This window comes from Sinomonas sp., from assembly GCF_036848755.1.
Taxonomy (GTDB): Bacteria; Actinomycetota; Actinomycetes; order Actinomycetales; family Micrococcaceae; genus Sinomonas.
This window is the reverse complement of record NZ_DAIUJO010000007.1, coordinates 1-53,363: the sequence shown is the minus strand read 5'-3', so window position 1 is coordinate 53,363 and position 53,363 is coordinate 1. Positions and strand designations below refer to the sequence as shown.

52 protein-coding genes, 1 tRNA gene and 1 riboswitch are annotated in these 53,363 nt (G+C 69.7%); of the genes, 19 read left to right on the top strand and 34 right to left on the bottom strand.

Translation table 11 applies throughout. The features are described from left to right. Window positions 1–66: 66 nt before the first annotated feature. The 8 genes from V7053_RS02125 to V7053_RS02090 all read right to left on the bottom strand — a co-directional run bounded on the left by V7053_RS02125 (window position 67) and on the right by V7053_RS02090 (window position 9,164). The gene (locus V7053_RS02125; protein ID WP_334170613.1) at window positions 67–948 is read right to left on the bottom strand and encodes a sugar phosphate isomerase/epimerase family protein; all 882 of its coding nucleotides are present in this window, start codon (window positions 946–948) and stop codon (window positions 67–69) included. Beyond that, window positions 945–1,970, bottom strand: coding sequence for a Gfo/Idh/MocA family protein (locus V7053_RS02120; protein ID WP_334170612.1), 1,026 nt, complete (start codon window positions 1,968–1,970; stop codon window positions 945–947). The genes V7053_RS02125 and V7053_RS02120 overlap by 4 nt, the downstream gene beginning before the upstream one ends. A 64-nt stretch (window positions 1,971–2,034) precedes the next feature. Further along, complete coding sequence (locus tag V7053_RS02115; RefSeq protein ID WP_334170611.1) at window positions 2,035–2,952, bottom strand: sugar phosphate isomerase/epimerase family protein; 918 nt, start codon at window positions 2,950–2,952, stop codon at window positions 2,035–2,037. A 140-nt stretch (window positions 2,953–3,092) separates the two neighbouring features. Further along, complete coding sequence (gene iolD, locus V7053_RS02110; RefSeq protein WP_334170615.1) at window positions 3,093–5,030, bottom strand: 3D-(3,5/4)-trihydroxycyclohexane-1,2-dione acylhydrolase (decyclizing); 1,938 nt, start codon at window positions 5,028–5,030, stop codon at window positions 3,093–3,095. Window positions 5,031–5,044: 14 nt separating this feature from the next. After that, window positions 5,045–5,998 carry a Cgl0159 family (beta/alpha)8-fold protein gene (locus V7053_RS02105; RefSeq protein ID WP_334170610.1) on the bottom strand — a complete coding sequence of 318 codons (954 nt, stop codon included), beginning with the start codon at window positions 5,996–5,998 and terminating at the stop codon, window positions 5,045–5,047. Further along, window positions 5,995–6,984, bottom strand: a complete 990-nt coding sequence (gene iolC, locus V7053_RS02100; protein WP_334170609.1) for a 5-dehydro-2-deoxygluconokinase — start codon at window positions 6,982–6,984, stop codon at window positions 5,995–5,997. Before iolC ends, V7053_RS02105 begins: the two co-directional genes overlap by 4 nt. Before the next feature lie 143 nt (window positions 6,985–7,127). After that, window positions 7,128–7,532 carry a tautomerase family protein gene (locus V7053_RS02095; RefSeq protein WP_334170608.1) on the bottom strand — a complete coding sequence of 135 codons (405 nt, stop codon included), beginning with the start codon at window positions 7,530–7,532 and terminating at the stop codon, window positions 7,128–7,130. A 186-nt stretch (window positions 7,533–7,718) separates the two neighbouring features. Continuing rightward, window positions 7,719–9,164 (bottom strand): sugar porter family MFS transporter, encoded by a 1,446-nt coding sequence (locus tag V7053_RS02090; protein WP_334170607.1) that lies wholly within the window; start codon window positions 9,162–9,164, stop codon window positions 7,719–7,721. Between the two features lie 128 nt (window positions 9,165–9,292). Here V7053_RS02090 and V7053_RS02085 point away from each other — a divergent pair, with 128 nt between their 5' ends. Then, entirely contained in the window at window positions 9,293–10,357 is a 1,065-nt protein-coding gene (locus tag V7053_RS02085; protein ID WP_334170606.1) for a LacI family DNA-binding transcriptional regulator, read from the top strand. Further along, window positions 10,354–11,184, top strand: coding sequence for an HAD hydrolase family protein (locus V7053_RS02080; protein WP_334170605.1), 831 nt, complete (start codon window positions 10,354–10,356; stop codon window positions 11,182–11,184). Before V7053_RS02085 ends, V7053_RS02080 begins: the two co-directional genes overlap by 4 nt. A 13-nt stretch (window positions 11,185–11,197) precedes the next feature. Here the strand turns inward: V7053_RS02080 and V7053_RS02075 are convergent, their stop codons facing one another. Continuing rightward, a complete protein-coding gene (locus V7053_RS02075; protein ID WP_334170604.1) occupies window positions 11,198–12,571 on the bottom strand; it encodes an MFS transporter in 1,374 nt (457 codons plus the stop codon). Further along, window positions 12,568–13,326, bottom strand: coding sequence for an alpha/beta fold hydrolase (locus V7053_RS02070; RefSeq protein ID WP_334170603.1), 759 nt, complete (start codon window positions 13,324–13,326; stop codon window positions 12,568–12,570). Before V7053_RS02070 ends, V7053_RS02075 begins: the two co-directional genes overlap by 4 nt. Window positions 13,327–13,452: 126 nt before the next feature. Here V7053_RS02070 and V7053_RS02065 point away from each other — a divergent pair, with 126 nt between their 5' ends. The 4 genes from V7053_RS02065 to crcB are packed head-to-tail and all read left to right on the top strand — an operon-like array spanning window position 13,453 to window position 15,707. Continuing rightward, window positions 13,453–14,208, top strand: coding sequence for a flavodoxin family protein (locus V7053_RS02065; RefSeq protein WP_334170602.1), 756 nt, complete (start codon window positions 13,453–13,455; stop codon window positions 14,206–14,208). Between the two features lie 46 nt (window positions 14,209–14,254). Continuing rightward, window positions 14,255–14,836: a universal stress protein gene (locus V7053_RS02060; RefSeq protein ID WP_334170601.1), complete on the top strand. Its 582-nt coding sequence runs from the start codon at window positions 14,255–14,257 to the stop codon at window positions 14,834–14,836. After that, window positions 14,836–15,336: a fluoride efflux transporter FluC gene (locus V7053_RS02055; RefSeq protein WP_334170600.1), complete on the top strand. Its 501-nt coding sequence runs from the start codon at window positions 14,836–14,838 to the stop codon at window positions 15,334–15,336. The genes V7053_RS02060 and V7053_RS02055 overlap by 1 nt, the downstream gene beginning before the upstream one ends. Continuing rightward, window positions 15,333–15,707 (top strand): fluoride efflux transporter CrcB, encoded by a 375-nt coding sequence (gene crcB, locus V7053_RS02050; protein ID WP_334170599.1) that lies wholly within the window; start codon window positions 15,333–15,335, stop codon window positions 15,705–15,707. Before V7053_RS02055 ends, crcB begins: the two co-directional genes overlap by 4 nt. A 10-nt stretch (window positions 15,708–15,717) precedes the next feature. On the opposite strand, the gene V7053_RS02045 is transcribed toward crcB, so the two are convergent. The 9 genes from V7053_RS02045 to V7053_RS02005 form a co-directional block, all read right to left on the bottom strand. Next, entirely contained in the window at window positions 15,718–16,158 is a 441-nt protein-coding gene (locus V7053_RS02045; RefSeq protein WP_334170598.1) for a nucleoside deaminase, read from the bottom strand. Beyond that, entirely contained in the window at window positions 16,158–17,225 is a 1,068-nt protein-coding gene (locus V7053_RS02040) for a zinc-dependent alcohol dehydrogenase family protein (RefSeq protein ID WP_334170597.1), read from the bottom strand. Before V7053_RS02040 ends, V7053_RS02045 begins: the two co-directional genes overlap by 1 nt. Before the next feature lie 81 nt (window positions 17,226–17,306). Further along, window positions 17,307–18,242 carry a succinate--CoA ligase subunit alpha gene (gene sucD / locus V7053_RS02035; protein ID WP_334170596.1) on the bottom strand — a complete coding sequence of 312 codons (936 nt, stop codon included), beginning with the start codon at window positions 18,240–18,242 and terminating at the stop codon, window positions 17,307–17,309. Window positions 18,243–18,253: 11 nt separating this feature from the next. Further along, on the bottom strand, window positions 18,254–19,423 hold the full coding sequence (sucC, locus tag V7053_RS02030) for an ADP-forming succinate--CoA ligase subunit beta (protein WP_334170595.1): 1,170 nt from the start codon (window positions 19,421–19,423) through the stop codon (window positions 18,254–18,256). Window positions 19,424–19,608: 185 nt separating this feature from the next. Beyond that, entirely contained in the window at window positions 19,609–22,044 is a 2,436-nt protein-coding gene (pcrA, locus tag V7053_RS02025) for a DNA helicase PcrA (protein ID WP_334170594.1), read from the bottom strand. Between the two features lie 83 nt (window positions 22,045–22,127). Then, window positions 22,128–22,508, bottom strand: coding sequence for a hypothetical protein (locus V7053_RS02020; RefSeq protein WP_334170593.1), 381 nt, complete (start codon window positions 22,506–22,508; stop codon window positions 22,128–22,130). Between the two features lie 39 nt (window positions 22,509–22,547). Then, entirely contained in the window at window positions 22,548–23,057 is a 510-nt protein-coding gene (locus V7053_RS02015; protein ID WP_334170592.1) for a DUF892 family protein, read from the bottom strand. A 125-nt stretch (window positions 23,058–23,182) separates the two neighbouring features. Further along, entirely contained in the window at window positions 23,183–23,371 is a 189-nt protein-coding gene (locus V7053_RS02010) for a hypothetical protein (RefSeq protein ID WP_334170591.1), read from the bottom strand. Between the two features lie 77 nt (window positions 23,372–23,448). Then, window positions 23,449–24,267: an inositol monophosphatase family protein gene (locus tag V7053_RS02005; protein ID WP_334170614.1), complete on the bottom strand. Its 819-nt coding sequence runs from the start codon at window positions 24,265–24,267 to the stop codon at window positions 23,449–23,451. 35 nt (window positions 24,268–24,302) lie between these two features. Here V7053_RS02005 and V7053_RS02000 point away from each other — a divergent pair, with 35 nt between their 5' ends. Continuing rightward, entirely contained in the window at window positions 24,303–24,962 is a 660-nt protein-coding gene (locus tag V7053_RS02000) for a hypothetical protein (protein WP_334170590.1), read from the top strand. On the opposite strand, the gene V7053_RS01995 is transcribed toward V7053_RS02000, so the two are convergent. Beyond that, window positions 24,919–25,662 (bottom strand): DUF998 domain-containing protein, encoded by a 744-nt coding sequence (locus tag V7053_RS01995; RefSeq protein ID WP_334170589.1) that lies wholly within the window; start codon window positions 25,660–25,662, stop codon window positions 24,919–24,921. The genes V7053_RS02000 and V7053_RS01995 overlap by 44 nt on opposite strands. A gap of 118 nt (window positions 25,663–25,780) precedes the next feature. Here V7053_RS01995 and V7053_RS01990 point away from each other — a divergent pair. Both V7053_RS01990 and V7053_RS01985 read left to right on the top strand, forming a co-directional pair. Then, a tRNA-Arg gene (locus V7053_RS01990) sits at window positions 25,781–25,854 on the top strand. Window position 25,855: 1 nt separating this feature from the next. Continuing rightward, window positions 25,856–26,338, top strand: a complete 483-nt coding sequence (locus V7053_RS01985) for a DUF6314 family protein (RefSeq protein WP_334170588.1) — start codon at window positions 25,856–25,858, stop codon at window positions 26,336–26,338. An 11-nt stretch (window positions 26,339–26,349) separates the two neighbouring features. Here V7053_RS01985 and V7053_RS01980 read toward each other — a convergent pair whose 3' ends face one another. From V7053_RS01980 to V7053_RS01965, 4 genes are all read right to left on the bottom strand, one after another. Beyond that, on the bottom strand, window positions 26,350–27,501 hold the full coding sequence (locus V7053_RS01980; protein ID WP_334170587.1) for an alkaline phosphatase family protein: 1,152 nt from the start codon (window positions 27,499–27,501) through the stop codon (window positions 26,350–26,352). Beyond that, the gene (locus V7053_RS01975) at window positions 27,498–28,775 is read right to left on the bottom strand and encodes an alkaline phosphatase family protein (RefSeq protein ID WP_334170586.1); all 1,278 of its coding nucleotides are present in this window, start codon (window positions 28,773–28,775) and stop codon (window positions 27,498–27,500) included. Before V7053_RS01975 ends, V7053_RS01980 begins: the two co-directional genes overlap by 4 nt. Before the next feature lie 99 nt (window positions 28,776–28,874). After that, window positions 28,875–29,288, bottom strand: a complete 414-nt coding sequence (locus tag V7053_RS01970; protein WP_334170585.1) for an NUDIX hydrolase — start codon at window positions 29,286–29,288, stop codon at window positions 28,875–28,877. A 33-nt stretch (window positions 29,289–29,321) separates the two neighbouring features. Next, a complete protein-coding gene (locus tag V7053_RS01965; RefSeq protein WP_334170584.1) occupies window positions 29,322–31,223 on the bottom strand; it encodes an ABC transporter ATP-binding protein in 1,902 nt (633 codons plus the stop codon). 226 nt (window positions 31,224–31,449) lie between these two features. Between V7053_RS01965 and V7053_RS01960 the strand changes: the two genes are divergently transcribed. Both V7053_RS01960 and V7053_RS01955 read left to right on the top strand, forming a co-directional pair. Further along, window positions 31,450–32,199, top strand: coding sequence for a hypothetical protein (locus V7053_RS01960; RefSeq protein ID WP_334170583.1), 750 nt, complete (start codon window positions 31,450–31,452; stop codon window positions 32,197–32,199). After that, the gene (locus V7053_RS01955) at window positions 32,196–32,906 is read left to right on the top strand and encodes a hypothetical protein (protein ID WP_334170582.1); all 711 of its coding nucleotides are present in this window, start codon (window positions 32,196–32,198) and stop codon (window positions 32,904–32,906) included. Before V7053_RS01960 ends, V7053_RS01955 begins: the two co-directional genes overlap by 4 nt. 161 nt (window positions 32,907–33,067) lie before the next feature. Here V7053_RS01955 and V7053_RS01950 read toward each other — a convergent pair whose 3' ends face one another. From V7053_RS01950 to V7053_RS01915, 8 genes are all read right to left on the bottom strand, one after another. Continuing rightward, window positions 33,068–36,124 carry an alpha-mannosidase gene (locus tag V7053_RS01950; RefSeq protein ID WP_334170581.1) on the bottom strand — a complete coding sequence of 1,019 codons (3,057 nt, stop codon included), beginning with the start codon at window positions 36,122–36,124 and terminating at the stop codon, window positions 33,068–33,070. Between the two features lie 161 nt (window positions 36,125–36,285). Further along, window positions 36,286–37,140: a formate dehydrogenase accessory sulfurtransferase FdhD gene (gene fdhD, locus V7053_RS01945; RefSeq protein ID WP_334170580.1), complete on the bottom strand. Its 855-nt coding sequence runs from the start codon at window positions 37,138–37,140 to the stop codon at window positions 36,286–36,288. Between the two features lie 81 nt (window positions 37,141–37,221). Continuing rightward, the gene (locus V7053_RS01940) at window positions 37,222–38,562 is read right to left on the bottom strand and encodes a molybdopterin molybdotransferase MoeA (RefSeq protein WP_334170579.1); all 1,341 of its coding nucleotides are present in this window, start codon (window positions 38,560–38,562) and stop codon (window positions 37,222–37,224) included. Beyond that, window positions 38,559–39,551, bottom strand: coding sequence for an NTP transferase domain-containing protein (locus tag V7053_RS01935; protein WP_334170578.1), 993 nt, complete (start codon window positions 39,549–39,551; stop codon window positions 38,559–38,561). The genes V7053_RS01940 and V7053_RS01935 overlap by 4 nt, the downstream gene beginning before the upstream one ends. Then, entirely contained in the window at window positions 39,515–40,015 is a 501-nt protein-coding gene (locus tag V7053_RS01930; RefSeq protein ID WP_334170577.1) for an HNH endonuclease, read from the bottom strand. The genes V7053_RS01935 and V7053_RS01930 overlap by 37 nt, the downstream gene beginning before the upstream one ends. A 266-nt stretch (window positions 40,016–40,281) precedes the next feature. Then, a complete protein-coding gene (locus V7053_RS01925) occupies window positions 40,282–41,043 on the bottom strand; it encodes an NlpC/P60 family protein (protein WP_334170576.1) in 762 nt (253 codons plus the stop codon). A 103-nt stretch (window positions 41,044–41,146) separates the two neighbouring features. Next, window positions 41,147–41,287 carry a hypothetical protein gene (locus tag V7053_RS01920; protein WP_334170575.1) on the bottom strand — a complete coding sequence of 47 codons (141 nt, stop codon included), beginning with the start codon at window positions 41,285–41,287 and terminating at the stop codon, window positions 41,147–41,149. 160 nt (window positions 41,288–41,447) lie between these two features. Then, window positions 41,448–41,620, bottom strand: a riboswitch (cyclic di-AMP (ydaO/yuaA leader). 404 nt (window positions 41,621–42,024) lie between these two features. After that, on the bottom strand, window positions 42,025–42,720 hold the full coding sequence (locus V7053_RS01915; RefSeq protein ID WP_334170574.1) for a metal-dependent transcriptional regulator: 696 nt from the start codon (window positions 42,718–42,720) through the stop codon (window positions 42,025–42,027). Between the two features lie 202 nt (window positions 42,721–42,922). Here V7053_RS01915 and serC point away from each other — a divergent pair, with 202 nt between their 5' ends. Then, window positions 42,923–44,056 (top strand): phosphoserine transaminase, encoded by a 1,134-nt coding sequence (gene serC, locus V7053_RS01910; RefSeq protein ID WP_334170573.1) that lies wholly within the window; start codon window positions 42,923–42,925, stop codon window positions 44,054–44,056. A 26-nt stretch (window positions 44,057–44,082) separates the two neighbouring features. Here serC and V7053_RS01905 read toward each other — a convergent pair whose 3' ends face one another. Beyond that, window positions 44,083–44,616, bottom strand: coding sequence for a DUF3027 domain-containing protein (locus V7053_RS01905; protein ID WP_334170572.1), 534 nt, complete (start codon window positions 44,614–44,616; stop codon window positions 44,083–44,085). Between the two features lies 1 nt (window position 44,617). Then, a complete protein-coding gene (locus V7053_RS01900; protein ID WP_334170571.1) occupies window positions 44,618–44,995 on the bottom strand; it encodes a cold-shock protein in 378 nt (125 codons plus the stop codon). Between the two features lie 136 nt (window positions 44,996–45,131). Between V7053_RS01900 and V7053_RS01895 the strand changes: the two genes are divergently transcribed. From V7053_RS01895 to V7053_RS01865, 7 genes are all read left to right on the top strand, one after another. Beyond that, window positions 45,132–45,344, top strand: a complete 213-nt coding sequence (locus V7053_RS01895) for a hypothetical protein (protein WP_334170570.1) — start codon at window positions 45,132–45,134, stop codon at window positions 45,342–45,344. A 4-nt stretch (window positions 45,345–45,348) separates the two neighbouring features. After that, window positions 45,349–47,745, top strand: a complete 2,397-nt coding sequence (locus V7053_RS01890) for a helicase-associated domain-containing protein (RefSeq protein WP_334170569.1) — start codon at window positions 45,349–45,351, stop codon at window positions 47,743–47,745. Window positions 47,746–47,772: 27 nt separating this feature from the next. Next, entirely contained in the window at window positions 47,773–49,416 is a 1,644-nt protein-coding gene (locus V7053_RS01885; protein WP_334170568.1) for a DNA repair helicase XPB, read from the top strand. An 81-nt stretch (window positions 49,417–49,497) separates the two neighbouring features. Then, window positions 49,498–50,211: a response regulator transcription factor gene (locus tag V7053_RS01880; protein ID WP_334170567.1), complete on the top strand. Its 714-nt coding sequence runs from the start codon at window positions 49,498–49,500 to the stop codon at window positions 50,209–50,211. A 1-nt stretch (window position 50,212) separates the two neighbouring features. Further along, window positions 50,213–51,766: a sensor histidine kinase gene (locus tag V7053_RS01875; RefSeq protein ID WP_334170566.1), complete on the top strand. Its 1,554-nt coding sequence runs from the start codon at window positions 50,213–50,215 to the stop codon at window positions 51,764–51,766. A 115-nt stretch (window positions 51,767–51,881) separates the two neighbouring features. Then, complete coding sequence (locus tag V7053_RS01870; RefSeq protein ID WP_334170565.1) at window positions 51,882–52,169, top strand: WXG100 family type VII secretion target; 288 nt, start codon at window positions 51,882–51,884, stop codon at window positions 52,167–52,169. Between the two features lie 87 nt (window positions 52,170–52,256). Then, entirely contained in the window at window positions 52,257–53,246 is a 990-nt protein-coding gene (locus V7053_RS01865) for a ribonuclease HI family protein (protein ID WP_334170564.1), read from the top strand. Window positions 53,247–53,363 lie beyond the last annotated feature (117 nt).

The window sequence follows — 53,363 nt, the reverse complement described above, 5'->3', positions numbered from 1 at the left end:
GGGTTCAGGGGCGAGTTGGCGTACCCGAAACGGGTTCAGGGGCGAGTAGCCGTACCCGAAACGGGTTCAGGGGCGAGTTGGCGTACCCGAGACGTATTCCTGCATGGTGCGGAGCTGGTAGCGCGAGACCTCGTCGGCGTTCTCGTTCTCTGCGAAGACGCTTGAGACCATCACGGTGTCATCGCGGTCGAGGAAACCGATCTCCCGCAACCCGCCGAAGAACTCGTTCCAGTTCACGTCCCCGTCGCCGATCTTGAGGTGCTGGTGGACGCGCACCGCGTTCCCGGGCGGGTTCGTGATGTACCGCAGGCCGTGCGAGGCGTGGTGGTTCATGGTGTCGGAGACGTGCACCACGCGAAGGCGCTCACCCGCGGCCCGCATGATCTCGAGCGGCTCGTCCTTCATGTGGAACGTGTGCGACGCGACGTACACCATGCCGACATTCGGGGAGTTGAGACCACGGATCACGCGCAGCGCGGCGAGGCCCTCCTCGACGAAGTCGTCCGGGTGCGGGTCGATCGCCACGTGGACGCCCTCGCGCTCGAAGACCGGCAGGAGCTCCTCCATGGACTTGTAGAAGCAGGCCTCCGACTCCTCGGGCTTCTCGGGGCGCCCCGAGAACTCCGTGTTCATCTGGTTGGCACCGAGGTCCACCGTGATCTGGATGGCGCGCTTCCAGTAGCGCACCGCGGCCTCGCGCGCCCACTCGTCAGGCCCCGACCAGCGGAGCACCGGCAGAACCGAGGCGACTTCGACGCCGGCGTCCGCGCAGGCCTTGCGGAACTGGCGCACGAGCTCGTCGTCGGCCTTGGGATGCGTGAAGAATGGGATCATGTCCCGGTGCGGGGTCAGCTGCAGGTACTCGTACCCGAGTTCGGCCGCGAGGGCCGGGAACTCGAGCAGCGAGTGGGTGCTGTGGAACGGTGTGGGGTCAAGGGCGAACTTCACTCCGCGTTCCCCCCGTACAGGGCCGGCTTCTCGTTGAGCACGACCGCGACCTTCTCGCCGCTCTTCTGCGCCTCGACTCCGGCCTCGCAGCAGGCGGCAGTCGCGTAGCCATCCCATGCCGAAGGGCCGCCGATCTCGCCCCGCTGCGCGGCGTCGACCCACGACTGGACCTCGACGTCGTACGCGGCGCCGAAGCGCGACTCGAACCCGGGGGTGACCTCCCCGCCCCAACGTCCCGCCCGGCGGAGGTACGGGCCGCCGTCGGCCCCGATCTCCACGATCCCGTCCTCGAACGCCGCCTCGGTCGCGACCTGATAGCCGAACTGGGCGTTGACGAAGATCTCCACATCGACAAGCACGCCGGACGTGGTCTCGATCAGGACGTGCTGGGGATCGTGCTGGCCGCCCGGCGCCTTCGAGCTCGCCTTGCCGAGGCGCACCTGGACCGATGTGATCTCCTCGCCCGTCAGATAGCGGATGACGTCGAACTCGTGGACGACCGAGTCGTTGATGAGCATCTCGTTCGTGAATCCGGCCGGCGTGTCCGGGTTGCGGTGGCGGCAGTGGAGCATGAGCAGCTCGCCGAGCTCGCCCGAGCGGACCAGGCCGCCGAGCTGAAGGTACCCCTGGTCGAAGCGGCGCATGAAGCCGACCTGGATGCGCTGGTGACCCAGCCCCTGCTCGGCCTCGACGATCTTCCACGCCGAGGCGGCATCCGGCGTGAGCGGCTTCTCGCACAGGATCGGGATGTCCCGTTCCAGCGCTTCGAGGAGCGCCTGCTCGTGCAGGAAGCCGGGGGTGGCGATGAGGACGGCGCTCACCTCGCCGGACTCGTACGCCTCGGCGGCGGTGGCAAACGCGCGGGCCCCCGGAATGCCCTCGACGGCGGCCTTGGCGCGGTCGAGATCGATGTCGACGACGGCGGCCACGTCGGCGCCGTGGATGCGCGTGTGCAGGCGCTGGATGTGGTCGGCGCCCATACGGCCGGCGCCGATGACGGCGACGCGCAGGTTCTCGGTCATGGGATGAGCCTTTCGAAGAGTGGTCTGATGCAGAGCAGAGAGTTCAGCGGCGGACCGGCGGAGTTCAGGAGACGCGGGTCCGGGAGCCGCACGAGAGCAGGTAGCTGCGGGTGCGCTTCGCGATCGGGAGCGGGACATCGAACGCGACGGGGTACATGTCCTGCTCGACGATGCCGAAGATCGGCCTCTCGAGGGCCTCGACGGCCTCGATGACCTCGCGCAGATCGGGCAGGCCCGAGGGCGGCTCAGCCATGACACCCGCGGTGTTTGCCGCCGCCCAGGTCAGGTTCTCAGCCCTGACTTTCGCGAGGACGTCGGGATCGATCTGCTTGAGGTGGAGGTAGCCGATGCGCTCCGGGTACTTGCGGATGAGGTCGACGCTGCTCGCCCCGCCGTACTCTGCGTGGCCCGTGTCGAGGCAGAGCGTGAGCAGCTCGGGGTCGGTGTTCTCGAGCAGCCGCTCGATGTCGGCCTGCCCTTGGACGTGGGAGTCCGCGTGGGAGTGGAACTGCTGCCTGAGGCCGAACTGCTCCCAGAGCCGACGACCCAGCTCATCGTGGCCCTCGAACAGCGAGTCCCACTGCTCAGGGGTGAGCACCTCGTTCTCGACGGCCTCGCCCGTGACGTCGTCGCGCCACATTGCGGGGATGACGACGATGTGCTCGCCGCCCATCGCCGCAGTGAGCTCTGCGACCCGACGGGCTGGCTCCCAGGCCTCCTCCCACTGATCACGCCCGCGGTGGAAGGCCGTGAACACCGTCCCCGCCGAGACCTGAAGGTCGCGCGCCTTGAGCTCGTCGGCGAGCTGCGAGGGATCGGTCGGGAGGTAGCCGTACGGGCCGAGCTCGATCCACTTGTAGCCGGCCTCGGCCACCTCGTCGAGGAAGCGCTCCCACGGAGTCTGCTTCGGATCGTCCGCGAACCACACACCCCATGAATCGGGCGCGGTCCCGATGATGAGCTTGTTCTCGATATCGCCCATGATGCTCCTTGATCTGGAGAGACTCCCGATGGTCCCGAGAATCTCCCGATGGTCCTGAGAGTCCCCCGACTTTCGTTGCGCCGTCACCTCTGCAGGGTGCGCACCCTGCGGAGATGACGGCGCAACGAGGGGGTCTCGGCTCAGCCGATGAGGGGTCGCTGCTGCGCCTTGTGCTCGATGTAGGTGGCGAAGGCCTGCTTGGTGGACTCGAGCTCGGCGGCGCCCGAGACGGGCACGTCCCACCAGGACTCCGACGACGGGGCGTCGATGAGCGGGTCCGACTCGATGTGGATCAGGATCGGCCCCGAGCCCTCGGGGGCGGCCTTGGCCTTGGCGATCGCGGCCTCGAGGTCCTCGATCGCGTTCGGCCCCGGCTCGATCCGGTGCACGGTGACGCCGAGACTCTCGGCGTTCGTGGCGAGATCGATCGGGAGCTTCTCGCCGTCGTCGAACGTGTGCTGCGCCCGGTCCAGCGTGCGGTACTTCGTGCCGAACCGCTGCGAGCCGAGCTGCTCCGACAGGGCCCCGATCGAGGCGTAGCCGTGGTTCTGGATGAGCACCACGATGAGCTTGATGCCCTCGGCGACCGCGGTGACCAGCTCGGTGTGCATCATCAGGTATGACCCGTCGCCGACCATGACGACGACGTCGCGGCTCGCCTCGCGGTGTTCGGCCCCCGAGGCGGCGTCGAGGACTGCGCGCTTGACGCCGAGGCCCCCGGGGATCTCGTACCCCATGCAGGAGAACGCGTACTCGACGTGGTAGCCGAAGGGGTCCCGGATGCGCCACATCTTGTGCAGGTCGCCCGGGAGGGAGCCTGCGGCGCAGATGACGACGTCGCGCGCGTCCATCGCGCGGTTCGTCGCCCCGATGATCGCGTTCTGGGACGGCAGCGGGGAGTACCGCTCGTCGAACGCGGCGTCGACGGTCGCGTCCCAGCGGGACTTCTCCGAGGCGACCGCGCGCTCGAGGTCCGCCCCTACGCGGTAGCCGCCCAGCGCCGTCGTCAGCGCCACGAGCGCCTTGCGCGCGTCGGCGACGATCGGCAGCGAGGTGCCGTGCTTGTAGGCGTCGATCGGGGCGACGTTGATGTTCACGAACCGCACGCCCGGGTTCTGGAACGCGGTGCGCGAGGCGGTCGTGAAGTCCTCGTAGCGCGTGCCGATGCCGACGACGAGGTCCGCGTCGCGGGCCAGGGCGTTGGCCGCCGTCGTGCCCGTCGAGCCGATCGCACCGAGCGCCTGGGCGTGGTCCCAGGGCAGGACGCCGACCCCGGCCTGCGTCCAGCCGACCGGGATGCCGGTGGCCTCGGCGAACTCGCGCAGCTGCCCGTTCGCGAACGCGTACAGCACGCCGCCGCCGGCGACGATGAGCGGGCGCTTCGCGGCCCGGATGAGCTCGGCGGCGCGGGCGATGTCCTCGGCCTCGGGCTCGGGGCGGCGGATGCGCCACTCGCGCTCGGCGAGGAACTCCTCCGGGACGTCGAAGACCTCGGCCTGGACGTCCTGCGGCAGCGCGATCGTGACGGCCCCGGTCTCCGCCGGGTCGGTCAGGACGCGCAGCCCGTGCAGGAGCGCGGAGAAGAGCTGCTCGGGGCGGTTGACCCGGTCGAAGTACTTCGACAGCGGCCGGAAGGCGTCGTTGACCGTGATGTCGTAGCCGTGGGGCTGCTCGAGCTGCTGCAGGACCGGGTCGGCGGCGCGCGTGGCGAACGTGTCGGACGGCAGCAGCAGGGCCGGGAGGCGGTTCGCCGTGGCCAGGGCCGCCCCCGTGAGGAGGTTGGACGAGCCGGGGCCGATCGAGGTCGAGACCGCGAAGGTCTGCCGCCGGCGGGTGTGCCGGGCGTAGCCGACGGCCTGGTGCACCTGGGCCTGCTCGTTGCGGCCCTGGTAGTACGGCATGAGCGTTGGGTCGGCGACCTGCCACTGCTTCAGAGCCTGGCCCACGCCCGCGACGTTGCCGTGGCCGAAGATGCCGAACATCCCCGGGATGAGCCGCCCCCGGAACGTCTCGCCGCCGACCGTGTCGACGGTGTACTGGCGGCCCAGGAACTCCACCAGCGCCTGGGCGACCGTCATCCTGCGCGTGCTGCTCACTTGCCGGCCTCCTTGCCAGTGATTTCCTCGGTGCGCAGCAGCGATGCCGCCGCCGCGACGGCACCGGCGACGTCGCCGTCGGCCGGGTAGAGCAGGGTCCGGCCCACAGTGAGGCCCTGGACGCCGGGGAGCGCGAGCGCCGCGCCCCACGAGGCGAACACCTCGTCCCGGTGCCCGGTCGGGTCGCCGCCGAGCAGCACGGTCGGCAGGGTCGTGGCCGCCATGACGCGCTCCATCTCCGCCACGACCGGCAGCTTCATCCACATGTACGCGCTCGTCGAGCCGAGCCCCTCCGCGATCGCGACCGACTTGATGACCGCCTCCGGGGACAGGTCGTTCCTGACCTTCCCGTCCACCCACGTGGACAGGAACGGCTCGACCATCGCCACGAGCCGGCGCTCGGCGAGCGAGTCGACCGCCTTCGCGGTGGACTCGAGGATGCTCGCCGTCGCGGGGTCGCCGAGGCAGATGCGCGTCAGCATCTTCCCGCCCGTCGCCCCGAGCGCCTCGAGGGCCGCGGCCGTGTGGCCGGTGAAGCGGTCGTCGAACTCGTTGACGAACCCGGCCAGGCCGCCGCGGTTCATCGAGCCGAACAGGAGCTTGCCCTCGAGCGCGCCGAGCAGGAGCAGGTCGTCCATGATGTCCGGGCTCGCGAGCACGCCGTCCACGGCGGGGTTCGCGAGCGCGATCCGGAGGCGGTCGAGCAGCTCGCGCCGGTCCGCCATCGCCGCAGGGCGGCCCTGCGCGGCCAGGGCGCCGCGGGCGGGATGGTCCGCGGCGACGATGAAGTTCTGCTTCCCGAGCACGACGCCGGGGTGCGGCTTCCGCTCCCGAGCCGCCCGGGCAATCGCGTCCGGGTCCTCGAGGCGGATCTTCGTCAGGTGCTCGTAGCGGCGGGGGTCGTCGTCGAACGCGCCCTTGATCAACGGGGTTGCAGCGGCGGTGGTCACTGGGACACCGCCTCGGGGACGAGCCGTCCGCGCTCGGCCAGCAGCGAGGTGACCTCTCCCGGCGTCGGCATCGCATCCGCGCACGAGAGCCGGGAGGCGACGATCGCGCCGGCGGCGTTCGCATAGTCGAGCACCTGGGCCAGCGGCCACCCGGCCAGGAGGCCGTGGCAGAAGGCGCCGCCGAACGAGTCCCCGGCGCCGAGGCCGTTGAGCGTCTGCACCGGAACCGGGGCGGAGACGACCCGTTCGGTGCGCGTCTTGGCCATCACGCCCTCGGGGCCGAGCTTCACGACCGCGATCTCCACCCCCGCCTCCAGCAGGCGGTCCGCCTGCTCGTCCGGCGTGCCGTGCCCGACCGCGACGGCGCACTCCTCCTCGTTGCCGATCGCGACCGTCACGTGTGGGAGGACCTTGGCGACCTGCTCGCGCGCAGCGTCCTCCGAGTCCCAGAACATCGGGCGGTAGTCGAGGTCCAGGACGGTGAACTGGCCCTCCGCCAGGGACGCCCGCGGGCGCGCCTCGTGCGCGGCGATGTGCGCGGCCCGGCTCGGCTCCTGGCACAGCCCTGTGACGGTCGACCAGAAGATCCGCGCCTCGCGGATCGCGTCGGCGTCAAGCTCGTCGGCCCTGATCTGCAGGTCCGGCGCGGTCGGGAAGCGGCCATAGAAGTACAGCGGGAAATCGTGCTGCTCCGGCATGATCGCGCAGAACGTCGCCGGGGTCTGCAGGCCCGCGACCGGGGTCACGAACCGGTCGTCGACCCCGAACTTGGCGAGCTCCCGGTGCAGGTAGACCCCGAACGGATCGTCCCCGGTGCGCGTCACGACGGCGGTCCGCCGCCCGTGCCGCGCGGCCGCCACGGCGACATTGGACGGAGAACCGCCCAGGTACTTGCCGAAGCTCGTCACGTCCGCGAGGCCGACGCCGACGTCGTTGGGATAGATGTCGACGCTGATGCGCCCCATCGTGAGAACGTCATAGGTCACGATCGCTGTGCCCTTCCTGCTCCAAAGCCCGGGAACCCGAGCCGGCTGCGCCGCCTGTGGCGGCGGCCACAGACCAACTCTCCTACAGATCTAATGTGCTGTCAAAAGTTTGTACTGACATGTTTCCCACCCAGCGCGTTCGGTCAGCGCGCCGGGATCGCGAGCTCGCCGGTCACGTACTGGGCCCTTCCGAAGCCGAAGGACCAGTCACCCGCACCGTTCTCGACGTAGCCGATGAAGACATCCTCGCCGGGGATGCCCGCATCCGCGAGGTTCCGGGCAACCGCGGCGAAGAGGCCCTCTTTCGCCTCCTGGCTCCGGCCGCCCTGGGTGAAGATCTGGATCATGACGACGCCAGCGGAGCGCTCGAAGCCGAGGCCGGCGTCCTGCGCGACGATCTGGCCCGGGGCATGCTCGGTGATGACGTGGAAGTAGTCTCGCTCCGGGATCCCGTACTCGGCGAGGATCGCGTCGTGGATCGCCCCGGTGAGGCGTGCGAGCTGCTCGGGGGTCCGGCCGGCGTTGACGTCAATGCGGACGAGAGGCATGGGGGAACTCCTATTGAGACTTTGTCCTTACAATAAAACAATAGCCTTCGGGCTCGTTGACGGCAAGGTTTGTTCTGACAAACTTGCCTGAGCCGCCCGCGCCGCCCCCGCGCTGCCCCCTCGCCGCCCACCCGGCGCCGGGAGCGCCGGATGGGCGGTCCGCGGACGGCCGCGATCCTGTCGCTGCTACCTCTTGTGGGCGAGGTAGATCGAGCCGGTCGTGACGTCCTCTTCGAGGGCCTCGAGCGTGCGGCCTCGGCTCTCCGGCACCTGGGTGATGACGAAGATCAGGGCCAGGGCGCCGACGACGGCGAAGAGGAAGAACGTCCCGGTAATGCCCATGGCGGCCACCATCGACGGGAAGTAGAGCGAGAGGAACCCGTTGACCACCCACAGCGCGAAGACGGCGACGCCGATGCCGAAGCCGCGCATGTGCAGCGGGAAGATCTCCGAGAGGTAGACCCAGACGGCAATGTTGAGGAACGTCTGCATGGAGCCGACGAACGCGACGACGAGGAACAGGATCACGAAGGGCCGGGCGGGATTGCCGGCTGGCAGCGCCATCGAGGCGATGCCGATCAGCACGTGGCAGGCCGTGGTCAACGAGAGGCCCGTGATGAACGTCTTGCGCCGGTCGAGGCGATCCATCATCTTCAGGGCGATGAGGCCGCCGATCACAGCGATCACGCCGGGGGCGATGTTGGCGATGAGCGCGCCGTCCTTGCTGAAACCCGACTCCGTGAGCACGGTCTGGCCGTAGTACATGATCGAGTTGATGCCGGTCAGCTGCTGCGCCACGCCGAGCCCGATCGCGACCAGGAGGATGCGGAAGAGGTTCCGGTTCGAGAAGATCGCCCGCCAGCCGATCTGGTGGCTCTCGCGCTCCTCTCGCGCAATGGTCTCCACGTCGGCGAGCTCGGCAAGGGCCCGGTCATTCGCGCGGACGGTACGCAGCACGTCGAGGGCCTCGTCCTTGCGGCCCTTCTCGACAAGCCAGCGGGGCGATTCGGGCATCCGCAGCATTCCGAAGAACAGCGCGATCGCGGGCAGGGCGCAGACCGCGAACATGATGCGCCAGACGCCGCCGATATTGCCGAAGACGTTGCCGATGATCGCGTTGACCACGAATGCGGCGAGCTGGCCGATCACGATCGCCAGCTCGTTGCGGCCCGCGAGCGATCCGCGGATCTCGAACGGTGCGAGCTCGGCGAGGAAGACGGGCACCACGGTAGAGGCGCCGCCGACCGCGAGGCCGAGGAGGATGCGGCCCACTACGAGGACTTCGAAGTTCGGGGTGAACACCACCGCGAGCGTGCCGGCGAAGAACAGGACGGCGAGCAGGATGATCGTCTTCCGACGGCCCCACGCATCGGAGAGGCGACCGCCGAAGATCGCACCGATCGCAGCGGCAAAGACGAGCGAGGAGGTGACGACGCCTTCGGTGATCGCCGTCAGCCCGAGTTCGGTGGACATCGGGCTCAGTGCGCCGTTGATGACGCCCGTGTCGTAACCGAAGAGGAGGCCACCGAAAGTGGCGACGAGGGCGACGAGGCCGAGACGCTTGCGGTAAGGACCGTCGGTCAGCGGAGGGAGCGAGGCTGCGCTCGACGCTCCGGCATGGGCTGTGGCCATTGGGACTCCTTTGTCGTTCTGCAGCGAGCATGTGGCCCGCGTCTCATCCAGACTAACGCGCGAAAGATTCAAATGTAAGGTCAAATGGACAAAATCTTTCTGACGGGCCAGCGTGCAAGGATGACAGCGTGATACCTCCCGCACTCCCCGGCCCGCGCCGCCCCGTGACGCAGGAGGACATCGCGCGCGAAGTGGGCGTCTCGCGCACCCTCGTCTCCTTTGCGTTCCGGGGCGCCCCCGGCGTGAGCAGCGAGACGCGTCAGGCCATCCTCGAAGCAGCCCAGCGCCTCGGCTACCGGCAGAACGCGGCAGCCGCTGATCTCGCACGCAAGCGGCCCTCCGCCGTCGGACTCTATCTCCTCGACCTCCGGAACGAGGTGTACGCGGACATCTTCCAAGGTATCCGTGAGGCCGCCGAAGATGCCCGCAACCGCCTCATCCTGACGGTCTCCCCCTCGGCCAACTCCCTCGGGCGCAGCTCGGTCGACTCCCTCATCGAGGCCCGCGTCGGCATCGTCATCGCGGCGACTCTCCTCGACCCGGACGCGGACATCAAGGAACTGGCGCAGATCGTCCCGGTCGTGAACGTCGCCCGCCGCGTCGAGGATGTCGACAGCGTCTATTCCGACGACCCAGCCGGGGCCGAGGCCGCCGTGCGCCATCTCCTCGGACTCGGGCACACCCGGATCGCGCACCTCACGGGCCCCCCGCATGAGGGGCACCAAGGCCGTCGGCAAGCCTACGAGCGCGTCATGGCCGACGCCGGCCTCCCGCCGTTCGTCCTCACGGCGGAGGACTACACGCAAGAGGCGGCGGAGAAGGCCATGCGCCCGCTCTTGGCGGGCAGCGACCGGCCGACGGCGGTCTTCGCGCACAACGACGAGCTCGCCGTCGGCGCGAGGGAGGCCGCCTACAGCCTTGGCCTCACGGTGCCCGATGACCTCTCCCTCGTCGGCTATGACAATTCGCGCATCTCACGCCTGCACGGCATCGACCTCACGTCAGTGGACCTCCGTGCGCTCGACCTGGGGCGCTCAGCCGGGCGGGTTGCGCTCGAGCGGCTCGCCGATCCGCTCGCCCCCGCCGTCGACCTCAAGAGCTCCCCGCACCTCGTCGTCCGAGGTTCGACCGCACCCCCGCACCCAGTGCGGGACCAACGGCCCGGGCGGAACCACCAGAAGGACCGAGCATGACCGCCGCGCGCACCATCTTCCTCGACGTCGACGGAACCTACGCCGACCGCGGCATCGTCCCGCCGGGGCACGTCGACGCGGTCCGGGCCGTCCGGCGTGCAGGACACCGCGTCCTGCTGTGCACGGGCAGGCCCAAGTCCATGCTCTCGCCCCATCTCCTCGCCGCCGGCTTCGACGGGTTCGTCGCGGCGGCAGGGGGCTACGTCGAGATCGACGGCCGCGTCCTCCTCGACCGCCGCTTCCCCCGAGACCTTGCCGCGCGCGCCGTCGAGGTGCTCGACGGCCACGGAGTCGCCTACCTGCTGGAGGCGCCCGAGGCGATCTACGGTCCGCCCGGCGTCGATGTGCGGCTGACCGCCCTGCTCGGGGACCACCTGCGCTCCGGCGAGGGATCCGAGCACGATGGGCCGCTCGACATCCTCAACGTCCTCGAGATGACGGCCGACCTGTCCGCGGCGTCGTTCGGCAAGATCACCTACTTCGATTCGCCCATCGCTGTCGGCTCGCTCGCCGAGTCGATCGGCGAAGGCGTCGGCGCCCTCCCGAGCTCGATTCCCGGCATGGGCGATTCCGCCGGCGAGCTCTATCTCGCGGACGTGCACAAGGCCGTGGGGATCCGCGCGGTCGTGGACTACCTCGGCATCTCGCGCGAGGACGTCGTCGCGGTCGGCGATGGGCCCAACGACGTCGAGATGATCGCCTACGCGGGGATCGGCGTAGCGATCGACGGTGCCGTGCCTGCGGTCCTGGCGGCCGCGGCCCACGTCGTCCCCGGCCCGGAGCGCGAGGGGCTCGTGGAGGCCTTCGCGACGCTCGGCCTGATCTGAGCGAGCCCGAGCGCTACTGCAGGACCTCCGCGGGGCGCCGGGCGTCGTCGTGCGTCCTGATCGCGGCGAGCCCGCTCACGGCCATCACGACGACGGCGCCCAGCACGAGGAGGAAGGGGGCGGTCCAGCCGCCGGCCGCGTCGCGCAGGTAGCCCATGAGGATCGGCCCGAGGGACGCGAAGCCGTAGCCGACCGACTGGATGAACGCCGTCATCCGGCGGTTCTCGTCGAGGGACTTGGCCCGCTGGATCACGACCGTGAAGACCACGGTGAACGTTCCGCCCTGGGCCACGCCGCCGACGACTGCCCACAGGGGCCACAGCTCCGGAGCGACGAGGATTCCGGCGGGCAGCGCAATCCAGCACGTCGCGACCAGGACGAAGAGCCGCTGCGGCCCCCAGCCGACCCAGCGCGAGAGGGCCGGAATGAGCAGAGGGCCGATGATCGCGAAAAGCTGGAACAGGCTCGCCGCGAGGCCGGCCTGCGACGTCGTCATGCCCCGCGTCTGGACGAGGAACGTCGGAAGCCAGAGGGTGATCGCGTAGTAGCCGAGGTTGTGGAGCGCGAAGGCCACCGTGAAGAACCGCATCATGCGGCGATTGGCCGGGCTGATCCTCGACGCCGTGCCGGTCCTCCCGGCCCGGCCGGTCCTCCCGGCGGGGCTGGCCCTCCCGGCGGGGCTGGCCCTCCCGGCGGGGCTGAGGGGAAGGGAGCCTGTCGACGTGCCCGGCTGGCCTTGGGCGGCGCGCAGCTCCGCACGGCGACGTGCGACGGCGCGCGCGAGGGGTCCCGGGAACTCGTCGTCGGACCATCGCGGGCCGTCCTTCGACGGCGGAAAAACGGAGAACCACGCGACGGCAGCGAGCGCCGTGAGGACGAGCCACGAGACGAGCGACCACTGCCACCCGACCGCCCCTGCGAGCGGCGCCGTGAGCGCGGAGGCGAGGGTCGTGCCGACGTTGACGGCCGCCGTCGTCAGCCCCGTCATGACCGCCGCACGCTGGGGGAAGTCGCGGCCCACCAGCAGCGGTGTGACGACGTTGACGATCGTCATCGCGACGCCGATCACCACCGTGCCGACGATCGCGCCGACCGCTCCCCCGAAGGATCTCAGGACAACCCCTGCCGCGAGGCCGCCGAAGAAGTACAGGTTGGCGTGGTTGATCCCGACGCGCCCGATGAACCATGCGGCGGCCGGGGTCACGAGCCCGAAGCACAGCACGGGAATCGCGGTCAGGAGGCCCGCGACAGCCGCGGCGAGGCCCGTATCGTGCTGGATGCTGCCGAGCACCGGGCCGAGGCCGACGAGTGGGGCGCGGGCGTTGAGGGACATGAGGCCGACGGCGAGCAGGGCCAGCGCCGTAGCGCGGGTGATCCGGCGGCTCACCCCGAGGTCCCCTGCTCCAGCAGGAACTGCGCGACCTCCGCTGGGCGGTGGTACATCATGACGTGCGGCTCGCCCTCGACGATGGCGACCTCGGCGGCGCGGCACAGGGATGCAAGGGTCTGGAGCCAGGCCGGGGGCGCAATCGGATCCTTCTCCCCGCCCACGAGGAGCACCTTGCGGTCGAGGTGGCCTATTCGCTCTTCGATCCGGTGTTCCATCATGCTTCGCAGGGTCTTGAGCCACCAGCGCGCCCCGCAGCGGAAGTAGTCGTTGGTGATGATCCTGTTCACGCCGCCGGACTCCCGCAGGGTGTCCTGGGCGAGCCGCAGGCCTTGCATCACGACCGAGTGCTCGGCGGTGTTCACGGTGGGCGCGAGGAGGGCGATCGGTTCGGGCCCGGGGCGCTGGATGCCCATTTCAACGGCCACCTGGCAGCCCATCGAATGCCCCACGACAGCGGGGTGCCCCTCGCCGAGCCTGTCGAACGCGCCCCAGGCCGTCTCGGCGAATTCCGCCATGCTGAGGGCGCGCCGCGGCTCGAGGTTGCGGCCGTGGCCCGGCAGCTCGAGCAGGTAGACGCGGGCATGCCGCGCCAGCTCATGGGCCAGAGGCCCGAAGTACACGGATGACGCGCCGATCCCGTGGACGAGCGCAAAGGCTCGCTCGCCGTCGCCGCCCGTGCGCACCTCGATGCCGTGGCGCTTGTCGAGCACGTGCAGCTCGCCGAAAGGGATCCTCGTCTTTGTCCTAGTCATCGCCTGCCCAGCCTATCGGCCTGAGCGGCGTGCCTTGGCGGCAAGCGGACGACGCCGGCCCTCGCCCCGGGTGCCCGGGCGCGCCTAGCATCGTGGCGGGGAGGGATCGGACGGAAGGAGCCGGCGGTGCTTCCGGAATCAGTGCAGGAATTCATCGACGCCGAAATAGCGGCGAATGCAACAGATTTCACCGACTTGCGAGCGGTGTACCTCAACGGAACCCTCAAGCCGAGCCCGCAGGCGAGCCACACCGATGGCCTCATTTCCGTGAGCCGGCACGTGCTCGAAGGCGTGGGCGCGCACGTCGACGTCGTTCGCGCCGTCGACCACGACATCCCGCCCGGCGTCTACCCCGACATGCGCGAACACGGCTGGGCGACGGACGACTTCCCGGATCTCTACCACCGGCTCATCGAGCCGGCCGACATTCTCGTGATGGCCACCCCGATCTGGCTCGGAGACCAGTCGTCGGTCACCCGAAAGCTCGTCGAACGGCTCTACGGCTGGTCGGCCGAGCTCAATCCGAAGGGCCAATGGTCGTACTACGGAAAGGCGGGCGGCGTCCTCGTGACCGGCAATGAGGACGGCGGGAAGCACTGCTCGGCGCAGCTCCTCTACGCCCTGAGCCACATAGGCTTCACGATTCCACCCCAAGCGGACGCGTACTGGGTCGGGGAGGCGGGTCCCGGCCCGTCCTACCTCGATGACAACCGCGGAGCGCACAACCACTGGACCACCCGGAACACCGTGTTCGCGGCGTGGAATCTGCTCCACACCGCCCGGCGCCTCAAGGACGCCGGCGGCCTCCCCGCGCATGGGAATGTGACCTTCAACTGGGACCTCGACAACCCGGATCACCCCAACCCGGAGTACCGGCGGTAGTCTGTCGGCGGGCTTCCGGCGTTCTCCGGGCCCGGAAGGAGGATCCGTGGACCGCGAAACGCCCGGGCTCGCGAGCGGCCGTTCCGAGGGCGGCCGTTCCGAGGGGAGCGGCTACCGCCCGCAGCGAGTGAACGGTCCCGTCGTCGCCGCGGTCACCCCCGGCCAGAGCCTTGCGGTCCTTCACCGCGCCGCAGACCTCGCGCGCGGGCTCGGCGTCGGGCTCCTGTGTGTGCACGCCGATCCGTCGACCGTCGAGGAACGGGAGGCCGACGGGCGCATCAGCATCCTTCCCATCGATCCCGACGTGGTCGACGACGACGCCGCCCGCATCCGCATCGAGCTCTTCCACGGGCTGAGGGACGAGCTCGAGGGCTCGGGGCTCGAGTGGCACTTCGCGGCGGTCTCAGGCGAGCCCGCGAAGGCGATCGGCGCCTACGCCGAACAGATGGAGGCCTCCTTCATCGTCGTCGGCACCCGCGAGCGCGGCATTGCAACCCGGTTCGAGGAACTCGTCGGGGGGTCCATCGCAACCCATCTCGCCCACGGGCAGAACCGGCCCGTCGTCGTCGTTCCCTTGGCACATCACGCGCACCCGCATCCGCACCGCCACGGCAGCGAGGAGCGCTGATGGAGCCCGAGCCCCGCGCACGGGCGGCCGACCGCGCCCCCGACGTCGATCCGGACGCCGGGACCCTCGGCGTCCGGCGTCCGCCACGCCCGCTCCACCTGGAGCCGCGTTACGTCCTGCTCGTCGCCGCCGGCGGCGTCCCCGGCGCGCTGGCACGATACGGCCTGGGCCTCGCCCTGCCCGGCCCCGGGGCCTGGCCTCTGCCCACGCTCGTGATCAACCTCGCGGGCGCCTTCGTGCTCGGAGTGCTCCTCGAGGTGCTGACCAGGATCGGCCCGGACCACGGGCCGCGGCGCGCCCTCCGCCTTCTCGTCGGAACCGGTTTCCTCGGGGCGTTCACGACGTACAGCACGTTCGCGGTCGACGCCGATCGGCTCTTCGTGGCCGGACGGCTCGGCGCAGGCCTCGGATACGTGGCCGCCTCGCTGCTCGGTGGCGTCGCCGCGAGCTTCCTGGGCATCTGGCTGGGGGCCCGCTCGTCCGCTCGGCGGGCGCCGTGAACGCCCTCACGGTGGTCCTGCTCGGACTCGCCGGAGGCCTCGGTGCGGTCACGCGCTTCGTCGTCGACGGCGTCGTCCGCGCTCGCTTCCGCTCGGCCCTTCCCGTGGGGACCATCGCGATCAACGTCTCGGGCTCATTCCTGCTGGGCGTGATCGCCGGGGCCACCCTGCACGGCGCCCCCGCAGCCCTCCAGGCCATCGCCGGGACGGGTTTCCTCGGCGGTTACACCACGTTCAGCACGGCGAGTGTTGAGACCGTTCGGCTCGTCCAGGCCGGGCGCGTCGCGACCGCGGCCGTCAACGCGCTCGGCACGCTGGCCCTCGCGCTGGCCGGAGCCGCCCTCGGCCTCTTGGCCGGCTCCCTGCTGTAACGCTGCGCCCTCACGCCTGTTCGGCGATGTCCTCTGCCCACAGCTCGGGGTGCTCCCGCTGGAAGTCCTCCATGAGGCGCACGCAGCGGTCGTCGTCGAGCACCTCGACCTCGACGCCGCGCGAGCGGAGAAGCTCGAGCTCGCCGGGGAACGTCCGCGCCTCCCCCACCACGACTTTGGGGATCTTGAACTGCACGACGGTGCCCGCGCACATGGCACAGGGCGCGAGGGTCGTGTAGAGCACGGTGTCGCGGTAGCTCCGCTGCCGTCCAGCTGCGCGGAGGGCGGACATCTCGCCGTGGGCGATCGGATCGCCCTGCTGGACTCGCTCGTTATGGCCGACGGCGACCACCTCGCCGCCGCGGACAAGGGCCGCCCCGATCGGGATGCCGCCCTCGGAAGCGCTCGCGCGAGCGGCGTCGAGCGCGGCGTCGAACCCGGCGTCAGCCATCAGTTCGCCGTCTCTGGCCGCAGCATGACCTTGATGGCCCGGCGTTCGTCCATCGCCGCGTAGGCCTCGGGCGCCTCCTCGAGCGGGAGGACGGCGTCGAAGACGAGGCCCGGCTCGATCCTGCCCGCAAGGACGTCATCGAGCAGTTCGGGGAGATACGCGCGGGTGGAGGCGGCGCCGCCGCCCACGCTGATGTTCTTCGAGAACAGGACCCCGATCGGAAGCTCGGCGCCGCCCGCTGGGACGCCCACGAAGCCGAGGCTGCCGCCCGGGCGGGTGCAGCGGAGGGCCTGGTCCATTGACTCCGCGGTGCCGACGCACTCGAGCACGGAGTCGGCCAGCACGCCGTCGAGAAGCTCGCGCACCTTCTCCGCCGCGGCCTCCCCCCGTTCTGCGACGACATCGGTCGCGCCGAACTTGCGGGCAATCTCGGCCCGATCCTCGTGGCGCGACATCGCGATGATCCGCTCGGCGCCCAGCCGCTTGGCGGCGAGCACGCCGCAGAGCCCCACCGCGCCGTCGCCCACCACCACGACGCTCCGGCCGGGCCCGACGTGCGCGGCCACCGCCGCGTGGTGGCCCGTGCCCATCACGTCGGAAAGGGTGAGGAGGCTCTTGAGGAGCGACTCGTCCGGCTGGATGACGCCGGGCACTGGCACCAGCGTGCCGTCGGCCATCGGTACGCGCACGAGTTCGCCCTGGCCGCCGTCCACGTGGAAGCCGTGCTCGTCGGTGCCGCCCCACGCCGCGCGGTGGTCGCACGCGACCTGTACGCCGTTGCGGCACTGAGGACACTTCCCGCACGATACGGCCCACGGCGCAACCACGAGGTCGCCGACCTTGACCGCCGTCACGGCGTCCCCGGCCGCCTCGACGACCCCGACGAATTCGTGGCCGATCGGCCGGGGCTTCTCCGTGCTGCGGACGCCGCGGTACGGCCAGAGGTCCGAGCCGCACACGCAGGAGGCGGTCACGCGGACGATCGCGTCGTCGGGCGTGTGCAGGACTGGGTCTGGGCGATCCTCGACGCGGATGTCGCGGGTTCCATGGATGATCGTGGCGCGCATGCTGTCTCCCGGGATGGTGGCTTCGGGCCCGCTGGGACCCCTCGTTGCGCCGTCACGTCCGCAGGGTGCGCAAGCGGGGGGTCAGAGGCTCGAGGGCTCCTCGTGCTTCGGGTATACGGTGCGGAGGAGGTGTGCGGTCTCGGACGGCGTCTTGCCGACCTTGACGCCAGCGGCCTCGAGGGCCTCCTTCTTCGCCTGGGCGGTGCCAGAGGAGCCGGAGACGATGGCACCGGCGTGGCCCATGGTCTTGCCCTCGGGCGCCGTGAAGCCTGCCACGTAGCCGACGACCGGCTTCGTGACGTTGTTCTTGATGAACTCGGCCGCGCGCTCCTCGGCGTCGCCGCCGATCTCGCCGATCATCACGATCGCCTTGGTCTCGGGGTCCGCCTCGAACGCCGCAAGCGCGTCGATGTGGGTCGTGCCGATGACGGGGTCGCCGCCGATGCCGATGGCCGTGGAGAAGCCCAGGTCACGGAGCTCGTACATCATCTGGTAGGTCAGCGTGCCGGACTTCGAGACGAGGCCGACGCCGCCCTTGCCCGTGATGTTCGCCGGCGTGATGCCCACGAGCGCCTCGCCCGGGGTGATGATGCCGGGGCAGTTCGGCCCGATGATCCGGGTGATCTGGCGGCCCTCGGCGTCCTTCTTGGACTGCGCGAGCGCCCAGAACTCCGCCGAGTCCTGCACCGGCACGCCCTCGGTGATGACGACGACGAGCCCGATCTCGGACTCGATCGCCTCGATCACGGCGTCCTTCGTGAAGGCCGGGGGCACGAACACGATCGAGGTGTCCGCCCCGGTCTCGGCCATGGCCTCCTTGACCGAGCCGAAGACCGGAAGCTCCACCGGGGCGCCGTGCTGGTCCTCGTGCTTGACCGTCGTGCCTGCCTTGCGGGCGTTGACGCCGCCGACGACGTTCGTCCCGGCCGCGAGCATGCGGGCGGTGTGCTTGGAGCCCTCGCTGCCCGTGATGCCCTGGACGATGACCTTGTTGTTCTTGTTCAGGAAGATCGACATCTTCTTCGTCCTTACTTGCCAGCGAAAGCGAGCTCGGCGGCCTTCTCGGCGCCCTGGTCCATGTTCTCGGCGAGGGTCACCAGCGGGTGGTTGGCCTCGTGCAGGATGCGCCGGCCCTCGTCGACGTTGTTGCCGTCCAGTCGGACGACGAGCGGCTTGTTCGCCGAGTCGCCGAGCTTGGAGAGAGCCCCGACGATGCCGTTGGCGACCGCGTCGCACGCGGTGATCCCGCCGAACACGTTCACGAACACGCTCTTGACCTGCTCGTCGCCGAGGATGATCGAGAGGCCGTTCGCCATGACCTCTGCCGAGGCGCCGCCGCCGATGTCGAGGAAGTTCGCCGGCTTGACGTTGCCGTGCTTCTCGCCGGCGTAGGCGACCACGTCGAGCGTGGACATCACCAGGCCCGCGCCGTTGCCGATGATGCCGACCTCGCCGTCGAGCTTGACGTAGTTCAGGTCCAGGGCCTTCGCCTTGGCCTCGAGGGGATCCTCGGACTCCTTGTCCGCAAGCTCCTCGTGCTCCGGGTGCCGGAACGAGGCGTTCTCGTCGAGGGAGACCTTCCCGTCCAGGGCCACGATGTCCCCCGCGCCGGTCTTGACCAGCGGGTTGACCTCGACGAGCGTGGCGTCCTCGCCCTTGAAGACGTCCCACAGCTTGACGATGACGTCAGCGACCTTCTCGCGCAGCTCCGGAGCGAAGCCGGCCGCCTCGACGATCTCCTTCGCCTTGGCCGCGTCGATGCCCACCGCGGGGTCGACCGGGACCTTCGCGAGCGCCTCGGGGCGCTCGACGGCGAGCTGCTCGATCTCCATGCCGCCCTCGACCGAGCACATCGCGAGGTAGTTGCGGTTCGAACGGTCCAGCAGGACCGAGAAGTAGTACTCCTCGGCGATGTCCGCGCCGGCCGCGATCATGACCTTCTTGACCGTGTGGCCCTTGATGTCCATGCCGAGGATCTTCTGGGCGTGCTCGAACGCCTCGTCCGCGGACTTCGCGACCTTGACACCGCCGGCCTTCCCGCGGCCTCCGACCTTGACCTGCGCCTTGACGACGGTCACGCCGCCGATCTTCTCGGCAGCAGCCTTGGCTTCCTCAGGGGTATGCGCAACGATTCCGGCCAGCACGGGCACGCCGTGTGCCTCGAACAGATCGCGCGCCTGATATTCAAACAGGTCCACGGTTCAGTGTCCTCTACGTCGAAGTAGTTCTGACTCGGAACACCCATGGTTCGCCGCTGGGAGCTCCCCGTCGGCGGGCCCAGTGCTCCAAGGGGAAACTCTAGCCCCTCCCCATGGGCGCAGTCCCCCGAGGGCCTTTTTCGTGACCAACCGCACAGCTCTACGTCGTGTAGAATCCGGGCCGCTCAGCCCACCTTGGTCAGCGGCGCGTAGCGCAGCAGGAGCCGCTTCTCCCCCACCGAGAACGTCACCTTCGCGACCGTCTTGTCCCCAGTCCCCTCGACGCCGATCACGGTCCCGTTGCCGAACGCCGTGTGGTTGACCTTGTCGCCGATCGCCACGGAGATGATCTCCTTCTGCGGCTGCACCCGGTTGGCCCGGACAGAGGCCGGAGGCGAGGAGATGGCGTCGAACTGGGCGTTCCGGCTCGCACCCGATCCCCAGTACGAGCCCGAGTACTTGGACGAGAAGCGGTCGCCGGCCGTCCCGACCGCTGGGGGCCGCGCCGACCCCTCGCGCTTCCACTCGATGAGGTCGGCCGGCACCTCCCCGATGAACTGGCTCGCGGGGTAGTACTCGCTCTGGCCCCAGAGGCTGCGCACCTCGGAACGGGTGAGGTACAGCCGCTCGCGGGCCCGCGTCAGGCCGACGTAGGCGAGCCTCCGCTCCTCCGCGAGTTCATCGGGATCCGTGGCCGATCGGCGGTGCGGGAACACCCCGTGCTCCATGCCAGTGAGGAAGACGACCGGGAACTCGAGGCCCTTCGCCGTGTGGAGGGTCATGAGCGTGACCACGCCTTGGCGCTTGGCCTCCGCAACGGCGGCTTCGACCTCCTCCTGCGACGCGCCCGGCGCGTCGGGAATCTGGTCCGCGTCCGCGACGAGTGAGACCTGCTCGAGGAAGTCGGAGAGCGTTCCTTCCGGGTTGTCCCGCTCGTATTCGCGGACGACGGCGACAAGCTCGGCCAGATTCTCGACGCGCGACTCGTCCTGGGGATCGGTCGAGTTGCGCAGGCCGGCGAGGTAGCCGGTCTGCTCGAGCACTGCCTCGAGCGACGCCGCTGCGCCCGACCCCGCGGCGACGACGGCCAGGTCGTCGAGGAGCTTCACAAACCCCTTGACCGCGTTGACCGAGCGCGTGGCCATCGCCGGGGCCTCGTCCGCGCGCCGCATTGCTGCCATGAAGGAAATGCGGTCCCGTTCCGCGAGCGCGGCAAGCGCGCCCTCGGCCCGGTCGCCGATCCCCCGCTTCGGCTCGTTGAGCACGCGGCGGAGGTTGACGTCGTCGTCCGGATTGACGAGGACCCTGAGGTAGGCGAGCGCGTCCTTGATCTCCTTGCGCTCGTAGAAGCGCGTCCCGCCCACGACCTTGTACGGCAGGCCGACCCGCATGAGTATTTCTTCGAGGCTGCGGGACTGGGCGTTCGTGCGGTAGAAGACGGCGACGTCCCCGGGCCGGTAGTCGCCCGTGTCGACGAGCCGGTCGATCTCGCCCGCGATGAAGCGGGCCTCCTCATGCTCGTTCTCCGCGGCGTAGCCGATGATCTTCTCGCCGTGCCCCTCGGCCGTCCAGAGCGTCTTCTCGGGCCGGTTGGGGTTGCGGGAGATGACGGCATTCGCCGCCGAGAGGATGGTCTGAGTCGACCGGTAGTTCTGCTCGAGCTTGATGGTGCGCGCGTTCGGGTAGTCCTTCTCGAACTCCACGATGTTGCGGATGTCGGCCCCGCGGAACGCGTAGATCGACTGGTCCGAGTCGCCGACGACGGTGAGTTCGGAGGCACCCGGGCCCTCGCCCACGAGCTCCCGCACGAGGGCGTACTGCGCATGGTTCGTGTCCTGGTACTCGTCGACGAGCACGTGCCGGAACCGACGGCGATAGCCCTCCGCGACGGCTGGGAAAGCACGGAACATGTACACGGTCTCCCCAATGAGGTCGTCGAAGTCCATCGCGTTCGACTGCCTCAGGCGCTGCGTGTAGCCCCGGTAGACCTCAGCCACGCCTGCCTCGAACGGATCGCTCAGATTGGCCCGCGCGGCGAAGTCTTCGGCGTCGATGAGCTCGTTCTTGAGCGCCGAGATCTTGTGCTGCACCGCCTTGGCGGCAACCTTCTTGGGATCGAGCTCGAGCCCCTTGTGGACGAGGGTGATGAGCCGCAGCGAATCGGCCGCGTCATAGATCGAGAAGTTCGAGTTGAGGCCGACGGCGGAGGCCTCCCGGCGCAGGATCCGCACGCACGAGGAGTGGAACGTCGAGATCCACATCCGCTTGGCCCGGTCGCCGACGAGCGACTCGATGCGCTCGCGCATCTCCGCGGCGGCCTTGTTCGTGAACGTGATCGCGAGGATCTCGCCGTGATGTGCCCGGTGAGTTGCGATGAGGTAGGCGATGCGGTGCGAGAGGACGCGCGTCTTGCCTGAGCCAGCCCCGGCAACGATCAGCAGAGGGCTCCCTGCGTGCACGACAGCCTCATGCTGCTGCGGGTTCAGCCCCTCGAGCAGCCGCTCGGCGGCAGCGTCCGGCGCCAGATCGCGGACCGGAGGCTCAAGGTCGTCCGGTTCCTGCGCACCCCCAGGCGTGCCGGGCTTGGGCAGGTCAGCGTACGGATCGAAGAGCATCTCCATGATGCTTCCATTTTAAGGCCGCGACCCGACAGTTGTGGGCGCGGCTCCCATCGGGACGCCGCGCCCCAGCTCAGTTGGCCCGCTCAGTGCGCGGGCTGGTCCCCGTCCGACGGCTTCCGCACCCCGTAGCGGTGCCCCTCCGAGTCCGTCTGGACCTCGATCCCGTCCAGCTCGTGGGACTCCTTCAGGTCCTCGGGGTTGTGGCCGTAGGCCGCCTCCTCATCAAGATCGCGGTGCGCCGCAGGACCGTAGATGCTCCGCAGGTGACCCATGGTCCGCATGAAGTGGCCGAGCCGCGAGTGCCGTGCCCCCGGCTCCTGCCGTAGCTGGGCCCGATCCGCCGGCACCTGCTGCGGCATCTCGACCTTTGCAGGCTGCCCCTCGCCCTTCGGCCGCGGAGGCTCGCCCGGCTGGGCGTCTCCTGCCTGCGCGTTGCGACCGCCGTCGGTCGTGGATTCGCTCATGGTTACTTCATCCTCTCCAACGCCCCAACGCCCCTCCGGTCAGTCGGTCGTCGCCTCGACCGTCTCGCTGCTCTCGAACACCTCGCCCAAGAGCCCGAGAATCCGGTTCCTCGCCGAGAGCAACTCGACCAGGATCTTCTCGAGCCGCTCGGCGATGCTCACGTCGAGCCAATCCCGGGCATAGACGGCGAGTGGTTCGTACGCTGCGACCGACCCGTAGAGGACTTCGAGCGCGAGGGGCAGCACGGCCAGGTCGAGGATCGACTTGTCCGTCTTCCGCAGGACCGCGTTGGCCTCATGGTTCAGCCCGTCGGCGGTGTGCGCTGACGGAACGGCGACGTTCCGCTCGAGGTCGGCGAAGAGATCCTCGACGACGGCGGCATGCAGGCGGGCCTCTTCTTGGAGATCCCGCATGAGGGCGTTCACAGCCCTTCGCTGGGCGTGATGCTCGAGGGTCCCGAGCGTCACGATGGCCCGGCGGCTCGTGCCCCGGGCGAGGCCCAACCGATAGACGAAGAGCTCATGGGCTTCGGTGAAGTATTCGAACACGACGCAACCTCGCTTTCCGCGGACCTGCCGGCCGCGGACGCCAAGCAGCGGCCGTGCCGAGCAGTCCCTCCCCCCATTTTCGCGCGGTGCGCGGGAGGCGGCAATGCTCGGCACGGCCGAGCGCGTCAGGCGTCAGCGCTGCGATGCTGTTCTGCGATGTCGGCCGGATCGGCCTCGACGACGACGTCCTCGCCGTCGATCACGCCGTCTTCCTCATCCCACACGGGCAGATCCGGCTCCACCGAATAGTCGAGCGACGGATCCTCGTCTTCGCTGAGGCTGTGGACCGGATCCTGGTTCTCGATGCTGGCCATGATGCCCCTCCTAGCTGTCGCTGACTGGGTCCCTCCAGCACAGCATTGCTGGGAGCCGGGGTCAAGGCCGCCGTCGGTCAGGCGAATTGCACCTCGGCGAGCGCCGCGAGGATCTCGCCGACCGCCGTCGGCCCTCCCGCTGCAAACCAGGTGAGCCCGTTGACGACGACGGTCCCGGTCGTCCCGCCGGCCGCCCCGAGGATGGCCTTCCCCGGCAGCCAATCCCACTGGGGGCAGGAGTGCTGGAACCAGGCCCCGATCTCTCCCTGGGCGACCCTTGCCAAGTCGCACGAGCCGGAACCGAGGATGCGGATCGATGCGGCCTTGATGGCGGCGTTGTGCCACGGCATCGCGGAAAGGGGCTGCTCGAGCCAGCGGGGCTGGATCGACGTCGCCGTGCCGAGCAGGGCGAGCGGCGCGTCCGCGGGCCCGGCGAGCGGCTCGCCGTTGAGGGTCGCCGGCACGTCCGTCCCGCCGACCCAGAGCTTGTCCTCCTGGGGCTGGAAGATCGCGCCGAGGACGACGTCGGGGTCGGCCTCAGTCGTCGGGGCGTCGCCCCGGAGCGCAATCGCAGAGCACCAGTACCTCGAGCCTGAGAAGAAGTTGAACGTGCCGTCGACGGGATCGATCACCCAGGTGCGTCCGGATGACGTCGGGACCGAGGCGCCCTCCTCGCCGAAGACGCCGTCCTCGGGGCGGCATCGCGCGAGCTGCTCGACGACGTACGCCTCCGCGGCCTTGTCCGCCGCGGTGACGATGTCGGAGACCGACGTCTTCCGTTCGGCTGAGAGTCCTTCCGTCCGCATCCGGAGGGCGAGACTGCCCGCGTTCCGGACGAGGGCGGCCGCGAGCGCGGCGTCGTCGAGGGCAGGGTCGAGGGCCAAGTCTTCGGTCAGCTGGGGCACCCCACCAGCCTAGCGATAATGGAATCATGTCCAAGACCCCCGCCCAACGCGCCCGCAAGCACGGCGACCGAGCCGCCGTCTCCCCTTCGGGGCAGCGTCCTGCCGGGCAGCAAGGCGCCCGCACGCCCGTTCAGCCCATGCGGCCGGCCCAGCCGGGGGAAGGCAACCCGAAGCTGATCATCATCGCCGCGCTCGGCGCGACGCTCTTCATGTTCTGGTACTTCCACCTGCTCACGCTCACCCAGATGACCCAGCTGAGCAACGGGCTCGCGATGCCCGATTCACTCGTCGGCGGCTTCTCGACCGGCTACATGGAGCAGCTCCGCGGGGTCCTGAACTCGGACGCGTTGGGTCAGCTCAGCTACGTTCACAAGACGGCCGGGACGATTTTCGTCGTCGTCTTCGGCCTGACCTTCCTGCTCGTCTTCGGGGCGTGGGCGAAGTCCCGCGTGGTGCGGCGGGCGGGCTTCTCGGCTGTCCTCCTGTTCGCCGTCGTGAGCATTTGGGGGCAGATCGCGATCGACGACGCCCTCGGCGGGCACGCGTTCGACGCCGGCCTCGCGACGCTCGCCTCGGTGCTCGTGGTGCTCGGCTGGGTGCTGTTCGCCGTCGTCGTGCTCGGGGGCGGGGCCGTGGCGCTGCTCAGCTGGCGGCAGAAGACGGACGCGCAGCCCGCAGACGCCTGATCTCGGCCCTCTGGCGGCGTGCCCCGACGAAGATCACGGCGCCCATGATCGCGATGCCGAAGGTGATCGGGTAGGCCATGAGACGCTCGAGCAGACCGGGCTCGGGCACGCGGAGGCGCGTGGCGGCGCCGACGGCCGTCGAGACGAGCGAGACCGCGCCGAGCCCGAGAACGGGCCAGCCCGCCGCCGTGTGGCGGAGCCACTGGATGCCGAGCACCACGAGAGCGAGCGAGGCTCCTCCGAAGTAGAACCCCGCGGCCGTGAGATGCAGCGCGTCGATCGAATCCTCCGGGACGAGGCCGACGACGACGAGCCCCGCGCCCGCCGCCCCGAGCAGGAATCGGACGGCGGTCGTCGCGGTCAGGCCCTTCGGCGAGGGCGCGGTGGGGCGCGCGGCGACCCCGAGCACAGTGGAGGTGATGAGCGCGGCCGCGACGAGCATGCCGAGGCCCTGGAGGACGAACGAACCGTTCATGAGCCAATTGAGCGGCGAGCAGACTTCCCTCCCCGCGTGGATTCCGCAGCGGAGCGCGCCGAGGTCGCTGATGAAGTTCGCCGTGGGGCTGTAGGGGGCAGGAGCGGCCCAGCGCGACGCCACGACTGCCTCGGCCACGAAGAACTGGACGACGCTCACGGCCGACCATGCGCCGAGGTAGTGCCGGACGTCCGCGGGTGCGGGGAAGGTCTGCCGGGAACGCATGAGCCCACCCTAGCGAGCGCTTCCCACCGCGGCGGGAAGCCACCGGCACCGCAGGTGGCGGAAGCCGGCGCGCGAAAACGATATGCTTGAGAGCGTGCCCGGGCGCGCCGGGGCACGGGCCCCCGTAGCTCAGTAGGATAGAGCGGCCCTCTCCTAAAGGGCAGGCCATCGGTTCGATTCCGGTCGGGGGCACTTGTCGTATTCAGTCCCGGACCTGCGCGCGTACCTGAGCGGTGCTTGGACGGTCGAGCGCAGCCTCCTGGACCGCGCGACGGGGATCCGCGGGACGTTCTCCGGGACCGTTACCTTCCGCGCTCGGGATGAAGCGAACGACGACGACGGCGCGCTCGTCCAGTGCGAAAGCGGCCGGTTGCGCTGGGGGCAGCATGAGGGCCCCGCGACGCGGGAATACGTGTGGCGTCCCGGGGCCTCGCCCGAGACCATGGACGTCTTCTTCCCCGACGGCAGGTTCTTCCACCGCGTTTCCCTCTCGGCGGACTCCCCCGGCCTGCGCGGCGAGCACTGGTGCGACCCGGACGACTACCGGGTCTCCTACACCGTGGTGGGCCCGGACGAGTTCCGCTACGAGTGGGACGTCCGGGGCCCCCGGAAGGACCTCCTCCTCACCACCACGTTGCGCCGTCACGTCCGCAGGGTTCACACCCTGCGGACGTGACGGCGCAAGCCTCAGACGCCCTTGTTGAACACGTCCAGGCCGAAGCGGTTGAGCCCCGGCGTTCCCGCGTACCCGAGGTAGGGCAGGTGGAAGAGGTCCTCGATGCTCGCGAGGAGGCTGTAGTGGTTGTACGGGGTCGTCGACCAGGTGCCGCCCGCCGTCGAAGGCGAGAGCACGAGCGCGCCGACCCTGCCGCCGCCCATGCCGGCGATGCCGGGCTCAGGGGCATTCGGCCCGGGGCCCTCCCCGCAGCATGCGGTCGAATCCGTCTGGGGACCGTCCGACTCGTCGAACGTGATGACGAGGACGCCGTCCTGCTTGAAGGCCGGCGAACCCGTGATCACCGGAACCCACTGCTTGAGCCACGCGTCTGCGGACACCAGGCCCCCGGGCTCGCCGTCGACGCACGGCGAGTCGTGCCCGTCGTGGCAGAGGTTCGGCGTGATGAACGAGACATCAGGGGTCGACGAGACGGATCCTAGGTCGTTGGGGAGTGCGGAGAGGTCGACGTCGTTCGCCGCGCACGACGGCGAGCCCGTGATCGCCGCGAAGTACACGAACGGGTTGTGGCGGGCGGCGTACTGGTCGCCGACGCGCGCCTTCTGGGTGTCGTCGACGGTGCCGAGCTGAGGATGGCGGCACGGCGTCCCCATGTCCTCCATGTACCCCTTCCAGGTCTTCCCGGCGCCCGTGAGCTGGTCCGCGAGCGTCGGCACCCCCGTCGGGTACACGCAGCCGCTGCCCACGGCCTGGCCGGGCGCGACGGTGCCCGTCTGGACGAACGGGGAGTAGGTCTGGCAGTCCGCCTGCGTCTGGTCGTTCGGCCCCTGCCCGGAGATCTCGGCAATGTAGTTGTCGAGGGAGTTGTGCCCGATCCCGTAGTACGAGTTCAGGAGCACTCCCTGCGAGCGCAGCGTCTGGGACAGATAGGGCGCCTGCGAACCGGGGCCCCACGTCTCGTCGTAGCCCTTGTTCTCGAGGTTGATGACGAAGACGTGGGCACTCGACGGCAGGTACTGCGGCGTCTGATCCGCAGCCCTCGCCGGGCCGAAGCCCCCGCGCAGGAGCGCCGCGGCCACGAGGACGATCACGGCGACCGCCGCGAGGACGACGGCGGGGAGCCGCCGCCCCGGCCGTGCAGAGAGGAGAGGGAGGCGGTTCATGAGAGGTTCCATCCTTCCGCGATGGCCTTGGTCTTGAGCGGCTTCCACTCGTCCTCGGGATCGCCGCCGGGCAGGGGCGTGCACGCCGCACCCGCGGCGAAGGGGGGAACGGTGAACGCCGGCGCCGTGAGATTCGGCGTGCTCGAGAAGTCGAGGACCTCAGCGATGTTGTTCGCGTTCGCGTCCCGCGGGGTGAGCGCCGGGAGGCCCCACCGCCATTCGATGGCCTTGAGCACCGAGGTGTGGTCGTAGACCCCGGAGGCAATGGTGCCGCGCCGGGCGTACGGCGAGACGACGAGGGCCGGCACCCGGAAGCCGCGCAGCGCCGTCGTCGTGCTCGTGTCCGGGGCTGTCGAGGGTGCGACGTGGTCGAAGAATCCGCCCCACTCGTCGAAGTTGACGACGAGGAGCGTCTTCGACCAGAGGGGGGACGTGGTGACGGCGTGGTAGACCTCGTTGAGGAAGAGCTCGCCCGAGCGGACGTCGGCGTGGGGGTGGTCGTCCCCCGACGTGCCGGAACTCTCGTCGGTGAATCGGGGATCGACGAAGCTCACGGACGGGAGGGTGCCCGCGGCGCAGTCCGTGAGGAACTGCGAGTAGGGCGAGGAGATCGGAAGGTACTTCGTTCCCCAGAGCGCGAGGAACGGTACGTCGGAGTAGTAGTACTTTCCCGTCACGCCGGCTGAGGCGAGGCTGTCCCAGATCGTGGGCATGGTTGCCGTCGCCGTGGAGTTGTGGATCCGGTCCGTCTGGGCCGAGTGCTGGTAGAAGCGATTGGGGTACGTCTCGGCCATGACCGCGGCGTAGTAGTTGTCGCACACGGTCCACGCCGGCGCTGCCTGCGCGAAGAACGCGAGGTCGTCCGCGGTGTAATAGCCCACCGCGAAGTCGTCGTTCTCCCCCGCCCGGAGCCAACCGTCGCACTTGGCATTGTTGAACTCGATGCGTCCGCCCTCATAGGAGTGGTCGGGGTCGGGGTGGCTGCAGCCCTGGTAGTCGCTGAGGTGGTGAGTCCCGTGCGGGACGCCGTAGCGGTCGATGTACGTGAGTCCGCTCTGCTGGCCGTTGGCGCCGGGCAGCCAGCCGAGGAAATGGTCGAAGGAGCGGTTCTCCATCATCACGACGACGACGTGGTCGATCCCGGACGCGGCGGGACTGGGCAGCGCGGCCTGGACGGCGCCACGGGCAGACTGCGGTGCCGCTGCGGGGAGGGCGGCTGCGCCTGCCGCGGCCAACGTCGCGGCCGAGAGGAAGTTACGGCGGGAGATCGTCACGGCCACTTAACCTACCGGCCAGTAGCTGCTCTCGCGCCCGATTTTGCCAAGCGTTCACCTTCAATTCACGCACGCGACCACGGGCGCCGCGAGGCGGAATCAGGCGCGCCGGAAAGCCTCGAGCGCGGGGAGGACATGGTCGGTCAGCAGGGGCGCGAGGTCTCCCGGCAGCTCGTCCCGGGGGTCGAGCCAGCGGAGTTCGGCGATCTCCGCCGAGGCATGGACCTCCGACGGCTCGTGCGTACCGGGAGCCGTGAACACCGTCGCCTCGATGTCCATCCCGGCCTCATTCGCCGCGCGGGCGACCCAGAACCCCATCGGCTCGAGCTCGTCCGCGGCCACGGCGATCCCGACCTCCTCGGCCAGCTCGCGGCTCGCGGCCTCGGCGGCGCTCTCCCCCGGCTCCGGCTTCCCGCCCGGGTGCATGAATCGGTCCGTTCCGCGCTTCCGCACTGTCAGGAGCTGACCGGCAGGCGAGAAGACACATACGGCGGAGACGACGATCGGAGGCACCCGACGAGCCTAGCGCGCCGGGGTGCGCCGCCGTCAGCGGGCGACGTCGGCCCCCGCATCCTGGGCGACCGCGACGGCGTGCGCGAACTGCGTGTTGTACAGCTCGGCGTACCGTCCGTCGGCGGCGAGCAGGTCGGCGTGGGTGCCGCGCTCGACGATCCGTCCGCCCTCGACGACGAGGATCTGGTCCGCGGCCCTGATCGTCGAGAGCCGGTGGGCGATCACGAGGGCCGTGCGGCCCTCGAGCGCTTCGGTGAGGGCCGCCTGGACGGCGGCCTCGTTCGTCGAGTCGAGTGCGGCGGTCGCCTCGTCGAGGATGACGACGCGCGGCTGGGCCAGCAGCAGGCGGGCGATCGTGAGGCGCTGGCGCTCGCCGCCCGAGAGCCGGTAGCCCCGCTCGCCGACGACTGTCTCGAGGCCGTCGGGCAGGGACCGGACCATGCCGTCGAGGCGTGCGCGGCGCAGGGCGTCCCACAGTTCGTCGTCGGTCGCGACCGGCGCGGCGAGGCGCAAGTTCGTGGCAATCGATTCGTGGAACAGGTGGCCGTCCTGGGTCACCATGCCGACCGTGCCCCGGAGGGAGGCGAACGTCGTGTCCCGGACGTCGACCCCGCCGATCCGCACCGCGCCGGAGTCGACGTCGTACAGGCGCGCGATGAGCTGCGCCGTCGTCGACTTCCCGGCACCCGAGGACCCGACGAGCGCGACCGTCTGTCCCGGTTCCACCGTGAACGAGAGCCCATGGAGGACTTGCTCGCCCCCGCGGGCGTCGAGGACGGCGACCTCCTCGAGGGAGGCGAGCGAGACCCTGTCCGCGGACGGATACGAGAACCGGACGTCGTCGAACTCGACTGAGACCGGCCCGTCCGGAAGCGGCCGCGCCGAGTCCTTCTCGCGGATGAGCGGGACGAGGTCGAGGACCTCGAAGACGCGCTCGAAGCTCACGAGCGCGCTCATGACGTCGACGCGCGCGTTCGAGAGGGACGTGATGGGCGCGTAGAGCTTCGTGAGAAGGAGGGCGAGCACGACGACGTCCCCCGCGGCCATCTGCCCGCTCACCGCGAGCCACCCGCCGACTCCGTAGACCAGGGCGAGGGCGAGCGACGAGACGAGCGTGAGCGACGTGATGAACGCGAACGCGAGGACGGTGCTGCGCACGCCGATGTCTCGCACGCGCTTCGCCTTGGCGGCGAACTCGGCAGACTCCTCATTGGGCCGGCCGAAGAGCTTGATGAGCGTCGCTCCCGGCGCCGAGAACCGCTCCGTCATCTGATTGCCCATCGCCGCGTTGTAGGCCGCCGCCTCGCGGCGCATGTCGGCGATCTTGGCTCCCATGCGTCGGGCAGGGAACAGGAAGAGCGGCAGCAGGAGGAGGGAGAGCAGCGTGACGAGCCACGACTTCTGGACCATGACCGCGACGGTCAGGACCAGCGAGACGCTGTTGCTCACGACGCCGCTCAGCGTCCCGGCGAATGCCGACTGGGCCCCGATGACATCGTTGTTGAGCCGGCTGACGAGGGCACCTGTGCGCGTTCGCATGAAGAACGCGATCGGCATCTTCTGCACGTGGTCGAAGACGGCGCGACGCAGGTCGAGGATGACTCCTTCGCCGATGATCGAGGACATCCATCGGGAGAGCAGGCTGAAGCCGGCGTCCGCGATCGCGAGGACGCCGATGAGTGCCGCGAGGAAGACCACGGGGCCGAGGCCGGAGCGCGCGACGATCGCGTCCACGACCTGTCCGGCGAGCACCGGCGTGGCCACCGAGACGACGGCGTCGAGGATCGAGACGACGACGAAGATCAGGATCCGTGTGCGATACGGCTTCGCGAAGCCCAGGACCCGCTTGAGGGTGGCCTTCGTGAAGGGATTGGCCCCGTCCTTTGCCTTGCCCATGGCGTGCATGTAGCTCCACGCCGCCCGGTCCATGCTCATGCGCCGGTCACCGCCTTTCCGTGCCTAGTCAGGATAGGCCCGGTGCCGGATGCCTCGCACAACTGATATGCCCGCAACTGAAGCGCCCGCCGGCTCGCGATTGGGGGGTGCGCGAGCCGACGGGCTTGAATTCAGCATAGACCACCCCGCGACGGTCGTAAAATCAAAATCTATTGACACGCCGTCTAGCCCCGGGAGCCGCCCGACCTGACGAGGAAGGTCCTGAATGTCCGTCTCCGCCGTCGCGTTTCAGCGCTGGATCAGCCAGCTGGCGCCCGGGTCGAGCACCGCGGATGTGTGCCGCCAGTCCGGCGTCAAGCGGAGCACCCTGGCCCAGCAGCTCGTGCGCGGGAAGGTTGCGGAGACGACGGTCGTGGCGGTGGCCCGCGCGTACGGACGCAACCCGGTGCTGGGACTGGCGGATTTCGATCAGTACCGCGAGCTGGCGGCGAGCGTCGCGCCGCCGACGGACGCCGAGGTCCTGAGCCAGACTCCGACCGCGCGGCTCCTCCAGGAACTCCTCGTGCGCGTGGGCCCCCAGCCGGCCGCCGCCGCTCCCCTGCCCTCGGCCAGCCTGCCGTCGGCCAGCCTGCCGTTGGGCGAGCAGCCGGCCGTGCGCCAATGGGTCGAGGCGATCGACGACGGCGAACTGCGGCACCGCGTGAGCCTCGCCGCGGGCATCGCACCCCAGAACTATTCGGCGCAGCTGAGCGCGAACCGGCTCACCCCCGAGCTCGCCGTGCGGACCGCCCGGGAGGCAGGCGTGGGGCTCCGCAACGGACTCGTCGTGACGGGCCTTGTGACGGCAGCTGAAGCGGGGTGGCCGCCGTCGGCCGTCAAGGACGCCTTGGGGCGGCTGAGCGACGCCGAGCTGACGCTGCTCGCCTCGGAGCGGCTCGCCGTCCTGGGCCGCTCGCTCAAACGTCAGGAACACGACGAGCGGGCATCGCGGCGAGCATGGGATCATCTAGCGTGATCTGGCTTCAGTGGGCGACCTGCGCGGTCGTCACGATCCTCCTGTTGACCCGGCTTCCCGCGTTCCTGCGCGGGCACAACCGGCTCATGTTCTGGCTCATGACGCTGCTCGACCTCGCCGTCCTGCTCAGCATCGGGGGCCCCTACCTCGCGGTCGACCAGCTTCTGGGCGGCCACAACGTAGCGAACCTCATCCTGCGCTTCATCATCTTCGGCTTCACGCTCCTGCTCGGAGTCCGGGTGGCCCGCGCGTTCTCCGGCTTCCGGGCCGAACGGGCGCTCCTCGGGCCCTTCGGGCTCGGGCTGCTCGCCGTGGCGAGCGCGATCCTCGTCGCCTCGTTCGTCCTTTCCGACCTCGCCACCTCCCGCGTCGGATTCTCTACGCCTGATCTCGAACTGTGGCCCGCGATCTACGGCACGATGGGCCGGATCTACCCGACGTTCACGGGCATCGTGCTCCTCCCGGTCCTCACTTCCACCGTCCGGCGGCCCGGCCCTGCCCTGCTGCGGTGGGCCGCAGCGTTCCTGGGCCTCGGCTACTTCGACCTCGCCATCTCGAACATCATCACCGTCCTCCCGAAGGAGGACCTGTGGCTCTCGCAGAGCATCAACTACAGCACCATCCTGCTGCTCTGCCTCGGGCTCGCGCTGGTCTGGGTGTCGTCGATCGTGGGGAAGGCACGGCGGCGTAACGTTGTCGACGCCTAGGTAAAAAATCCACACACTTGATGAACAAGTTCACAAAATCATTACTCTGTGCCAGAATCATGGATGTGTGAACGCGACCGTCAGGGGGATGGGCGCTTCTGCATTGGGGGGATGAGTGGCGGCGGCCTCCGGGCCGCCTCCACTCAGCCCAAGAAGAGGCTCTAATCCGCCTTCCGGAACCTGAGCGTCACGAGCTGGAACGGCCTCAACGCCATGGCCGCCGAGCCGTCAGGGCCGGACTCCACGTGAGCAGCAGCGGCCTCGCCGCTGGGCCAGGGCCGCTCGAGGAGATCCACCGAATCGACCCCCTTGACCGGGAATCCCGGAACGACCTTCGCCTCGGCCCGCTCTCCGCGCGACTCGTAGAGCCGCACCACCACGTCGCCCGAGCCGTCCTCGGCCAGCTTGACCGCCTCCACCACCACGCCGGGATGGTCGACGACCACGAGCGGGGCGACCGTCCGAGCGCCGTTCAGGATTCTGGGCTCGAGGTTCGTCCGGTAGCCCTCCTCGATCGCGTCGGGGATCCCGGCGCCGGGCCGGACGGTCACCGTGAACTCGTGCCGCCCCTGGTCCGTCTCCGGATCCGGGTAGCGCGGGGAACGGAGCAGCGAGACCCGCACGAGCGTCGTCGTGCCTCCGTCCGCGCGGACGGTCCGCGTGACGTCGTGCCCGTAGCTGGACGAGTTGGTGACGGCGACCCCGAAGGAGCCCTCGCCGACGTGGACCCAACGGTGAGCGCACGTCTCGAACCGCGCCCAGTCCCATGAGGTGTTGGTCGCGATGGGACGGAACACGTGGCCGAACTGGATCTCGGAGGCGGACCGCTCCGCTCTGAGGTCGAACGGAAAGCCGAGCTTGAGCAGCTTCTCGCGCTCGTGCCAGTCCACAGCGGTCTCGATCCGCAGCGACGGCGAGCCCGGGGCGAGCACCAGGCGCTGCGTGACGCTCGAGTCGCCGAAGACCCGGCGCACCTCGATCGCAGCCTCCCTGTCCGCGCCGGGGAGCACGGTCACGGAGGACGCCTCGTCGAGGCGTGTCGCGACGCGCCGATAGAACACGTCGATGTCCCACGCATCCCACTCGTTGGGCGTGTCCCGATGCAGCTCGAGCAGGTTTCCCGGCTCACCAGGGGCGATGGCTTCGCGCCCGCTCGCCGCGTCGCGCAGCGACACGAGCAGCCCCCGTTCGTCGACTTCAGCCCGCACGAGCCCGTTGTCGAGCACCCAGCGGCGGCCGCCCGGCGTCGTATGCTCGGTCACCCCGGCGCCCCTGTGGGGCGGCACGACGACGCCGGCGCCCAAGGCCGGGACTCCCGCCCGAGCCTGAGGGGCGGCATTCAGCAGGAGGGGCGTGCTGCCCTCGCCCACGACGGCGAGGGCGGCCTTGGCGATGATCTGCTCAAGCTCGGCCTCGACGGCCGCATAGTTGCGCTCGGCGTCGTGATGGACCCAGGCGATCGCGCTTCCGGGCAGGATGTCGTGGAACTGCTGGAGGAGAACGGTCTGCCAGAGCCGCTTGAGGTCCGTGGCCGGATACGGGGCATCCGCGCGCACCGTCGCGGTCGCACACCACAGCTCGGCCTCGCGCAGCAGGTGCTCGCAGCGCCGGTTGCCCCGCTTCGTGCCCGCCTGGGTGGTGTAGGTCCCCCGGTGGAGCTCGAGGTACATCTCGCCCGTCCAGACGGGTGCGTCCCTGTACTCTGCCTCCGCCGCGGCGAAGAATTCGCTCGGGCGGCCGAGCTCGACCCGCGGCGAGCCTTCGAGGTCCCGGGCGCGATGCGCGGCGGCGAGCATCTCGCGGGTGGGGCCGCCGCCGCCGTCGCCGTAGCCGAAGGGCACGAGACCGAGGGTGGCCCGGCCCTTCTCGCGGAAGTTGCGCTCCGCGTACGCGAGCTCGGACGCGGCGAGATCCGAGTTGTAGTTGTCGGTCGGCGGGAAGTGTGTGAAGACGCGGCTCCCGTCGATGCCCTCCCAGTAGAAGCTGTGGTGCGGGAGCCTGTTGACCTGATTCCAGGATGTCTTCTGCGTGAGGAAGTAGCGGGCCCCGGCAGACCGCACGATCTGCGGGAGCGCGGCGGAGTAGCCGAACGAGTCCGGAAGCCAGCACTCCTCGCATTCGACCCCGAACTCCTCGAGGAAGAAATGCTTGCCCTCGATGAACTGCCGCGCCATCGCCTCGCCGCCCGGCATGTTCCCGTCCGCCTCGACCCACATGCCCCCGACGGGGACGAATCGGCCCTCGGCCACCTTCTCCTTGATGCGCTCGAAGAGGTCCGGGTAGAGCTGCTTGATCCAAGCTAGCTGCTGCGCGGACGAGCACGAGAACGTGAACTCCGGGTCGGCGTCCATGAGCGAGACGACGTTGGAGAAGGTCCGGGCGCACTTGCGCATCGTCTCCCGGACAGGCCAGAGCCACGCCGAATCGATATGCGCGTGGCCGGTCGCCACGAGCCGGAGCGAACTCGCCGTGGCGGGAGCCGCGAGCACCCCCGTCAGCGCCTCCCGTCCAGCCGCCGCTGTCCCCGGGACGTCGTCGGGGTCCATGACGTCGCACATGCGCTCGAGTGCGCGGAGGATCTCGTACCGCCGGGGGCGGTCCATCGGGAGCTCGTGCATGAGCCCTCGGATGCTGTGCACGTCCTGCACGAGCTCCCACACCTCGACGTCCCGCTCCGCGAGCACCATCCCCCCGAATCGGTACAGGGGCTCACGGCTCGCCGTCTCGGGGTCGCCCTGGGCCGTGGGCACGAAGCGCCACATCTGGGCGAGGTCCGGATTCGCGGCCGCCTCGACATAGAAGACGACGGCGGGCCCTCCTCCGAGCTCGGCGAGCGGCACGTAGCGGTTCCGCGGGTTGATGGCCTTGATGGGGGTGGCTTCGGCGGACCACGCGAGTCCCTCGCATTGGAACCCGGGCACCTGCGGGGAGAAGCCGAGGTCGACGACGGCCTCCACCGCGAGGCCTCGGCCGCCCCAGCCCTCGGGCACCTCGGCGGAGAGCCGCAGCCACGTTGTCCCCCACGCAGGCCCCCAGGCCTCCCCCTCGGCCACCGGCGAGAATGCCTGCTCGAGGGCCTCGGTCACTCGGACCGGTTCCCCGGGGCAGTCCCAGCGCTCCGCTGTGAGGGGGATGCTGCGGCGATAGATGGCCGGTTCAAGCCGATCCCGAAGAAACCTGTCAATACGCGCTTCAGTGATGAGCCGGTCGTCGTGCACGTGCTCTCTCGCTCCAATCGATGGAGTAACGGTCCCCTTTCAAACCTACTCGACCGTAGCCGCGAGCGGAAGCGCTTGCCCTTCGGCTCTCAGCTGAGATCCCGGTCCTCACAGGAATTCGGCGCCGAGCGGCCGCGGCAGCATCATGATCGTGAGCCGCGTCAGGAGAGCACTCGCTCGTGCCCCGCGTAGACGTTGAACCCGGTGCCCCGGCTGAACCCGATGAGAGTCACGCCGGATTCCTCGGCCAGTTCGACGGCAAGCGACGAAGGCGCACTCACGGCCGCGAGCACAGGGATGCCGGCCATTGCCGCCTTCTGCACGAGTTCGAAGGAAGCCCTGCCCGAGACCTGGAGCACGGTGCCGGCGAGCGGGAGGCTCCCCGAGCGCAGACCCCAGCCCACGACTTTGTCCACCGCGTTGTGCCGCCCGACGTCCTCCCGCAGGCACACCAGCTCTGCCGACGTCCCGTCGTCGCCGACCCGGAAGAGCCCCGCGGCGTGCACCCCACCCGTCTTGTCGAAGAGCGCCTGGGCCGCACGGAGCCGGGCTGGCAGTCCAGCGACGAGCTCAGGAAGGAGGCGCACGCCGTCATCCGCGGGGCTGTGATGGCCCGCACGCCGGACGGACTCGATCGAATCGGTCCCGCAGATGCCGCACGAGCTCGACGTGTAGACCGCCCGGCCCCGGTCCGGCATCCGGACGTCCGGGCGGAGCTGGGCCTGGACGACGTTGAACGTCTGGCGCCCCTCCTCGTCCTCACCGCCACAGAAACGCTCGGCGATGATCTGCCCGGGCTCCCAGACGACGCCTTCCGAGACGAGGAAGCCTGCCACGAGGTCGAAGTCGTCCCCCGGCGTGCGCATCGTGACGCTGTACGAGAGGCTCCCCGAGGGACCGGCGAGGCGGATCTCAAGCGGCTCCTCGACGGCGAGCACGTCCTCCTTGTCCCTCACCGGGTACTCGCTGTCGAGAACGAACTTGCGCACGCGGCGCCGCTGGCTCAGCCGGCCCATGGGGATCCTTCCGTCGATGCTCGTGGAACCATCCTGCCCCGCTGCGCCCGTGAAGGCGAGGCGAGCTGGGTGGAGCGGGCCTCACGCGTCGAGCCCACTCCAGTCCACGGGCTCCTTCGACGAGACGCTCCGGCGCTTCGGCTTGGGCTTCGGCGCGGCGTCGGTGCGTGTTTCCACGAGCGGCCGTCCCCACGGGAGAGGGAGCGCCTGGACGGGCTCGCCGAGCTGGACGCCGTGCGGCGGGATCACCATGACGCCGTCGGCGTGCGCGAGCCCGCGCAGCATCCCGGCTCCGCTCGCCCCGGCCGGGGAGGCCATGCCGTACATCCGGCGGAACGGGACGAGCCGCGTCCGCTTGAGCTCGGGCTCGAAGACCGTTCCGGACGGCAGCTCGACGGCAGCGAGCGGCGGTCGGCCGGCGAGGCACGCGAGGAGCGGCTCCCCGACGGCGAGGAAGCCCATCACGGCGGCGAGCGGGTTGCCCGGGAGTCCGACGAAGAACCTGCCGTCGGGCAGTTCCGCGAGGACGGTCGGGTGGCCCGGCCGCATCGAGATGCCGTCCACGAGGAGCCGTCCGCCGAGGCGGGCCACGACGTCGCGCAAGTGGTCGGACTCGCCTTTCCCCGTGCCGCCCGTCGTGATCACGACGTCGGCCGGTCCGAGGTCTCCAGACCCCTGCGCTCCGGGGGCGCCCGGGTCGTCCGCAAGGGCAGCGCGCCATTCCTCGGCCCCGTCGCCGATCTTGAGCTGACCCACGAGGACACCGCCGTGGGCGGCAACGAGCGGCGGGATGAGGAAGCTGAAGACGTCCCGCACGCGCCCCGGATCGGGCAGCCCGGACTCGATGACCTCAGAGCCGGTCCGGACGATCCGCACGAGGGGGCGCCCCTCCACCGGAAGCTCGTCGTACCCGGCGAGTGCCGCGAGCGCGAGCTGGGCGGGGCCGAGCTCGGTGCCGGCCGGCAGGAGCAGGTCGCCCGGCTGGGCTTCCTCTCCCGCGGGACGGATGTCAGCCCCGCCCGACGGCGATCCGGGGGGCGCGGCTGGGCTGAGCCGGAGGTGCGGGAGGCCTTCCTCATCGGGCGCGATCTCGCCATGTTCGCGGCGGAGGACGGCTCGCGTCCCCGGAGGCAGGACACCGCCCGTCACGATGGGGGCTGCCTGGTGCGCGGCAAGGGGCTCGCCGGGCTCTGCGAGGATCCACGGCCCGCTCCCGCTCACGGCCCAGCCGTCCATCGCCGAGGACGCATAGTGCGGCATCGGCGTGAGGGCAGTGAGGTCCTTCGCCAGGGCACGGCCCGCGCACGCCGCAAGCGGGGCGTCGACGGCCGGAATCGGGGATGCTGCGGCGGCCGCCGTCGCGCGAGCCTCCGACCATGAGTGGTGCAGGGAGTGCGCGGCGCCCGCGGCGCCGTCGGTCATTCCCCGGACCCGGACCGTTCGGCCCGAGACTTCAGGGCCTTGCGCGCGACGTCGATGGCCGATTCCATCGCGACCTTCTCGCCGGCTTGGCCGCTGCCCGCCGCGAAGCCCGCGGCGTAGGCCGCGATGAAGGTGGTGAGCGGTGCAGCGGGACGCACGACGCCGTGCGCGGCAACTCCCGCAAGACCGAGCACCGCGTCAATGTCGACCTCGAGCCCGTCGAGCTCGAAGGCCTCGACCAATTCGGCGCACCATGCCCGCAGGATCTCTTCGTTGTCTCCTGCACCTGGGGCGTTCGCGGGCATCTCGGGCTCCTCGTACTCGCTCGGCACGCCCGGTCCCTCCGGGCGGCGGATGCCCCAGCGCTTCGCGGAGGACCACGTGTCGACGTCGTCGGCAAGGCCTGACGTCAGGCGCAGGGGCTGCACCGACAGCCTAGCAACGAGATGCCGGAGAGGGCGGTCGGCCAGACCTCCGTCACGCGCCAGGGAAGCGAGGGCTCGCTCGAGGGGGCCCCGGCGGTAGACGGCGAGGAGCGGCTGCTGCCGCCCGCCGTCGTCCTCGGCGAGCACGACGTCTGCGCCGGGCTCGCGCGAGCAGGCCGCCACGAGCGGCGCAAGGGCTGCCCCGGCGAGCGGCAGGTCGGCGGCCAGGACGGCGATCCACGGCGCGCCATCCTCGGGCGAGGCGTGGAGCGCCGCGACGCCCGCGCCGAGGGCGGCAACGGGCCCGGAGAAGAGCGGCGTCTCGCGCGCCCAGCGAACGGAGGGGAGCACCTGCCGGCGAGGGCCGACGACGACGACGCGCCCGGCATCGCTGACGGCGGCGAGGGCGCGGTCCAGCAGCGTGGATCCCTCGAACACGAGCAGCGGCTTCGGATAGCCACCGAGGCGGGACGCCCGGCCGCCGGCCAGGATGACCGCGTCGAAGGCGGCGGCCGCCCCGTTCGCGCTCAGGCCGCTGACTCGGGAAGAAGGAACGGACTCCACTGGGCCACCGGCTTCTCGAGCTCCTTGATCTGCCAGACCGTCCCGACCGGCGCCTGGGGAGTGAACCGGAGCTTCCAGCCCATTTCGCCCGGCGTGTGGTCACCCTTGACGTTGTTGCAGCGCAGGCAGCAGGCGACGAGGTTCTCCCACGTGTCCTTGCCGCCCCGCGATCTGGGGAGCACATGGTCGATGGTGTGCGCCGTCTTTCCGCAGTACGCGCACAGGTGGCCGTCTCTGCGCAGTACCCCCCGTCTGCTGACCGTCGCGGTGTGCGTTCTCCGGGGTCTGATGTAGCGGTTGAGCAGGATCACCGACGGGCGTCCGAGCACATCGCGCGGACCGACGACTGGATCGCCGTCCTCCGCAACGATGCTCGCCTTTCCGGCGAGGACAAGCACGAGTGCCCGGCGGAAGCTCACCACCGCCAGCGGTTCGTAACCGGCATTCAGGACGAGTGTGCGCATGCTGCGTTCCTCTTCACGGCCGCACCCGATCAGGGGCACAGGGCCGGCTGCCCTGTGCATGGTCGGGCTGATCGACTCTCTTAGAGTACTGAACGAATTTGCAGTTTTACGAACGGGCGGGGTGTTCCGGCGCAACCTGTACCCGATTGTTCACTCCGGTGACACCTCGACAGGCCCCATCCGGGGAGAGGGACCCCGCTATATTGCCACGCAAAACGGCGCCCCTCCCGAGAGGGAGGAGCGCCGTTCCGAGCGGATCTGGCAGATCAGCGGTCGACGTGGATGAAGACCGGGCCCGAGCCGACGTTCACGCTGTAGAGAACCGTGGAGTTGCCGTTCCAGCCACCGTGCACCGCCATGCCGTTGCCGACGTAGACGGCAATGTGGGGCTCACCCATGCCACCGTTCTGGTAGTACACGAGGTCGCCGGGCTGAGCTTCGGCGGCGCTCACGATGTGGCCGAGGGACATGTAGTCAGCCGGCCAGCCGTGGAAGTAGATGCCGACGGCGGCAAGAGCGTTCGTCACGAGCATCGTGCAGTCCTGGTGGACGCCGAGCTGGGCGTACGCGGCGGCCGCGATCGCGGCACCCTTACCGCTCGAGGACGTGGTCGGTGCCGTCTGGACCGCGGCGGTCGCAGTGGCGGTCGTCGCGGCGGTGGTGTCCGCAGCAGGCGTGATGGTGGTCGCGGCCTGCTGGACAGGGGCGGCAGCCGGGGCCGGAGCCGGAGCGGCCTCCGACTGAACGGCGGGACGCTCAAAGCTCACCTGTGCACCAGCATCGGCGGCGACGTTGGCGTCAACGGCGGTCTGAACCTGGAGGGCGGTCGGCGCGGACGCCTCACGCTGAGTGGGAAGCTCGGCCGCATTGGCGGCAACACCGCTCGTCAGGACCAGACCCGAGGCGGCGGCGATAACAGCAGCCTGGCGGCCCATGCCGCCGGCGTTCTCCGTCACCGCCTTCGCGATGATGGCGATGGAGGAGGTGTTCTCGGCCCGGTGCCGAGCGATTCCAGCACGAGTGGACATCTGGGGCGTTTCTCTCTTTCGTCGCCCGCGTGCCGTTGGGGTGTGGCACACGGATGAGGTCGCGGCCGTTGGGGGACGGCCGTGAACCCTCACGGTCAGGGGGTCAGCGGAACGTATAGAAGCCGTAGCCGGCGGCGTGCGGGTGCATGCCGGAATTCGACTTCTTTGACGCGACGACGCTCGCGGGGCGGGCGCTGCCGACGTCGGAGAGGACCGAGGCTTTGCGCTGCAGCTTGTTTGACACGGGCGAACCCGTGGCAATAGTCAAGCGAGGCGCAGCGGCGACGGCCGTACGGCCGACGATGCCTGCGCCGCCAGGGGTGACCGGAGCAGCAGCCGTGATACGGCTGCTGCGGGCCGGCGTGGCCCGACGACGCGCAATGACGTTGCGTGACGACACAGAGGTAGCCTCTCCCAATGCCTGCGAGGTGAGCTGTCGGGTTCGGACTGGAAGTATCCGGCCTCCCGGTGCAAGCACCGGGCTGCTTTACCCCAAGGACCTCGGTGAAGAGGCCCGAAAGTGGTTCCCCCGCCCCTGCCAGACGGTTGTGCGAACGGATTCCGGCCAGCGGCAGAGCTAGGCAATCCGACCGGATGTTCCAACTTGGTTGGAGTTGGAACACGAACGAGCGTAGCTGACTTCGCACGGAAAGTCACATTCGGATCACAGCGGGATCTCAGATGATCACGGCGAAGACACGCCGGATGCGCGAAGAGGGCCGAAATTAGGGGCTTTTGGCCGGTTTCAGGGGGCGCTCGGTGGGGATGGAGGCGCCTCCAGCCGGGTGTGTCGCCCGCCACCCACACCCAGCGCGTGACCTTCTCGTTACCTTTACTGAGATGCCACTCACGGCTGCCGGAAGCCCGATTGTCCAAGAAGTGGATTTTTGAATCCCGGCGTGTTCGAACCTGTGAGATCTCCCCAACAGGCTATCGTGTCCCCACGCGCAGGGTGCCCAGGGGCCAGGAGAGGGCCAGCACTCAGGAGACTGAGACGAAGACGTGGGCTGCGACCTCGACGGGAAGCTCAAGCGCGCCGTCGACCTTCGGCGTACGCACTGAGATGTAGTCGCCCACCCGCTCGAGCGCGAGCTTCGCCCCGGGGCGTATCCCCCCCTCGTCGAGCTGAGCGAGGAGTTCGGGATCCACCTGAATCGGCTCCGCGAGACGGCAGACGACGACGCGGGACCCCGGCGCATACGCACGCATGGCGTCCACGAGCGTCATGACTCCCGCGGTGAAACCCTCGGAGGGCTTGCCTCCGAGCGCCTCGAGGCCCGGGATCGGATTCCCGTACGGCGACTCGCTCGGCTGGCCCAGGAGGTCGAACAGGCGGCGCTCCACGCGCTCGCTCATCACGTGTTCCCACCGGCACGCCTCGTCGTGGACATACGCCCAGTCGAGTCCGATGATGTCCGAAAGGAGCCGCTCGGCGAGCCGATGCTTGCGCATGACCTCGGTAGCGCGCTTCCGGCCCGAGGCGGTGAGCTCCAGATGGCGGTCTCCCGTGACCACCACGAGGCCGTCCCGCTCCATGCGGGCGACCGTCTGCGACACTGTCGGACCGGAATGCCGAAGCCGCTCTGCGATGCGCGCGCGCAGGGGAACGATCCCCTCCTCCTCGAGTTCGAGGATGGTGCGGAGATACATCTCAGTGGTGTCGATGAGGTCGGTCATGCGGTCAGCGGCTCCTTGGCGGCGATGCAGTGCAGCCCCAGTCTAGCTTATTTTGAACTGCTCAGATTAGCGCTCGAATGCCCGATCCGACGGCGGCCCGGCGTCGTGCTCGCGTCTCGAATTGGCCCGCAATGAAGCGGGTGCGGCAGACTGTTCCGGGGCGGAAGGAGCCTCCGCCCGGAATCTTTGCAAGGAGCCCACCGTGAGCGAAACGACCAAGCTGGACATTCCTGCCGACCTCCTCCCGGCCGACGGCCGATTCGGGGCCGGCCCCTCGAAGGTGAGGAAGGAGCAGGTCGACGCCATCGCGGCCGCCGGGGCCAAGCTCCTCGGCACGTCCCACCGTCAGGCTCCGGTCAAGAACCTCGTGGGCTCGGTCCGCGAGGGGCTCTCCTCCTTCTTCAAGGCGCCCGAAGGCTACGAAGTGATCCTCGGCGTGGGCGGCTCCACCGCCTTCTGGGACGCCGCATCGTTCGGGCTCGTCCGCTCGAAGGCCCAGCACCTCTCGTTCGGCGAGTTCGGTTCGAAGTTCGCCAAGGCCACAGACAAGGCGCCCTACCTTGAGGCCTCGAGCATCCGCACGTCCGAACCCGGCACGCGCCCGGAGCCAGTCGCCGAAGCGGGAGTCGACGTGTATGCGTGGCCGCAGAACGAGACCTCGACCGGCGTGGCCGCTCCCGTGCGCCGCGTCGAAGGCGCGGACGAGGGCTCCCTCGTCGTCATCGACGCGACGAGCGCCGCGGGCGGGCTCGACGTCGACGTCGCGGAGGCCGACGTCTACTACTTCGCGCCGCAGAAGAACTTTGCGTCCGACGGCGGCCTGTGGCTTGCGCTGTTCTCCCCCGCCGCGCTCGCGCGCGTCGAGGAGATCGAGGGCTCCGGTCGCTGGATCCCGGACTTCCTCGACCTCAAGACCGCAGTCGACAACTCGAAGCTCAACCAGACGTACAACACGCCGAGCCTCACAACCCTCGTAAGCCTGCACGCCCAAGTGGAGTGGCTCAACGCCCAGGGCGGCCTCGACTGGGCCGCGAAGCGCACCGCGGATTCCGCTGACCGCATCTATTCGTGGGCCGAGGCTTCCGACTTCGCGACCCCGTTCGTCTCCAACCCCTCCGAGCGCTCGAACGTCATCGCGACGATCGACTTCGACGAGTCCGTCGACGCTGCCCAGGTTGCGAAGATCCTGCGCGCCAACGGCATCGTCGACACCGAGCCGTACCGGAAGCTCGGCCGCAACCAGCTCCGGATCGCGACGTTCGTGGCCATCGAGCCCGACGACGTCACGAAGCTCACGCAGTGCATCGACTACGTGGTGGGCGCCCTGCGCGGCTGACGCCCCGGGTCGCTCCCGTCAGCGTCTCAGTCGATCTCGTCGTCGATGTCCGTGATGCCTTCAGCCTCGAGCTGTTCCTCGGCCTCACGGGCATCGTCCTCGAGATCCTCGTCTTCGGCCTCGGCCTCGTCGGCGACCTCAATGCCCTCTGCGGCGGCGTCGAGGATCGCCTGCTCCCGCTCCTCGGGTCGCACCCGCTCCGACCAGGGAACCCACTCGGGCGCGAGCACGGAATCCTCGCTCGGCAGGACTCCGAGTTCGCTCACGGTGACGATCTTGGACCGCGACACCCGCGCGACGGTCACGTACCACTGCCAGCCCCGATAGCCGGGGCGCAGGCATTCGAAGAGGTGTGTGACGAGACGTTCGCCCTCGCTCTTCGCCCCGAGGTGGCGGCCGACCTGTTCCGCATCGACCGCGTCGAGGAGGGCAGCGCGGGCCGTTTCCACGGCGCCCGCAAGGAGCGGGTCCGGCTTGCCGACGCGCCACAGGGGCACGCCGGCCCGCGGCTTGGGCGCGCCGGCGGCCGAGGTGCCCGGGGAAGAAACCTGAGGCGCCATGTCAGACGTCGAGCTGATCGGCGACGCGGCGGAGGGCGGCCGCGATCGTGGCGCCCTTCTCGGGGTACGTCCCCTTGGCGAGCTGCCCCGAGAGGTTGTCCAGGACGCTCACGAGGTCCTGGACGATCGGGGCGAGTTCGCGTGCCGGCATGCGCTTGGCCCGTGCCACGGAGGGGAGCTTCTCGAGGACACGGACACCGAGAGCCTGCGGGCCGCGCTTGCCCTCGGCGATGCCGTACTCGAGCCGGGTCCCGGTCTTGATCTCCCCCGCGCCGGCGGGGACGGCGCTGCCCGGCAGAAAGACCTCGTGCCCGTCATCGCCCGCGATGAACCCGAAGCCTTTCGCCTTGTCGAAGAACTTGACCTTGCCTGTGGGCACCGCCCTGACCCCAATCTGTTGGTTGCTCGAAGAAGAGAGACTGCGGGCGCCGTCGGCGCAAACCGCTCTCCCTAGATTACTGCGTCCGGCCAGCCACGGACGCGCGGGAGGCGTGCACACTGTTAGGTTTGGCTTTATGGCGCCAACTTTCCGCCGCGTCGCCTCGTGGGGCGGTGCCGCCGTCGCGGTCTTCTCCCTCGCGATGGTCGCGCTTGCCTTCGCACTGGCTGCGTCGGGCAAGACCCCGCCAGGCTGGATGGCCGCCGTCGTGCTCTACGGCCTCCCGCTCGCGTTCGCATGCATGGGCGCCGCGCTCCTCGCGGCGTTCCTCGAGAGGAGGAAGCGCTAGGGGCATGTCATCGATCCGCGCACTCGCCGAAGAACTCTCCGCTCGGGGCAACGATGCCCTACGCCGTCTCTTCGCCGCCAGGCCGGACCTCATCACGCCGGGAGTTCCCGACTTCGCAGCCCTCGCCGCCCGCGCCTGCGCCAGGGTCAGCCTCCAGCGGGCCCTCGAGTCGCTGTCCAAGCCGCAGCTCCAGGTGCTCGAGGCTCTCGTCCTCACGACGGACGAGGACGAAGGCCGCAGCGGCAGCGCCGTCGAACTGCGCCACGCCGTCGGCAACGCGACCCTCGGCACACTCGACGCGATCCTCGCCGAGCTCTCCCAGCTCGCCCTCATCTACCGGGCCGATCCCCCCGACTCCATCCATTCGGCGTCGGGAAGCCGGCGCCGCTACTACCAGCCGGTCGCGCGGGTCCGGGAAGTGCTCGGCAGCTACCCCGCGGGCCTCGGCCGCTGCTACACCGAGCTCACCTCGGTCTCGCAGTTCTTCGCCGAAAAGGCCGCGGACATCGTCAACGCGATTCCGGCGGCGGCCCAGCAGCAGCACGTCGAGCACCACATCGCCGCCGCGTACGCGCTCGAACGGTGGGCTGGGCTCCCGGAAGCGCTCGAGAGCGCCCCCGCCAGGGCCCGCGAGGTCCTTTCGAAGTTCACGAACTGGCCGGTCGGGGCCGTCCCCCATGCCGAGGCGCGCGTGCGCCCCGGCCGGAAGACGGACAACCCCGTCGACTGGCTCCTCTCGCACGGCCTGCTCGTCCCCCTCGACGACGAACACGTCGAGCTGCCGCGCCCCGTAGGCCTCGCCCTGCGCGGCGGACGGATCGTCCCCGAGCTCACCCTCGATCCCCCGCCCGCACCCACCGCGACCACTAGCACGGCCCTCAGGCGAAACGCAGCGCTCGGTGCGATCGGCGAAGTGCTCCGGCTCGTGAGCGGGCTCGCCGTCGAGGCAGCCGAGCGGCCCATCGAGACGCTCCGAGCAGGCGGAGTCGGAACGCGCGAGCTGCGCCGGCTCACGGCGGCGCTGCGGGCAGAGTCCGACCAAGCGGTACTCGCGCTCGAGCTCGCCGCGGCGGCGGGAATCATCACGCTCGACGTCGACACGTCGACGTGGCGGGCGACGGCCTCGGAGGAATGGCTCGCGCTCCCCCGCCCCGATCAGTGGCTCCTCCTGGCGACAGCTTGGCTCGACACGCCCCGGGTGGCTTCGCTCGCGATGGCCGCCGAAGGCGGAGGCCAGCTCGCTCCCCTTGCGGGCGAGGGCCAGCGCCCCGATGCCGCGGCGGTGCGACGGCGCGTCCTCGAGGTCGCCGCGGAGCTCAGCGGCGAGGCGAACAGTTCCGAGGGCCGTGCCGTCGTCGTCCGCGCTGAGGACATCCGGACCCGCCTCGAATGGGCCCAGCCGCGCCTCGCCCGCCGGCTGCGCGGCCTTCTCGACGGAGTGCTCGCAGAGGCCACCATGATCGGCTTCCTCGGCTCCGGCGCGATCACGCGGGCTGGCGCCGCCGTGCTGCGCGGCGACTACGACGGCCTGCGCGCACTCCTCGAGGAGATCCTCCCCCGGAGCGTCGACCGCATCCACCTGCAGGCCGACCTGACCGCCGTCGCCCCCGGCTACCTCGAGCCTGGGCTCGGCCGGCGCCTCGCCCTGCTCGCAGACCCGGAGGGGCGGGGACCGGCGACGATCTACCGCTTCTCGGCGGCAAGCCTCCGACGGGCCCTCGACGCGGGCGAGGACGCGGCGTCGATCTCGGCGTTCCTCGCCCAGCACGCCGAGACCGGCATCCCTCAACCCCTCGCCTACCTCATCGAGGACACGGCAGGGCGGTACGGGCGCATCCGCATCGGGCGCGCGGGGTCCTTCATCGCGAGCGACGACGAGGCGGCACTCGCCGGGCTGCTCCGTGAACCCTCTGCGCAGCAACTCGGCCTCACCCAAATCGCACCCACCGTCCTTGTCAGCAACGCGACGCCGCAGGAGGCCGCAACCGTCCTCCGCGAACTCGGGCTGGCGCCGGCCGTCGACTCCTCCTTCGACCCCGTCGTGCGGCTCCAGCGGGCGCGTGGCGGCTCGGCGAGCCCGACGCTGCCGGCTCCCGAGCCCAGGACTGCGGTACCCACGACGGACGACGTCGAACTCCAGCTCGCGATCCTGCGGAACCAGTCGGCTGTGGTCGCCAACGGCGACGAGGCCGCACCCATGCTCGGGATCGAGACGCTGCAGAAGGCCATCCGCCTCAAGCGCGCAGTACGCTTGAATATCGTTGACGCGCTCGGCAACTCGACGGTTGAGGAGCTGCGGCCGGTCTCGATCTCCGCGGGCCGCGTGCGCGTCTTCGACCCCGAAAGGGAAACCGAGCGCGTACTCAGCGTGCACCGGATCATCGACGTCGAGCTGGCCTGAGCCTCGGCCGGCAGGCAAGGAGTACCCGTGTCTGACGGCCCCCTGATCGTGCAGAGCGACAAGACGATCCTGCTCGAGGTCGACCACGAGCAGGCCACCGAAGCCAGGCACGCGATCGCCGCGTTCGCCGAGCTCGAGCGCGCCCCCGAGCACGTCCACACCTACAGGGTCACCCCCCTCGGTCTCTGGAACGCGCGCGCGGCGGGGATCGACGCCGAGAAGGTCCTCGACACGCTCCTGCGCTACTCGCGGTTCCCCGTCCCGCACTCCCTCCTCATCGACATCGAGGAGACCATGTCCCGCTACGGGCGCCTGCGCCTCGAAAAGGACCCGCAGCACGGCCTCGTCATGCGGACCGACGACTACCCCGTGCTCGAGGAAGTCATGCGGGCCAAGAAGATCGCGCCGCTGCTCGGCCCGCGCATCGACGGCGAGACCGTCGTCGTGCACTCCTCCGAGCGCGGCCAGCTCAAGCAGGCGCTGCTGAAGATCGGGTGGCCCGCGGACGACCGCGCCGGCTACGTGGACGGAACGCCCCACCCCATTGCCCTCGAGGAGAACGGCTGGGCGCTGCGGCCGTACCAGCGGCTCGCCGCCGAGAACTTCTGGGCCGGCGGCAGCGGCGTCGTCGTCCTCCCGTGCGGCGCGGGCAAGACGCTCGTCGGCGCCGCCGCCATGGCCCAGTCCTCGACCACGACCCTCATCCTCGTCACGAACACCGTCTCCGCACGCCAGTGGAAGCAGGAGCTGCTCAAGCGGACGAGCCTCACCGAGGACGAGATCGGCGAATACTCGGGCTCCGTCAAGGAGGTGCGGCCGGTGACGATCGCGACCTACCAAGTGCTCACCGTCAGACGGGGCGGCCTCTACCCCCACCTCGAGCTCGTGGACCAGAACGACTGGGGGCTCATCGTCTACGACGAGGTCCACCTGCTGCCGGCCCCCATCTTCCGCATGACCGCGGATCTGCAGGCCCGCCGTCGTCTGGGGCTCACCGCCACGCTTGTGCGCGAGGACGGGCGCGAAGGGGAGGTGTTCTCGCTCATCGGCCCGAAGCGGTACGACGCACCGTGGAAGGACATCGAGGCACAGGGCTACATCGCCCCCGCCGACTGCGTAGAGGTTCGCGTTGACCTCCCCCGCGAGGAGCGCATGGCCTACGCCATGGCCGACGACGCCGACAAGTACCGCCTGTGCGCATCGAGCGAGACGAAGACGGACGTGGTCGAACGCCTCGTCCGCCAGCACGCGAACGACCAGCTCCTCGTCATCGGGCAGTACATCGACCAGCTCGACGAGATCGGCGAACGCATCGACGCCCCCGTCATCAAGGGCTCGACGACGGTCAAGGAGCGGCAGCGGCTCTTCGACGCGTTCCGGCGCGGCGAGCTGAACCGCCTCGTGGTCTCGAAGGTCGCCAACTTCTCGATCGACCTCCCGGAAGCCGCCGTCGCGATTCAAGTCTCGGGCTCCTTCGGGTCCCGGCAGGAGGAGGCGCAGCGGCTCGGTCGGCTCCTGCGCCCGAAGGCGGACGGGCGGGCAGCCCGGTTCTACGCGCTCGTCGCCCGCGACACGCTCGACCAGGAGTTCGCCGCGAAACGGCAGCGCTTCCTCGCCGAGCAGGGGTACGCCTACCGGATCGTCGACGCGGGAGACCTCGCGAAGGGCTGAGGTGCCTCCCACCCAGAGCCCAGCGACGCCGTCCTCCGCTCACAGACGACCACCAGCGGATTCTCAGAAACTGGGCGCACCATGGGAGGCGTGAAGAAGACGGGACCTGAAGCCAAGCTCCTCGTCGTGGACGACGAGCCGAACATCCGCGAACTGCTGTCGACATCGCTGCGCTTCGCAGGCTTCGAGGTGATCGCGGCGAGCAATGGCCGCGAAGCCCTCGCAGCCGCAGAGGAGCAGGCACCGGACCTCATGGTGCTCGACGTCATGCTGCCGGACATGGATGGCTTCACGGTGACCCGCAAGCTGCGTGCGTCGGGCCGCTACGTCCCTGTGCTCTTCCTCACCGCCAAGGACGAGACCGAGGACAAGGTCCAAGGCCTGACGGTGGGCGGTGACGACTACGTCACGAAGCCCTTCAGCCTGGACGAGGTCGTCGCCCGCATCCGTGCCGTGCTCCGCCGGACCCAGCCCATCCTCGACGATGACGCGGTGATCCGTGTGGACGACCTCGAGCTCGACGACGATGCCCACGAGGTCCGCCGCGGAGGCATGACCATCGACCTCTCCCCGACCGAGTTCAAGCTCCTGCGCTACATGATGCTCAACCCGAACCGGGTCCTCTCGAAGTCGCAGATCCTCGACCATGTGTGGGAATACGACTTCAACGGTGACGCGTCGATCGTGGAGTCCTACATCTCGTACCTCCGGCGCAAGGTGGACGCGAATGGGCCCAGCCTCATCCAGACCAAGCGCGGCGTCGGCTACGTCCTCAGGACCGCTGAGAAGCGGTAAAGTGCTAGCCCGCTGGAAGACGGCGTCGCTGCGCTCACAGCTCGTCGCCATCATGATGGTGCTCCTGACCGCCGCCATCGTCTTCACGAGCGCGGGCACACTGACCCAGCTCCACCAGTTCCTGGTCGGACAGGTGGACGACAAGCTCATCGACGCGTCGGACTACGCCCAGCAGAACCAGAACATCGATCTCCTGACCACCCCGAACCCGGAACTGCCGACCGATTACGTCCTGGTCCTGTATACGAGCAGTGCTCCCCCGCGCACCTACCCGGTGCCCAACCCGAACCAGGCCCGCCCCGACGTCGCCATGATCACCCCGGACCAGGCGCAGCAGATGCAGAGCCAGCACATCATCCGGCAGGCCAATGGGACGGACGGCGACTCGGACTGGCGCTACATCGCGATTCCCGTGCGGATCACCAGCACAGGCGAGCGCGCAGCGATGCTCATTGCGCTGCCCCTCACGAACGTCGACGACGCCATGAACCACACGCTCCTGCTTGAAATCGGCGTTGGCGTCCTCACGCTCGCCATTGTGTTCTTCGTTGCGTCCTGGACCGTGACCCGCGCGTTCCGGCCCCTACGGCGCGTCGAGAAGACGGCCGCCGCCATTGCCGCAGGCGATCTCTCCCAGCGCGTCGATGAAGAAGCGCCCGGCACCGAACTCGGGCGGCTCTCGTCCTCCCTCAACGCGATGCTTGCCCATATCGAGCGCGCCTTCCGCGACCGCACCGAGTCGGAAGCCCGGATGCGGCGCTTCGTCTCGGACGCCTCGCACGAGCTGCGCACTCCCCTCGTGACGATCCGCGGCTTCTCCGAGCTCTATCGGCACGGCGCGCTTCCGACGTCGGAGGACGTGGGGATGGCGATGGGCAGGATCGAGAGCGAGGCCAAGCGCATGGGCACGATGGTCGAGGACCTCCTCACGCTCGCGCGGCTCGACGAGCAGCGGCCCGTGCTCCTGCGGCCCGTCGATTTCCTCCCGATCGGGCACGACGCCGTCGTGGACGCGCAAGCCTCCGCCCCCGACAGGAGCGTGCGGCTCGTGGGACTTGCTCCCGGCATCGGTCCGGCCGCTGCGCCCGCGCTCGGCGACGAAGGCCGGCTGAGGCAGGTCGTCGGGAATCTCGTGGGCAACGCCCTCCGGTACGCCCCGCAGGGGTCGCCGATCGAGATCGCCGTCGGGGCACGCCGCGAGGATGGCAGGCTCTTCTCCGTACTCGAAGTCCGCGACCATGGTCCCGGCATTTCGGAGAAGGATGCGCCGAAGATCTTCGAACGGTTCTACCGGGCTGACACGTCGCGGACACGCGATACGGGCGGCACGGGTCTGGGGCTCGCGATCGTCGCCGCAATCGTGGGGGCTCACGGTGGCACGGTGCGGCACCGGCCGACGCCGGGGGGCGGCGCCACGTTCGTCATCGAACTTCCGCATCAGACCACGCCGGAACAGCCCTCCGACCCTCCCGAGAGCCTGCCCGCCCTCGACACGGGTGGTCTCCGACGGATCGACCCCACGTCCTCTTCTCCTCAAGACAGCCAAATCTCCTGACTTGTCCACATACGACGACGGCGTCCTGCGCCGAGCGCCCGCGGCTTCCTAGGCTCGTGGTGACGGCAGGCGACGGATCTGTCGTCGCCGGGACGACAGAGGAACGGGGTTGGCCATGGCCGTGCTGAAGGCAGATACCGAGCAGATGAACGCGAGCGCCCAGAAGGTCGCCGCGGCAGTCGAGCGAGTGCGGGCGGAGGTTCGAAGCCTGCGCGTGGACCTCGAGGGACTGGGCGCGAGCTGGCAGGGACAGGCGGCGACGAACTTCCAAGGAGTCGTCGCGCAGTGGGCCGGAACCCATGTCCAGGTGGAGTCCTCGCTCGACGCGATCGGTCTTGCGCTTCAGCAAGCGAGTGTTGGGTATCAGGAAATCGAGAGCAGCAACGCGAGGCTCTTCCTCTGACTGTCTCTCCGGCCCTAGCCGGGCCCGCTGCGCTGCTGGAAGCGGGCCCGGCTTGGGTTGTCGCCCCGTTCTGGCAGGATGGACGGCATGACAATCACCGCCGCTGCAGACGGTTCTGCCCTCGGAAACCCTGGCCCCGCAGGCTGGGCGTGGTACGTCGACGAGGACAGGTGGCACGCGGGCGGCTGGCCGCACGGCACGAACAACCAGGGCGAGCTCATGGCTGTCCTCGATCTGTTCCGATCAACGGCCCATCTGCCCAATGAGCCGTTGCGCATCCTGTGCGACAGCCAGTACGTGATCAACTGCGTCACGAAGTGGATGCCGAACTGGAAGCGACGCGGCTGGAAGAAGGCTGACGGGAAGCCCGTGCTCAACGTGGATCTCCTACGCCAGATTGACGACGCGCTCGTCGGCCGCTCCTACACGTTCGAGTGGGTCAAGGGCCATGCCGGCCACTGGCTCAATGAAGCCGCGGACGAGCGCGCGCGGGCCTGCGCGACGGCTTTCCAGGCCGGCACGGTCCCCGTCGAGGGGCCCGGGTTTGGAGGATCGCCGCCCCGCGAGCTCGCGGCTGCGGCTGTCCCGACCGTGAGTGCACCAGTTCGGGGATTCAGTGAGGCACCCCCGGAACCGGTTCAGGACGACCTCTTTGGCGAGTTCGTCGTCTCTGGAGTGGAGCCGGAGGCGCCGGCCGCACCGGGGTCACTGGCCGTCCCTGGGGCGCTCGCCGGGCAGCATGCGGTCGAGGCCGTGGTGGAACTCGAACAGGAGCTGCTGGATCCGGAGACCCGGAGCGACTTTGGTCAGCTCGCCTATCTTCTCCATCCCGAATACCGCGAGATCGGGCAGTCAGGGCGGCTCTGGCTCCGAGACGAGGTCGTAGATGCCCTCGTACAGGACCCGGAGCTCAGCGTGACGTTCGAGCTCCTTGAGGCGACGCCCCTCTCCCGCGACTTCATCCAAGTCCTGTATCGCACAGAGAGCGCAGAGGGTTCAACTCTGAGGAGTTCGCTCTGGCAGCGGACTGACGATCGATGGCGGCTCCGCTTCCATCAGGGCACCCCAGAAGACTGAACCCCCCACACCCTCTCGGGTACACCAACCCACCCCCCACACCCTCTCGGGTACACCAACCCACCCCCCACACCCTCTCGGGTACACCAACCCACCCCCCACACCCTCTCGGGTACA

Excerpts from the sequence above, each read along its gene's own strand:
- V7053_RS02040 (WP_334170597.1), bottom strand. The coding sequence starts at position 17,225 with ATGCGCGCCACGATCATCCATGGAACCCGCGACATCCGCGTCGAGGAT.
- pcrA (WP_334170594.1), bottom strand. The coding sequence starts at position 22,044 with ATGGAGATGCTCTTCGATCCGTACGCTGACCTGCCCAAGCCCGGCACG.
- V7053_RS02115 (WP_334170611.1), bottom strand. The coding sequence starts at position 2,952 with ATGGGCGATATCGAGAACAAGCTCATCATCGGGACCGCGCCCGATTCA.
- V7053_RS01865 (WP_334170564.1), top strand. The coding sequence starts at position 52,257 with ATGACAATCACCGCCGCTGCAGACGGTTCTGCCCTCGGAAACCCTGGC.
- V7053_RS02070 (WP_334170603.1), bottom strand. The coding sequence starts at position 13,326 with ATGACTAGGACAAAGACGAGGATCCCTTTCGGCGAGCTGCACGTGCTC.
- V7053_RS01930 (WP_334170577.1), bottom strand. The coding sequence starts at position 40,015 with ATGCGCACACTCGTCCTGAATGCCGGTTACGAACCGCTGGCGGTGGTG.
- V7053_RS01895 (WP_334170570.1), top strand. The coding sequence starts at position 45,132 with ATGGCGCCAACTTTCCGCCGCGTCGCCTCGTGGGGCGGTGCCGCCGTC.
- V7053_RS01915 (WP_334170574.1), bottom strand. The coding sequence starts at position 42,720 with ATGACCGACCTCATCGACACCACTGAGATGTATCTCCGCACCATCCTC.
- V7053_RS02010 (WP_334170591.1), bottom strand. The coding sequence starts at position 23,371 with ATGGCCAGCATCGAGAACCAGGATCCGGTCCACAGCCTCAGCGAAGAC.
- V7053_RS01960 (WP_334170583.1), top strand. The coding sequence starts at position 31,450 with ATGTCCGTCTCCGCCGTCGCGTTTCAGCGCTGGATCAGCCAGCTGGCG.
- V7053_RS02095 (WP_334170608.1), bottom strand. The coding sequence starts at position 7,532 with ATGCCTCTCGTCCGCATTGACGTCAACGCCGGCCGGACCCCCGAGCAG.
- V7053_RS02080 (WP_334170605.1), top strand. The coding sequence starts at position 10,354 with ATGACCGCCGCGCGCACCATCTTCCTCGACGTCGACGGAACCTACGCC.
- V7053_RS01890 (WP_334170569.1), top strand. The coding sequence starts at position 45,349 with ATGTCATCGATCCGCGCACTCGCCGAAGAACTCTCCGCTCGGGGCAAC.
- fdhD (WP_334170580.1), bottom strand. The coding sequence starts at position 37,140 with ATGGGCCGGCTGAGCCAGCGGCGCCGCGTGCGCAAGTTCGTTCTCGAC.
- V7053_RS01980 (WP_334170587.1), bottom strand. The coding sequence starts at position 27,501 with ATGAACCGCCTCCCTCTCCTCTCTGCACGGCCGGGGCGGCGGCTCCCC.
- V7053_RS02120 (WP_334170612.1), bottom strand. The coding sequence starts at position 1,970 with ATGACCGAGAACCTGCGCGTCGCCGTCATCGGCGCCGGCCGTATGGGC.
- V7053_RS01870 (WP_334170565.1), top strand. The coding sequence starts at position 51,882 with ATGGCCGTGCTGAAGGCAGATACCGAGCAGATGAACGCGAGCGCCCAG.
- V7053_RS01880 (WP_334170567.1), top strand. The coding sequence starts at position 49,498 with ATGGGAGGCGTGAAGAAGACGGGACCTGAAGCCAAGCTCCTCGTCGTG.
- V7053_RS02090 (WP_334170607.1), bottom strand. The coding sequence starts at position 9,164 with ATGGCCACAGCCCATGCCGGAGCGTCGAGCGCAGCCTCGCTCCCTCCG.
- V7053_RS02020 (WP_334170593.1), bottom strand. The coding sequence starts at position 22,508 with ATGAGCGAATCCACGACCGACGGCGGTCGCAACGCGCAGGCAGGAGAC.
- V7053_RS02055 (WP_334170600.1), top strand. The coding sequence starts at position 14,836 with ATGGAGCCCGAGCCCCGCGCACGGGCGGCCGACCGCGCCCCCGACGTC.
- V7053_RS01995 (WP_334170589.1), bottom strand. The coding sequence starts at position 25,662 with ATGCGTTCCCGGCAGACCTTCCCCGCACCCGCGGACGTCCGGCACTAC.
- V7053_RS02000 (WP_334170590.1), top strand. The coding sequence starts at position 24,303 with ATGTCCAAGACCCCCGCCCAACGCGCCCGCAAGCACGGCGACCGAGCC.
- iolD (WP_334170615.1), bottom strand. The coding sequence starts at position 5,030 with ATGACGGTCGCCCAGGCGCTGGTGGAGTTCCTGGGCCGCCAGTACACC.
- V7053_RS01965 (WP_334170584.1), bottom strand. The coding sequence starts at position 31,223 with ATGAGCATGGACCGGGCGGCGTGGAGCTACATGCACGCCATGGGCAAG.
- sucD (WP_334170596.1), bottom strand. The coding sequence starts at position 18,242 with ATGTCGATCTTCCTGAACAAGAACAACAAGGTCATCGTCCAGGGCATC.
- V7053_RS01905 (WP_334170572.1), bottom strand. The coding sequence starts at position 44,616 with ATGGCGCCTCAGGTTTCTTCCCCGGGCACCTCGGCCGCCGGCGCGCCC.
- V7053_RS01940 (WP_334170579.1), bottom strand. The coding sequence starts at position 38,562 with ATGACCGACGGCGCCGCGGGCGCCGCGCACTCCCTGCACCACTCATGG.
- V7053_RS02045 (WP_334170598.1), bottom strand. The coding sequence starts at position 16,158 with ATGGCTGACGCCGGGTTCGACGCCGCGCTCGACGCCGCTCGCGCGAGC.
- V7053_RS01925 (WP_334170576.1), bottom strand. The coding sequence starts at position 41,043 with ATGTCCACTCGTGCTGGAATCGCTCGGCACCGGGCCGAGAACACCTCC.